This is a genomic window from Burkholderia sp. BCC1047 (genome assembly GCF_902833155.1).
GTDB classification, from domain to species: domain Bacteria; phylum Pseudomonadota; class Gammaproteobacteria; order Burkholderiales; family Burkholderiaceae; genus Burkholderia; species Burkholderia sola.
This window is the reverse complement of record NZ_CADFEH010000018.1, coordinates 1-57,086: the sequence shown is the minus strand read 5'-3', so window position 1 is coordinate 57,086 and position 57,086 is coordinate 1. Positions and strand designations below refer to the sequence as shown.

Sequence of the window (57,086 nt, the reverse complement as noted above, 5' to 3'; positions counted from 1 at the left end):
CGGTCGCGCCGCATGCGCACGACGGACGGTTCTTCGGCTCGGTCACGCCATTCGGTTCGCACCTGAACGTGCTGCGGGCGCTGGCGTCGGGAGAGGCCGATTGCGCGGCGATCGACTGCGTGACGTTCGCGTATGTGCGCGACGCGCTGCCCGATCTGCTGGAGGACATCCGCGTGATCGGCATGACAGCATCCGCGCCGGGCTTGCCGTTCGTCGCATCGCGGGCGCTGCCGGACACGCAGGTCGGCGCGTTGCAGGATGCGCTCGATCGCGCGGTTGCCGCCGATGCGGAACGGGCGCGCGTGCTGAGGCTGAAGGGATTCGACCGGCTGGCGCCGGCCGATTACGACACGATTGCGCGGTTCGAGCAGGCCGCCGCCGCGCACGGCTATCCCGAACTCGCCTGACGCACGGCGCGGGGCGAACGGCCAGGCTGCGACCGCCCGCGCCCCAGCCCGCTTACTCCTCGTCCATCAACCGGACCTTGACCCGCTTGCCCTTGATCTTCCCCGCATTGAGCTTGCGCAGCGCGTCACGCGCGACGCCGCGCTCGATCGCGACATAGGTCGAGAACTCGGTCACGTTGATCTTGCCGATCTGCTTGCCGTCGAACCCGGCGTCGCCGGTCAGCGCGCCGAGCACGTCGCCCGGACGGATCTTGTCCTTGCGCCCGCCGAGGATCTGCAGCGTTTCCATCGGCGGCAGCAGCACGCTGTCGTCTGCCGGCTTCAGCTCGGCGAGCGGATGCCATTCGACCTCGCGCTTCTGCGCCTGTTCGATCGCGCCGACGCGGCCCATCTCGTCCATGCTCGCGAGGCTCAGCGCCCAGCCGTCCTGATCCGCGCGGCCGGTGCGGCCGATGCGGTGCACGTGCACTTCCGGGTCGGGCGTCACGTCGACGTTGATCACCGCCTCGAGCTGCGCGATGTCGAGCCCGCGCGCGGCGACGTCGGTCGCCACCAGCACCGAGCAGCTGCGGTTCGCGAACTGGATCAGCACCTGGTCGCGCTCGCGCTGGTCGAGCTCGCCGTGCAGCGCGAGCGCATGGAAGCCCTGCGCGTGCAGCACGTCGAGCAGGTCGCGGCACTGCTGCTTGGTGTTGCAGAACGCGATCGTGCTCACCGGCCGATAATGATTCAGCAACTGGCCGACCGCATGCAACCGCTCGTCCTCGGTCACTTCATAGAAGCGCTGGCGGATCTTGCTGTCGTCGTGGCGTTCGGCGAGCTTGATTTCCTTCGGATTGCGCAGGAACTGCTGGCTCAGCTTCGCGATGCCGTCCGGATAGGTCGCGGAGAACAGCAGCGTCTGGCGCGTCGTCGGGCACATGCGCGCGACTTTCGCGATGTCGTCGAAGAAGCCCATGTCGAGCATCCGGTCGGCTTCGTCGAGCACCAGCGTGTTCAGCGCGTCGAGTTTCAGGTTGCCGCGATCGAGGTGATCCATGATGCGGCCCGGCGTGCCGACGACGATATGCGCGCCGTGCTCGAGGCTCTGCGCTTGCGGACGCATCGGCGTGCCGCCGCACAGCGTCAGCACCTTCACGTTTTCTTCCGCACGCGCGAGGCGGCGCACTTCCTGCGCGACCTGGTCGGCGAGTTCGCGCGTCGGGCACAGGATCATCGCCTGCACGTCGAAGCTGCGCACGTCGAGGCGCGCGAGCAGCGCGAGCGAGAACGCGGCGGTCTTGCCGCTGCCCGTCTTCGCCTGCGCGATCAGGTCCTGGCCGGCCAGCGCGACCGGCAGGCTCGCGGCCTGGATCGGCGTCATGTCGACATAGCCGAGCTGCGCGAGGTTCGCGAGCGTGGCGGGCGTCAGCGGCAGCGCGCTGAACGGCGTGGCGGTCGGTTGGGTCAAGACAGGTCTCCGAGGTAGGGGCGGCCTTCCATCTGCTCGTAGACGACGTTGCCTTCGTCGTCCTCGAAGCGTTCGAGATAGTTGCGGGCGCCGCACAGCGGGCAGCGGAACAGCAGCCCCTGGCCTTCGTCCTTGATGACGACGTCGGACTGCTCCCACTGCGTGCCGCAGCTCTGGTTTCGGCAGGTAAACACGGTCTTTCTCCAGCTGAATTCGGTTGATGGCGCGCCCGGGCGGGCGCGGCCACGTCGGGCGGCGCTCGCGCGGCTCGGGCGCGGGCCGCACCGGTGGTGGCTCGGTTTGTGTCGATGCGGGTGATGGATCGGGCGGCGACGGGGTCGCGCGTGCCGCAATTCTAGCGGAAGCCGGTGCCTTCGCCCGGCGCGCCATACGAAAAACGGCCGCCCCGGAGGGCGGCCGTGTCGGGCGGCACAACAGTGGCGCGCGGGTAGTGCGCGGCGTCGGGCGCGTTACAGCGCCATGTCGGCCGATGCCTTCGCCGGGCGGGCCGGCGCGTTGCCGGTCGGCTGCGACGGCGCGCCGAGGTCGATCTTCGGCGGCGGCGACAGTTGCAGCACGTCGCTCGTGTACGTCCATTCCTCGACGACCTTCGCCGGACTGTCGTTCAGCTTGGTGCCGTAGCTCGGCACGATCTGGCGGATCTTCTGCTGCCACTCGGGCGTCGCGACCTTGTCCTTGAACACCTTCTTCATCAGGCTCAGCATGATCGGCGCGGCGGTCGACGCGCCCGGCGACGCGCCGAGCAGGCCCGCGATGCTGCCGTCCTGCGACGCGACGATCTCGGTGCCGAGCTTCAGCACGCCGCCCTTGACCGGGTCGCGCTTGATGATCTGCACGCGCTGGCCGGCCTGCCACAGGCGCCAGTCTTCCTTCTTCGCGTTCGGGAAGTATTCCTTCAGCGCGTTGAAGCGGTCGTCGTCGGTCAGCATCAGCTGGCCGGCGAGGTACTGCACCAGCGGGAATTCGTCGACGCCCACGCGCATCATCGGCGCGACGTTGTGCAGGTTGGTGCTCTTCGCGAGGTCGAAGTACGAGCCGTTCTTTAGGAACTTGGTCGAGAACGTCGCGAACGGCCCGAACAGGATGATCTTCTTGCCGTCGATGATCCGCGTGTCGAGGTGCGGCACCGACATCGGCGGCGAGCCGACCGACGCCTTGCCGTACGCCTTCGCGAGATGCTGCTTCACGACTTCGGGGTTGTCGGTCACGAGAAACGAGCCGCCGACCGGGAACGCGCCGTAGTCCTTCGCCTCGGGGATGCCCGACGCCTGCAGCAGGTGCAGCGCACCGCCGCCCGCGCCGATGAACACGAACTTCGCGTCGACCGATTGCGGCGGTTCATCCGAGTGCAGCTTGACCCACGACACGTGCCACGTGCCGTCGGCGTTGCGCGTGATCTCGCGCACTTCGCTCGACAGCGACAGCGTGAAGTTCGGCTGCGTCTTCAGGTAGCCGACGAACTGGCGCGTGATCTCGCCGAAGTTCACGTCGGTGCCGATCGGCGTCCACGTCGCGGCCACTTTCTGGTTGCGATCGCGGCCTTCCATCATCAGCGGCACCCACTGCTTGATCTGGTCGTAGTCTTCCGAATACTGCATCCCGCGGAACAGCGGGCTCGCCTGCAGCGCTTCGTAGCGCTTCTTCAGGAAGCGGACGTTGTCGTCGCCCCACACGAAGCTCATGTGCGGCGTCGAGTTGATGAACGAATGCGGGTTCTTCAGCACGCCTTGCTTGACCTGCCACGCCCAGAACTGGCGCGAGATCTGGAACGACTCGTTGATCTCGATCGCCTTCGAGATGTCGACCTTGCCGTCCGCCTTCTCCGGCGTGTAGTTCAGCTCGGCGAGCGCCGAGTGGCCGGTGCCGGCGTTGTTCCAGCCGTTCGAGCTTTCCAGCGCGACGCCGTCGAGGCGCTCGACCATCGTCATCGACCAGTCGGGCTGCAGTTCGTGCAGCCAGACGCCGAGCGTCGAGCTCATGACGCCGCCGCCCACCAGCAGGACGTCGACCTTCTTCGTGTCGGCGGCGTGCGCGGACGATGTCGCGACGCACAGCGCGAGCGCCGACAGTATTACCCGTAACGTTTTGATCACAGCAGATCCCTTTTTCAACTTGGATGCATCGGTTTGCCATGCCGCCCGGCGCGCGGTTCCGTTGTGCCGAAACACGTGTCCGGAGATCCGGATCGCGAATCCGGAATTCCGGATCGGCGCTGCGCGCCGTTGCATTTGCGCACGCGAAGCCATTCGGAAGGACACCTTCGGATCGGCTCCCGCGAGCAGGCAAGCGACGGTGCGCCACGCGCCGGGGCTCTGGCGGCAAGCCTGAGCGGACGGCGCTTCAGGTTGCGTTGAAAGAGGCCGCGCGCGACGCGCTTTGCGGGGGCGGGGTGGCAAGGGGCGCGTAATATAACCGAACTCGGACAATGTGTCGCAGACGACGAATATCCCTGTTTTCGTGGGGTTTTTTGTGCGTCCGGGTTTCCGGAATGACGGTGCGCGACGCGGGAAAATCGATCGGGATTGACGGGGTGGAATGCGTGCGATGGGCATGCCGTGCACCAGACCGGAACCTCATCGGATCGCGGCGTTGCACCGCGATCCGTTCACAGCGATATCAGTTCACTTCACTTCGCTCCGCCGTTCCGGCAGAACTGCTCATAAGCCTGCGCCGAATTCGCGAAACCCTTTGCCTTCGCGAGTTCCCACGGACGCTCGCACTGCTGCGTCCGCTCGCACCACGCGTAACCGGCTGAGCCGATGCAGCCGTGCGCATCGCGGTCGCCGCCTACCAACGGCGGGGCCGCCTGCGCGGCGGTGTCGGCCGGCGCGGACGCATTGGCCGGCGCGGACGGTTGCGCCGCACAGGCGCTCAATGCGAATGCGCACGCGATTGTGGCGGCAAACGATTCGGCGGGAAGGTAACGTTTCATCGGGTAGCGCTCCATGGGATGACGATCGACAGCGGATGCCCGTGTGCGGAAGGCGCTGCTCGATATCGTCAGGTTGTGATGCCGCAGCCGGGGCGCGCTGCGCCCCGCTGCCTTACGAAACCCGCACGCGCGCATCGCCGGCGCGGCGCTCCGCGTCGTGCACGATATGCAATTCCCGCGTACGGATAGGCAGCGTGCAGTCCGCCTCGGCGAGCGTCTTGCGGACCTGGCGCGCGAGGCGCCAGCGCATCGCCCAGAACGTGTCGGTATGCGTCCACACGCGCATGTTCGCGACGGCCGTGCTGTCGTCGAAGCGCATCACCATCACGTCCGGCGCGGGGTCCTGCAGCACGTCGGGATCGGCCGCGGCCAGCGCACGCAGTGCGTCGAGCGCGCGCTCGATATCGTCGTGCACGGACACTTCCACTTCGAGATCGAGGCGGCGCGTCGGGTTGCGCGTGTAGTTGCGGATCGCGCTGCCCCACAGCGCGCTGTTCGGCACGTACTCGCAGATGCCGTCCGGCTTCGTGAGGCGCGTCATGAAGAGCCCGACCTCGTCGACGGTGCCCGCGACGCCCGAGCCGCCGTCGATGTAGTCGCCGACCTTGAACGGCCGCAGCAGCAGAAGCATGATGCCGGCCGCGATGTTCTGCATCGTGCCTTGCAGCGCGAGCCCGATCGCGAGGCCGGCCGCGCCGAGCACCGCGACGATGCTCGCGGTTTCGATGCCGAGCTGCGACAGCGCGCCGACGATCGCGACGATGCGGATGCCCCACACCGCGACGTCGCAGAGGATCGGCCGCAGCGTGTCGTCGACGCGCTCCTTGTTCGAGAGCAGCCGGTTCAGCCAGTTGCCGACGCGTTTCGACAGCCACCAGCCGGCGACGAGCAGCGCCAGGCCGGCGGACAGCTTGAGGGAGAGGGTGGACAACGCGTTCCACAGGAACGTCCAGCGTTCCGGATGAAGATGATCGAGAAACATGACGGGATTCCGGTTTTGAACACACAGTGCGCGGCGCGTATCGCGCGCCGGCAGCCCTCGACTGTACACGGCAGCGCGGGGTTCGCGCGAATGCGTGGCGTCCCGGCTGCGTTGATTTAGTACGAGTATTAAGCGGCTTTTCAAGAAAATAAGACATGTCCTATTTAGCCGTTTCGACCACGCCGATACACTCGCTTTCGAGTAGCCGGATCGCGACGATCGTTCCTCCGCGAGGCCCGGTTCTTTCCCGATTTTTCATTGAATAGCGAGTGACGACGTCATGCGGTCAGACCTGCGTTTCCGTGTCGCACGCGAGCAAGGTCGACCCGCGCCCCGCGGCGTTCACCGTTTCCCGATTGGCCGTGCGTTACTGCACGGCATCGTCGCGGCGGCCTGCGTGGCCGGCGCACAGGGCGCGGCAGCGCAGGCGTTTCACGACGCCGTGCTAGCCGCGCCCGCGACGGCGGAAACCACCGACCTTGACGACGTGCCTTTCTTCAATGCCGCGCGTACGACGTGGGGCGGCCTGCATGCATCGTCCGCTCCGCTCGACGTCGCGTACGTGTCGCACGCGTTGAACGTGTCGATCGACGCCGGGCGCGGCGATCCGGTGGCGCACTTCGGCGCCTGCGTCGCGTATCGCGTGCTGTGCGAGACCGCGCGCGATGCGGTCGAACGCGGCTATGCGTCGCGGTTCCATTACGGGCTGGCGTCGGCGCTGCCCGCGACGGGCGCGCTGCCGGCGCTCGCGCGAGGGCCGGTCGATCTGGCATCCGCCGAGCCGTTCACGCTCGCGCAGCCGGATCGCGGCACGCGCGCCGGCGCGATCGTCGGCAGCCTGCATGCGTCGCTGGCGCGCGCCGATTTGCCGCCCGGCGTCGCCACGCAGATCGGCCGCATGCTGGCCGGGCGCGTCGATCCGAAGCAGCGCGGCGCACATGGCGATACTTTCCGCGTGGCATTCGAGCCCGACCACGACGCCGCGCGGCCGGGCCGCGTGCGCGTGACGGCGCTCGACGTCCGCTTTCGCGGGCAGCATGTCGCGGCCGTGTGGTTCGCGCCGCAGGCCGGCTCGCCGGGCGCCTACTACGAACTCGACGGCATGCCGCTCGCCGGCGCGCGCTTCGCGATGCCGGTCGCGGCGACGCGCATCAGCTCGCCATTCGGCGCGCGCGTGCATCCGGTGAGCGGTGCGCGTCACGTGCATTCGGGCGTCGATCTTGCGGCGCCGGCAGGCCGCGCCGTTCATGCGTCGGAGCGCGGCGTCGTGACGTTCATCGGCACCGAGCCGAGCGGCTACGGCAAGTACGTGGTGATTCGCCATGACGGCGGCTATGCGTCGTACTACGCGCATCTGTCGGCGTTCGAGCCGACGCTGCGAACCGGCGCGCGCGTCATGCGCGGTCAACGCGTCGGCGCGGTCGGCAGCACGGGCACGGCGACCGGCCCGCATCTGCACTTCGAGGTGCGCCGGCATGCCCGCCTCGTCGATCCGATCGAACTCGTGCAGGCAGCCAACGTGGCGAAACTGAAGGGCGAGCAGCGCGTGGCGTTCAACCGGGTGGCGCGTGATGCGCGCATCCAGCTCGCGTCGGCCACGTTCGCACAGCCGGTGGCGATGTCGAAAGCTGTCGCGCCGCACGCGGGTTGATCGGTGCGCGCCTGCGCTTGCGCAGGGCCGAGGCACACCGGCAAATCGCCACGCCGGGCGGCGTGGCGACGCTTGTCAGGCGGCCGCGGCTCAACCCAGCGGCCAGTTCAGGATCGCGATGCCGTCGTTGTAGTCGCCGTCGCCGCCATCTTCCGATCCGACCAGCCCGAAGTAGGTCTTCTTGAAGATGTCGACCTGACGCGAGCCGATCTTCGACGGCTTGCCGTTCGCCGTCACGACCACGCGCACCTTCCCCTTGCCCGAGTTCACGATCTGCGTGTTCAGGTTCGCGTCCTGCGTGCCGGCGCCCTGGAACGTCGCGGCCGGTTTCGGGTTGTCGTCGACGAAGACCTCGATCGTCTGCTGCGCGGACGAATTGACCAGCGCGGTCACGCCGAAGGCGATGTTCGGCGGCAGGCTGAAGACGCCGTCGCGTTCGCCGCCGCCGGTCGGCACGGGTTCCGGCTGCACGGGTTGCGGCGTCGCTTTCGAGAAGTAGTTGACCACCGCGCCGACACCGAACTTCGCCGCGGCGCCGGGCAACACGCCCGGCGCGCCGGCCCACGTCACCGTGCACGCGACGACTTGCCCGGCCGCATCGGTTTTCACCTTGTTCTGCCAGCTGCCGACGTCGAAGCTGTACGGGATCGTCGCGATATCGACGAACACGTCGTACTGCGGCAGTTTCTCGACGAGCTGCGTGGTCATGAACTGACGCATCCGGTCGAGCACGGCCTGATCGCCGTTGGCCTGCACGGCGGTGGCGTCGTTGCCCGCGAGTTGCAGCAGCGCGTACAGGTCGTCGTGGGTAAAGGGTTGTGACATGTCGTCCTCGTCTTGATGGAAAGTCTCGCGCCGTGCGGCCGGTGAACGGATTTCACCGGCCGCGCGCGGCGCTGAGCGTGGAACGTGGAACTGCAAATGACTGCTCGAACGATTCGCAATGCGAGGTGGGACCTTTACCATTGCGTTGTTTCGTGACCGCCGCCGCTCAGCCGAGCGGCCAGTTCAGGAACACGATGCCGTCGTTGTAATCGTCGTCGGCGCCGTCTTCCGACCCGACGATCCCGAAGTACGACTTCTTGAAAATGTCGACCTGCCGCGAGCCGAGCCGCGACGGCCTGCCGTTCGCCATCACGATCACGCGCACGCGCCCCTTGCCGGAGTCGAGCACCTTCGTGCCGAGGTTCTGGTCCTGCACGCCGGCGCCCTTGAACGTCGCGGCGGGTTTCGGGTCGTCGTCGATGTAGATGTCGATCGTCTGGTCGTTCGCCGCGTTGGTGAGCGCGGTGACGCCGAACTTGATGTTCGGCGGGAGATTGAACGTGCCGTCGCGTTCGCCGCCGCCGCCGATGTTGCCCGATCCGCCGTCACCGGTTTCGGCGCCGTGATTACCGCCGCCTTGCGACGACGATGGCGCGGCCGTCTCCCCGATCGCGGACAGGCTCGCGTACGAATCGATATGCATCGCGCTGCCGCGCACGCTTTTCCACTGGCCCTTCACGAACGTGACGCCGCTGCCGACGTCGATCGTCGCGACGAGCGTGAACGGCATGCGTCCGGTGCTTTCGGGCACCTTCGACGAATAGGTGAAGCAACCGTCCGCGACGACGCCCTTGTCGGTCGCGATCGCGAAATAGATGCCGGGGAAGTTGTTGCCGGTCGCGTAAGGCGTCGGCACGTTGAGGGTGACCTGCAGTTTCCCATCGCGAATTCCGGCCTTCGCGATGTCGATATACAGGCCCGGGATATCGACGTAACGCTCCGACGTCGCGACGGGCGCGCTGACGATTGAAGCGGAAAGGAGCGGCATGGATGTCTCCGGTGATGAGGCGGTTTTTCTGGACGGCGGCGTGAGGGTCCGCGGAACGCGGACGAAACCCGCCGGCCGCCACGGAGACGGCCGGCAGCGGTCGAGCGTCGATCGCGCGTCAGGTCAGCCGATCGGCCACTGGAGCACGACGATCCCGTCGTTGTAGTCGCTGTCGTGGCCGTCTTCCGACACGACGATCCCGAAGTTGACCGTGAACGGCGAGCCGTCCGATTTCTTGCCGGTGATCGGCGCGAGGCGCGCGTCAGTCGCCGACTTCTTGCCGTTCACCGTTACTTCGAAACGGATCTTGCCGTTGCCGGAATTCAGCGTGGCTTCGCGCGGGCCGTCGCGTGTCGTCAGCTTGTGATACGCGGCGGGTTCCTGGCTGTCGCCGATAAACAGCTTGATGTGCTGTTGCTCGGCTGCATTCGCGAAGAAAATCGCGCGGAAATCGGTATTCGGCGGAATCGAAAACTCGCCGGCGCGGTTGGATGACGTTTGAGAGTCGGCCATGCTTGCCTCCAGATGGTTATTGGTAAGGCGTGAGCCTTGTCGCGCAAACGTTTGCCGTTTGAAACGCGACGTACAAAGCATGGCGAAAAATAAATAAAAAAATATTCGGGATGGAATGGTTATTGTTCAGTAAATCGAAAAGCAGCGATAATCGATTTAATGAAATGTGCTTAATGAAGTGGGTTTCGATATATTCGGGAAATAATATCGACGCGTGTATCGGTTTCCTGAATGATGCGCGGGCGCGCAACACGAAGCGAGAGAGGCGGGCGGCAATCGGACTTCGGAGCAGACGCTCGGCGTTCGCATATGGCAGCGTTTCGTTTCAACATCGACATCTCGGTCGTGGCCGCGCCCACCGGCCACCGTCGAACGCCCACACCGAAGCCTGATCGCAAGGGAGGGGTGTGCGGCGACCGGCGAAGAGGATGGACCGACTCACTCCGAACATGAATAGGGCCTCACCGGCGCCGCACCCGTGAAGCATATCGACGACGGACGCCGTCGCCTATCGGACGGGACTGATTCTGCGCCAGCGCGCGTATCGTGGGATCGGGCGGGACGGAAGTGCACCCGTCTCCCGGTTGACAGCCGAGGTCGCCCTGTGATTTGATGCCGGCCATGCACGCCGCTCAGTTCCTCTTCTCGCTACGACTACTAGCCCGCTTCTCCGGGCTGGGTCTGCGGCTGCGCGCTTTCCATCTGCTTCGTTCCTGAAGCGCCAGATTTTCCCCGCATCACCGACCTGGCCCCGGTTGTCGACCGGCGCCTGAGTTCGTCTTTCTTCCGTCATCACTCCGCTCCGTCCCGGTCGCTCAACCGTCAAGGCTGTCGTTCGTCGTACCGCTTTGCCGTTGTGCCGCTTTCTTGCCGTTTTTTCCGCTGCGCGCGTAGCCGGCTCCTGACGCCGATGGCCGCCGCGCCGCGCTTCACCGACAAACACACCGAGGACCGAACATCATGATGCTGAAGAACCCCGCGACGAAATACCGACCGTTCACGCCCGTCAACCTGCCCGACCGCACGTGGCCGTCGCGCACGATCACGCAGGCGCCGATCTGGATGAGCACCGACCTGCGCGACGGCAACCAGGCGCTGTTCGAACCGATGGACGCCGCGCGCAAGATGCGGATGTTCAAGACGCTGGTCGCAATCGGCTTCAAGGAGATCGAGGTCGCGTTCCCGTCCGCGTCCGAAACCGATTTCAACTTCGTCCGCGAGCTGATCGAAGGCGGCCACATTCCCGACGACGTGACGATCGAAGTACTGACGCAGGCGCGCGACGACCTGATCGAGCGCACCTTCGCATCGCTGCGCGGCGCGAAGCGCGCGATCGTGCACCTGTACAACGCGACCGCGCCGGAATTTCGCAAGATCGTGTTCGGCCTCGATCGCGACGGCGTGAAGCAACTGGCGGTGAGCGCGGCGCGCACGATCAAGCGGTGCGCCGATGCGGCGACCGACACGCAATTCACGCTGCAGTACAGCCCGGAAACGTTTACGGCCACCGAACTCGATTTCGCGAAGGAAGTCTGCGACGCGGTGTTCGACGTGTGGCAGCCGACGCCCGAGCGCAAGTCGATCGTGAACCTGCCGGCCACGGTGGAAATCGGCACGCCGAATTACTATGCGGACCAGATCGAATGGATGCACCGGAACCTCGCACGCCGCGATTCGCTGATCCTGTCCGTCCACCCGCACAACGATCGCGGCACCGCGGTCGCGGCGGCCGAACTCGCGGTGATGGCCGGCGCGGACCGCATCGAAGGCTGCCTGTTCGGCAACGGCGAACGCACCGGTAACGTCGATCTCGTGACGCTCGCGCTGAACCTGTACACGCAGGGCGTCGACCCGGGCCTCGATTTCTCGCAGATCAACGAAGTCGCGCGCACGGCCGAGGAATGCACGCAGTTGCCGATTCACCCGCGCCATCCGTATGTCGGCGACCTCGTGTTCACCGCGTTCTCCGGCTCGCACCAGGACGCGATCAAGAAGGGCTTCGCGGTCCAGCGTGCCGACGCGGTATGGGAAATGCCGTACCTGCCGATCGATCCGAACGACCTTGGCCGCACGTACGATTCGATCATTCGCGTGAATAGCCAGTCGGGCAAGGGCGGTATCGCGTACCTGCTCGAACAGGGCTACGGCGTCGCGCTGCCGCGCCGCATGCAGGTCGATTTCAGCGCGGCCGTGCAGCGCCTGACCGACGATAGCGGCCACGAGGTGACGAGCGCGCAGATCTGGTCGCTGTTCCAGCAGGAATACGTCGAAAGCGATACGCCGCTGCGTTATGTCGGGCACGAGTTGACCGAGCGCGACGGCCGCGAGTCGATCGTGTTGACCGCCGATGTGCACGGCGAGCGCCGCGTGCTGCGCGGCGAGGGCAACGGCCCGCTCGACGCGCTGATGCATGCGTTGCACTCGCCGCTGCGCATCCAGCATTACGAGGAACGTGCGCTGTCGCAGGGCGCCGATGCGAAGGCGATCGCGATCGCAGAGCTGGCCGGCACCGGTGTGCGCGGCAGTGCGTTCGGCGTCGGTGTCGATGCGAACCTGACGACCGCGTCGATTCGTGCGGTGATCAGCGGCGTGAATCGCGCGTATGCGCGTGCGGACGCTGCGGTGCAGGCGACGTTCTTTGACGTGGTGCAGGCGGCGAAGGCGGTTGCGTAAGGGAGGCGGCCGCGCCGGGATTCTCCGGTGCGGCTTTTCGCTGATATTGCTGCGGCACGGCATGGCACTGAGGGCTGCGGTTTTTCTTTGTCGATTACTTTACCCAAATGAGAGTCAAGATATTCTCTTTTGATACGCATGCCGTTGTTCCGAAAAAAAACGGGTATGCAATCAAAGCCGCATGGACATGGTCAAGGTGGTTCCCCGAATCAGCCTGATCTGATTAGCTGTAACAATCCGCCACGTTAAATTGATCGCTGTGGCGCCGGAGCCGCTTCGGTGGCGGCCATTGGGCCCGGCCGTCGTCATGCCATGTTTGATAGCACCCGCTCCGAACGCTGCCTTATGGGAACGCCGAGGCGCTTCCGGCCGCCACGCAATTCTTCTATCGGAAAGAGCTTTGCCCCAGAGTGCTCGACCCGAATCACCAGCATTTCCAGTTCGATACCTTGTTGTGTCTCTGGCGCGGCGTCAAGCTCCGCAAGCGCGGATACCGCCTTCAGTGCGTCTCGTAATCGGCCTCGGTTCGAATCGGTCCATTGTCCATCGCGTTGACCGTTGCGGTTCGTTTCTTTTCCGTCCATTGCAGACAAGTGTGTCGGGTAGTCGCATTTCAGTCTGCGTCCGGCTGAAGCAGCGACGCCGGACGTGAAGCCCGTAGCGGCAGGCCTTTGGTCAGCCCGTCAGACCGAAACCGTGATCCTCGCCAGCCGAGACCCACTCGCCGGCCTCACCACGATCTCCACGTGCTGGCCGAACGACGCCAGCAGCATCAGTTGGTCCAGCGTCACGTTCCGGAGTCGCTCGCGCTGCTCGGGGGTGACTACCGGCCGGGCCATTTCGGAGGGGGCCGCAGCCTCTTCTTGGGTCAGGCCGCGTGACGCCATCGTCGCACCGAGCTTCAGTACGAGAACGGACTTGGCCGTCAGTTCACCGACATCGTAGTGGTCGAGGTCGTCGCACGTTGTCGGTGGGGTTGATGCCCCACTGACTGGCTGCCGTTACGCGCCTCGTCTCCTCTCGACGGAGGACCGTCCCTGCGACGGCGTGCATCAGCGTCGCTTCCACCGTTTCCATATTTCGACTATTATCGAAATATGGAAACGAACGAAACCATTGCCGCACTCGCGGCGCTCGCGCATGAATCCCGCCTCGCGGTGTTTCGCGCGCTCGTGCAGGCCGGGCCGCAAGGCATGCCGGCCGGCCAGATCGCGACGCTGCTCGCCGTGCCGCCGTCGTCGCTGTCTTTTCACCTGAAAGAGCTGGCGCACGCGCAGCTCGTGACGAGCCACCAGGACGGTCGCTTCGTGTTCTATTGCGCGAACTTCGACACGATGAACGGGCTGCTCGGCTATCTCACGGAAAACTGTTGCGGCGGCAATCCGTGCTCGCCGGTGTCCGGCTGCCCGCCTTCCGCCAAGATCGACCGTCCCCGTCAATCCTGACGCGCATTCGCGCGCCCGCCCATGACCACGAATGTCCTGATCCTCTGCACCCACAACTCCGCGCGCAGCGTGCTGGCGGAAGGCATGCTCAATCACTGGGCCGCGAAGCTCGGCCAAGATGTGCGTGCCTACAGCGCCGGCAGCGCGCCGAGCGGCCGTCTGAATCCGTTCGCGCTGGAAGCGCTGACGCACGCCGGCGTCGACGCCAGCGGCTATCGCAGCAAAAGCTGGGACGAATTCGTCGGCGACGGTGCGCCGGAAATGCGCGTCGTCATCACGGTGTGCGACAGCGCGGCCGCCGAGACGTGCCCGTACTGGCCCGGCAGCCCGGTCAAAGTGCATTGGGGCTACGCCGATCCGTCGAACGCGACAGGCGGCGACGAAGGCAAGCGTCTCGCCTTCGAACTGACACGCCAGGCGATCGGCTATCGGATGCTGCAGTTGCTGGCGCTGCCGCTCGATCGCATGAGCGACGACGCACTTCACGCGGCGCTGATCGAGATTGCCCAACACTGATCGCGCACAGCGCGATGTGTGCGAAACGCGCGGCCGCCCACGACTTCAAGACCGACCTTCGTCGATGAATACGTCCAACATCACGCCGCCCGGTACGGCCGCCGCGAAACCTGCCATCAACTTCTTCGAGCGCTATCTGACCGTCTGGGTGGCGCTGTGCATCGTCGCGGGTATTGCGCTCGGCCAGGCGCTGCCGAGCCTGTTTCAGGCGATCGGCCGGATCGCGTATGCGCAGGTCAACCTGCCGGTCGGGCTGCTGATCTGGGTGATGATCATCCCGATGCTCGTCAAGGTCGACTTCGGCGCGTTGCATGAAGTGCGTCGGCACGTCAAAGGCATCGGCGTCACGCTCGTCGTGAACTGGCTCGTCAAGCCGTTCTCGATGGCGTTCCTTGGCTGGCTGTTCATCCGCCATCTGTTTGCACCGCTGCTGCCGGCGGCACAGCTCGACAGCTATATCGCCGGGCTGATCCTGCTGGCGGCCGCGCCGTGCACGGCGATGGTGTTCGTGTGGAGCCGGCTCACGGGCGGCGATCCGCTGTTCACGCTGTCGCAGGTCGCGCTGAACGACAGCATCATGGTGATCGCGTTCGCACCGCTGGTCGGCCTGCTGCTGGGAATGTCGGCCATCGCGGTGCCGTGGGCGACGCTGCTCACGTCGGTCGTGCTCTACATCGTTATGCCGGTGATCGTCGCGCAGATCCTGCGCAAGCGGTTGCTCGCGAACGGACCGGCGGCGTTCGATGCCGCGATGGCCAGGATCGGTCCGTGGTCGATCGCCGCGCTGCTGGCCACGCTCGTGCTGCTGTTCGCGTTCCAGGGCGAAGCGATCCTGAAGCAGCCGCTAGTGATCGCGCTGCTCGCGGTGCCGATCCTGATCCAGGTGTTCTTCAATTCGGCGCTCGCGTACTGGCTCAATCGCGCGGTCGGCGAAAAGCACGATATCGCGTGCCCGTCGGCGCTGATCGGCGCATCCAACTTTTTCGAACTGGCGGTCGCTGCCGCGATCAGCCTGTTCGGTTTTCATTCCGGCGCAGCGCTGGCCACCGTCGTCGGCGTGCTGATCGAGGTGCCGGTGATGCTGCTGGTCGTGCGCATCGTCAACCGGTCGAAGGGCTGATACGAGTGCCGGGCTTGAGATCACGAGACCATCGACCCATGACCGACTCCCTGAACGACCTGCCGCAACTCGACGCCACGCTGTTCCGTGTGCCGGACGTCGTGCAACTGCGGCCTGCGGCGCCGTTGACACATCCGCCGCGGTTCCTGCTGCTGTACGGCTCGCTGCGCGAGCGTTCGTTCAGCCGCCTATTGATCGAGGAAGCCGCACGGTTGCTCGCGGCGATGGGTGCCGAAGTGCGCGTATTCAATCCGAGCGGCCTGCCGCTGCCCGACGATGCGCCGGAGAGCCACCCGAAAGTGGTCGAGCTGCGTGAGCTCGTGATGTGGTCGGAAGGGATGGTGTGGTGTTCGCCGGAACGGCACGGCGCGATGACCGGGATCATGAAGGCGCAGATCGACTGGATTCCGCTGTCGGTCGGCGCCGTGCGGCCGACGCAGGGCAAGACGCTCGCGGTGATGCAGGTGAGCGGCGGCTCGCAGTCGTTCAACGCGGTGAACCAGATGCGCGTGCTCGGGCGCTGGATGCGCATGCTGACTATCCCGAACCAGTCGTCGGTGGCCAAGGCGTTCATGGAATTCGACGAAGCGGGGAGGATGAAGCCGTCCGCGTATTTCGATCGTGTCGTGGACGTGATGGAGGAACTGGTGAAGTTCACGTTACTGACGCGCGACGTCGGCCCGTATCTGGTCGATCGGTATAGCGAGCGGAAGGAAAGCGCTGACGCGCTGTCGCGGCGGGTTAATCAGCGCAGCATCTGAGGATGCACCCGGGGGGCGATGTCATCGGGTTGCATCCGCGCGCGTCCGTATGGGCGACGATTCGTCATCGCGGCCGCAGAATCAGACTCGACTGATTCCCTTCCCGATTCACATTCCCGACAATCGAGTTGCTGCGGCCCGGTACGCGAACGCGTGCCGGATCACGGAGATATCTCCTCTTCGCGGCCGGTCAGCTCGACTGGCCGCTTTTTTATTCCCGTTCGCTACCGGAGAGCACGATCGAGATGCAGCTCGCCCCCTGATCCCTGGAATCCTGTTCGGCTTCACGGGCCTGATCGGCATCATCAACCCGTTCGGCATGGCGTTCGTGTTTCTCGAACGCACGCAATCGCTGACCGAAGCCGAACGCGCGGTGCTGTCGAAGCAACTCGCGACGAACGTGTTCTTCACGCTGCTCGCGATCTTCTTCGTCGGCGCGCCGGTGCTGAACTTCTTCGGGATCTAGATGGAGGCGCTGCGGATCGGCGGCGGCTTCGCAGTGGCGGTGGCTGGCTGGTCGATGCTGAATGCACCGGACGTACCGGCCGGCGGCGACGTTGCTATGCACTGTGACGATCTGCAGAAGCTGATGTCCCGCGCGTTCTTTCCGTTGACGGTGTCGCTGACGAGCGGCCCCGGCTTGATCGCGGCCGGCATCGCGCTGCATGCCAATCGTGCGCATACGGCGAGCGACTATCTGTTCTCGGGTGTTGTGCCGGTGGCGGTCGTGGCGCTCGTCGCGTTCGCGATCTGGCAGATCTACAACCGCGCGACGACGCGCGCCCGATATCTGGGCAGCGAAGGGACGAAGGTCGCAATGCGCGTGTTCGCGTTCCTGCTGCTGTGTGTGGGCGTGCAGATCATGCTGACGGGATTGGCCGCGTTCGTGCAGATGCTCGGCGGGCAGGCGCAGTGACGGATCCCCGGCAGCGGCGATTGCACGTCTCATAAGCCGGCCCCGATCTTAGATCGTGCCCTTTTTATAGGGATGCGCCGGAAACCATCAAGGTTGACGCAATGGAGCGTCTCGCCGGCTGCTCAGCCTATCGGTGCCGTTCCCCGTCTTTAACGCATGTGCCTCGCAGATTTGCACCGGGCCGTGGCAATGCTCGTCGAGCGTAGTCCCTAGACGTTGTGCGCTGTGCCCGCTCGGTGCAACTGACGCCCCCTGCGCGCACGACATGAGACCGGAGGGAACGCCACGCGGTGCCCCTCTAGGCCTGTTCGATCAGGAACCGTTCGCGTTTTTTCCCCTTGATCCAGCCGGGTTCGCGGCCGCGGCCACTCCACGTCGCACCTGTTTTGGGATCGCGATACCGGGCCGGGATACGACCTTGTCCGACTTGCGTGGCGGATGCGCTGCGCCGAGGCCCGAAGATCTGCTCGGGAGTCACCGCGTATTCCGCCACACGCGCGCGAATTTCCGCGAGAACGATGTCAAGCTCAGCCAGGCGGGCCTGTTCTGCTTGTTGTCTGAGCTGTTCAGCTTTCGCCTTCAATTCGAGATACGTTGGCATCGAATCGACTCCTATCGGATGATCTCGCGTCGCAATCGGAAAAAATCGGCTCGTACGACCGATTAAACCGGCTCGCGAAAGCGAGGGTGCGTGCGTTCGAATGAATTGTCGCGGAAAACCTCACGCTTCTGACCTCCATAGTCTCGTAGTTGACGATGCGTCGTTCTGCAACAAACACTGCATTGGCGGACCGGCGAACGATATGCGGCGACATTGCAAATCGATTGCGTAGCGATTGAGCTGGTTTTTGCGCACGGTGTTCCCGCTTTTGAGTAGGTTGATCCCGTTGCGGCTCAGTGCCAAGGTGATCATGGTCGTGAAGAGGTGGACGCATGAAATGCCCCGAGAAGGCTGACTATACGAACGAGCGGTGTTCGCTGCCGCACGACGAATGCTCGGCGCTGCAGGCGCGCGTGCGGCGAGCAGAACAGGAAGTTGGTCAATTGCACAACCGCCTTGAACTGAAAACCCGGGAACTGGCTGACCTGACCCGGGCAATTGTCAGTTCTTCCGTCAGCCGTTGCGATGCCGAGACGCGCTTGCAACGCGAGCTCCAGGCGATGTGCACGGGCATAGGCGACACTGTCATTCCTATGATTGGTTTACCCCCTCGAGCTGATTCACCCGGCAAGCTTGTCACGGTCGAATTGCCTTATACGACCACGATCTTGCATGTGTTGTTCGAGAGCATGTTCACGTTTTGGGCCGATTGTGATCCTCGACGCCTGCCCAAATCGTCGACCGTGGCGCGCGCCATCGACGAGCGCCTTGGGTTTTCTGCTCAGACCAATGGCGAAGCGTCGCGCAGTGCTCAGGCATATGCATCTGCGATTCGGCCGGACTGGGTGAAAGATGCCGATCGCCGACATCATCGCTCAGGCGCACGCGTGTAGCGGGTTCGCGCCCGGCGGGCGCGTTCAAACCGGACACGGCGCGGCCGCATCAGTTTCTGGTTAGAAACGGTGTTCGGCGCCGTCCAGCGGCTTTGATCAACGGCCGCTGGTATGGGGTGGAGGTACTGACATCGAAAGTGCCGCTCACGTGTGACGGGCGCCGAACCATGTCACTGCAGCCAAAAGCTCGTGAGCGTCACACCCCAGGTTCGTGAACGTCGATCGGGTGATCTCGATTGCACCGGTCAGGTAGGCTGGACGACCTGCGGTTTCGACAGTGTTGACGAGTTGGAGCGCCAGACCGCAACGCTGGTAAAGCCGTGCCACGGCGCGTGTCATGGCACCGATGACGCATGTTGCGCCCAGTGACGCGGCGATTGCGAGAATCGATGGAAACAGCTGCATTCCAGTTGGTGCGCGCATGGTTGGGTTTGCCCCGCAGCGGGCGGCAAACCGCGACAGCTCCCAGACCGTTGGCGCGCATGGCAAGTGCAGAGCCGCTGAAGGTGCGCACAGTGTCTGGAGCAAATACGGCTGTGTGGTCGGTATCAACCGAGCACACCCGCAAATGTGCTGAGCCTGATCGACCGCGACAACGTGAATCGTACGACCGTGATCAAATTGATCCCATTCGGTCAGGCTGGTCGCGTCCGCTCCGGGTAACTGCCAACCCAGTCGACCTACGAACACGTCGTATCGGAACACGCCGAGGCGTCGATGCATCATGGTTGGCATGTCGTCGAAACTGCCAGCGAAGATGGATGGCACGATTTTCCCCTCACACAAAATAGCCGATGCCACGCTATCGAGCGCGTGAGGTGAGGGGAACTAGTTAGGTGGGGAGGTGCGACGCCAATGAAGTTGACAGGACGCCGGTCGCGAGTCGCCCTCGCGATGCATGAGATTGTGCGGGCACGCGCAGGTAAGCCCGAATGTGCTGATGGCGCCACGCGTCCACAATGAGGCCGGTCGATGGTGGGGCGGGCAGCAGGAACTGCCGCAGACGGTCCTCCTGCCGCTTACACCTGGATCAAGCCGGTTGTGACGGCATGCACAGCTGCCGCGGTTCGACTGTTGATGCCCAAAATCTTCATTGCTTCGGCGATGTGGTAATCAACGGTATGGGGCGATATGCCGACGATGGCGGCGATCGCCCATGACGATTTACCCCGGGCAACCCACGCAAGGCACTCTTGTTGGCGCGGGGAGAGTTCAAGCGCTGGCTCAGGCCGATGGGGCTTCATCAATCGATGGGGCTCTTGGTGAAAGAGCGCGCCTATTAAGCTCGCGAGCCGCATGTGGACTTCTGTCTTGATCTCCGGTGACGGACTGGCGAGATTCACTAGCAGGATGTCGCCGTTGGTCTCGCGAAGCGGGATACTCACGCCACTGGTTAATCCCGCGTCGCGTGCCTCACCGAGCACGCGTTGCTCGATGCGATTCAAGCCTCTGATGTCGGCCCATCGATAGGGTGTGGCACGGGCAAACGCCATTCGATGGACCGGATCGACCGGACCGTAGTCTCGTTGCGCGTAATGGGCGACCCAATGATCCGGATAGCGTGCGCAAAGCGTCTCGACCGCCATCGCCCGGCCGTTTCCCGTGCGTCTTCGTGAGACTCGGCTGATGGCAAAGCGCGGGAAGCCCAACGAAGCGGACACGTCACCGAACAACTTCAGCAAAGACGACAGGTCCACGGTATTGACAAAGGCAGTGGCCAGCGGCGTCCATCGGCTGGCCAGGCTTGATGTTAAAGGCAGCGGTACGGTGGGCGGGTTACCCGCGCCGCGTTGACAGACTCGATCCACTGGGGCCCTCTCGCAGGAACTTCGCGCACTGGCACACGGCGCGATGGCCGTGCGTGCGTCGTTTGGGTTTGAAGTAGTACAGTGCATGGCGATTGCGCTGGCGCGTGTTCTGCTACTGGCCGCTCGATGCGCCATGCAAAAAGCAAGTGTAGTCGCTTGCAGTCATATCACAGCCATAAAAATGTAATGTTTTGATACATTGACCCGCACGCTCGCGTATATCACGTCGATGCGCAGTTGCATGGTATGAGGCCATGGGCTTCCGGAGCCGATCGGGTGTGGAGTGTGCGCATCTAATGAATCAGCAATGCGGCAGCTGAAAATCCCCCTACGCCCTGCGCATAGAGCACCACGGGGGCGCCTTGCGCGATTGCGCCACAGTCGACCAGGTTGATAAACGGATCGCTTACGGTAACGTGTGCGATACGGGAAAAATTGTGCGCGAAAAGGCGTTCGGGTGGCAGCCCCATCGATTGGACGAGACGCCGCCACACAGGCTGATTCAGATGAGGCGGCAAGATGCGATCGAGCTCGGTGAGCGCAATGTGTGCATCCTGGGCGACTTGCGTGATGAGCTTTCGCGCGACAAGCTGGTACTGCGCAAGGAAACTCGCTTCGGCCTGTCCTAGCATTCCGCGCCAGCCGCGACCGCTCGCATGCGTGGCCAGTGCGACGAGGCGATTGGTGCGCGCCTGCCGCTCGATCAACGCGGCGAATGCGCCGTCGCCGAGCAGCCCTGACGCGCCCATCGCGCGTTCGGTTTCCATAGGCATCACGTCCGCCCCGACGAGCAGTACACGACGGACGGCGGGATGGGCGATGAACATTGCACGAATGATGCGCAACGCACCGAGCGAGGACGCACAGTGTTGCTGGGCAAACGAGAACGACGGGATGCCGACAAGGCGAAAATACTCGCATAGCTGCCGCGGCAAAGATACCGGCGGTGGGGCGATGCTGCCCTGCAGCGTATGAGTGTAGACCAGGCAGTCGATTGACTCGCGGGCGATTGATGCATTGCGCAGCAGCGAGTCGACCGCTTGAATCGCGAGGCTGAAGGAACTTTGCCCGCGTGCCACGTGAAAATTGCGTACGCCGGCCTGCTCGAGCTTTGCCACCACAGTCTCGGATTGACCGGTGCGACGTGCCCAGTGGCGAACGCAGTCGACATGTTCCGGAAGATGGTAAGCCACACACGGGATGCCGATTGAGGTGTCTACCATGAGGAGTTCGCGCCAAGGGAGCGCGCGAGCACAGGCGCACTATGTGCGTCGAGTAGCGCGCAACCTACATAGCCGCACGGGGCGATATTCCACAGCAAAAGGGTGCCTTGTGACGGGAAGGTATGCGTCTGGGCCATGCTCGTCAATTGTTCGATCGAATCCGCTGCACCGAGATTCGCATCGTGCGTGCGCACGCCTGTAAGCGAGGCGATGCCCAGTTCCTGCTGCAGTGCGGCTGCAAGCGCGCACGTGTGGCCTTGTCCGACGGCGGTGACGTCGCACGGGGCAATCGCGTGTTTTGCGAGCAGCGCGGCGATCCATTGCAGCATCGTTTGAAGGTGATGTGAGTCAGGATGCGCGTGGTGATTTGACGAGTCGCCGCTTGGTGCCGGACAAGGATGGGTTTGTGCGTCGATGAGATGCAAGCCGCGCGTGCTCGCATCAAAGCGTTCCAGAAGGAGGGCCGCGGCTGCGTCCCCTTGCAGTGGGCCCGTTCCAGTGTGGCGAGAAAACGGTGCCACCCACTTCTCTGCGGCAACAATCAGGATCGTATGTAGGTCGCGTTCGGCGACGAACAGGTCCTGCGCCAGTCGTAAGGCCGTGAATGGGGCAGTGCTGCCCTGCTGCGAAATCGAGAACGAAAAACATGGGCTGTCCGGGGCGCCTACGACGCTTGCCAGACGCCCCGCGGTTGTTGTGGAGATATGTTCGTCAACACTGCAGTGGCAAAAAATGATGACGTCAACCGGCGCGACAGCGCGAGGCCGAGCGCCACAGATCGCCCGCGTGACGCATGCCGCAAGCCCAGACAGATCGGTGGTGTGGGCGACCGGCGCACGCAGGGACCTATCCCCCGGACCGATACGAGGCACTGCTGTCGGCCCGAACGGTGTGCATTCGGTACGCCACAAGGCCATCCATGCATCCCAGCCGGTAAGCGGCCTCGTCGCGGTGGGCTCCATGACCGATACCTGTTCGTCGAGCGTCATGACGGGCGGCACATAGGAGCACAGTGCGGTGACGATCGGGAGCATCATATTGGCGTCGGGTAGCTTAGATCGCGCGGGAGCAGGTCGTAGAGCAGACGCCCCATGCGTTGGCCGTCGATGACATGGCAGTCGCGTTGCAAACCGATGAGGCGAAACCCCAAACGTGCGAGCAGTCGCTGTGATCGAATATTGCGTTGCGCCGCCCACGCACCAATGCAATGCAGTTGATCACACTCGAAACCTTCTCGAAGCACCTGTCTCGAAGCTACGAGCGTCATGTTCGCGCATGCGGCGCGCGTGGGGTCGCGCAGCACCCAGAAGGAGCCGAGACCAAACCGGTGAGTAACATCGCTGATCGCGACCAGTCCGCTTGGGCGGTCCGTGCCGCGTACGCCAAATACGCGTAGCCGATGTCGATCACTTTGCGCCATCGCCTGGACCGCCAGTAAGGAAAGCGATTGTCGACCGAGCCCGAAGTCAAACCACTGCGCAATGGCCGGACGCGCAAGCCAATCGGCGATATCGCGCATATCGTCGCGATTTGCCTCGCGCAGCCAGCACTCATGTGGCGACGTCGCGGATCTGGCCCAATGGCGTTCGCACAAGTGGCGATGGTGGGAGTATTGGTGCGCATTCATGCCGATGCGCCAGCGGTTGAGTCGAACGTATGTGGAGCCGTGAGCTGAGCGAGCGCCGTATCGACACGCATGAGCAACATCGCGAACCAGTGACATGTCGTCAGGCGCGCAGCGGGCGGCAACCCTGAGACATAGCCGTGTGCGCCGCAAAATTGAACAAGCTCATGGGTGAGCTCCATGGATTCGGCTGCAATGTGACGGACCAGCTGTCGCACGAGCGCGGTTGATATGTTCGGCTCGGCAAGCGTGAGCGCACGCAAGAAGAGATGCGTGCCTTGCGTTGCAATGAGCATGTCGGCCAGCCGGGTGGCCACGCGTTGATGCAGCATGATCGGCTTGCGAAATGCGCGTCGCTCGGCTCCGTAGCGCAGTGCAAACGCAACGTCGTGCTGCATGGCACCGCTGAGCAAGGCCGACACGTACAGGGCGATGTTGGTGAGCCATGTTTGCGACGGAGAATCATTTTGCGCGCCACACTGATCGATCGAGGCGAGTGGGGCGGCGCACAGTGTGCCGTTGCAGCGCCATTGCTCGAGAGAAAGAGCGCCAAGCACAACGAGGCAGCGGCGGCATGCGTGAGCGTCCCCATGGGCCGAGTCGATGAGGGCGAGACCGCGGGCGTGCGGTGTGAGCATCAGTGGTGCAACGGGCGCGCAATCTTGATCGTGCAGATGCCAGAGCGTGGCGGCGTGAAAATCTGGCACCGTAAGCGCGACCGCGCACGTGCCGTTAAAGTAGTCACCGATGGGATGAGGCGCGAGCGCGTCGAGCATGTCGTATGCGCGCAGCGTCATAAGTGCCGGAATGCTCTGAGTGAGTTGTGCGGCGCGTTCAATCGGGCCACAGGCCAACGTACTTACAATGCCGCACAGATCGTGCTGGCCGATGGCCATACCACCCAGGGACGTCGGCAAAATCATGGTTCCCAGATCCAGCGAGCTTGCATGTGTGACGATATCGCGCCAGCCCGCTTGCGACGGCGGGGCAGCGAGCAAAGGCTCGAGCTGGTCTCGAGCGAAGCGTTGGCAGGCGGTGACGAGTGCGCGCTGATCGTCAGATACGGTCCATGTGGGCGGCACCAGATCGGACGATGACGGTATAGGGTTGCGCATCATGGCTCTCTCCGTATTGGGTGTGAGTCACCGGTGTCAGACGAGCATCTCGATTGCTTCGGGATGACCGAGGAAATCCCGGGGACTTGCCGAGCGCGCGTAGGCGCCCGATTGCAGAACGACAACGAAGTCGCCAATGTGAGCTTCGGGGAGCAGCACGTCGTCGACGATGCGATCAAGCGGAGTGCACGAGCAGCCGACGATGTGACATCGCTCAGTCGGTGTATCGCCGAGCCGATTGCCGAGTACCACTGGGAAATTGCGGCGCAGTACCTGCCCGAAGTTGCCGGAGGCCGCGAGGTGGTGGTGCAGGCCGCCGTCGGTGACAAGGAAGGTGGTTCCGCGTGAAACTTTTCGATCGATGACGCGGCATACATAGGCACCGGCCTCGCCGACCAGGTAACGCCCAAATTCGAGCACGGGGCGCACACCGGGCAAAGCGCGTTGCATGCGCGAGAGCCAAGCGTGCATTGGCTGGGCGACGGCATCGAGATCGAGCGGTACTTCGCCTTCGAAATAGGGAATGCCAAAACCGCCGCCCAGATTCACGTACCGGGGCGGCAGTGGCAAATCGGATGCGAGCTTCATGACGAGCTCGGCACTGCGCCGCTGTGCTTCGACGAAGGTAGCCGGGTGCAGGCACTGCGAGCCCCAGAAGACGTGAAAACCCGCCAGCGTCACGTCACATGTGCCCAGTTCTTGCAGTAGTGCCGGAACCTGTTCGGCGTCGATGCCGAACTGAGTCGCTCCCCCACCCATGCGCATGCCGGCGTGCGTGATCTGAAAATCCGGGTTCACGCGAATTGTCACGTTTGGGCGCAGGCCCAGCTCCCAGCCAAGGGCTGCCACCAGATGCAGTTGCGTGAGCGATTCGATATGCACGTTCACGCCGCTGGCGACTGCACACCGTAGCTCTTCACGTGTTTTGCCCGGACCTGCAAAGCCGATCTGATCAGGCGGCATGCCTGCGTTGAGCGCCAATGCCAACTCGGAGCCGGAGGCCACGTCAAAGCGGTCGATTCGCATGGCCAGATGGTGTACGACAGCAGGCATTGGGTTGGCCTTGATCGAGTAATGCAACTGTATCGACGCCGGCAGTTTTGCACGCAACTGGCACACGCGGGCATCGATTGCGGCGCGCGCATAGACGAAAAAGGGTGTGGAACCTGCACGATTGGCAAGCCGTGTGACGTCGATACTGTCGGCGAACAGGACGTCATGGCGGCGGGTCAATGATCGATTCATATTGGCCTCGCTTGGTTGTTCGGCGCGCTCACGAGTGCGTCTCGCAAGGCCACGCGATCGAATTTGCCGTTGGCGTTGCGGGAGATGTCCGTCTGAACGATGATGCGATGCGGCACCATGTAGCTGGGCAGGCGTTGCTTGCACCACGACAGCAGCGTTTGGGCGAGAAACGGCGTGACTGCCGGCACGACGACCAGCGTGATCGTCGCGCCGAGCGCATCATCGGGTACACCCACGGCGGCGACTTCGGAAACAAGACCACTTTCGTGGATGATTTCCTCGACTTCTTCCGGGCTAATCCGGTAGCCGTAACTCTTGATTTGCGCGTCGTTGCGCGCAATGAAATACAGAAAGCCGTGCGCATCGCGTCGCACAAGGTCTCCAGACCAGACCGCAGTGTCCGGCGCAGCCCCGCCAGGCTTTTGCTCGGGAGAGGGACGATAGCGCTCGGAGGTTCGCGCTGGATCACCCCAGTAGCCCATCGTGACGCACGCGCCGACATGTACGAGTTCGCCGGGTTCATCAGGCGCACACGGCGAACCATCGGGGCGCACGACCAAGATGCGTGCATTTGGCACGGCCTTGCCGATCGAGTCAGGGCGGTGATCGACTTCGGCCGGGTCGAGGTAGGTCGAGCGGAACGCCTCGGTCAGACCATACATGAGGTAGGGTTTGGCCTGCGGAAACAGCGCGCGCAGGCGTTGCAGTACTGCCTTGGGCATGCGGCCGCCAGTATTGGCAAAGTAGCGCAGCGTGGTGCGCGCTGCATCGGGCCAGCGAGCATGGGCCAGTTGCATCCACAAGGGAGGCACGCCCGTGATCGCGGTGATACGCTCACGCGCGCAGGCCTCTATCACGTCTTGTGGGCAGAGATAGTTGACAAGGACAGCGGCGGCGCCGCGTGCCCAAGCCGACGTGAGCTGGCTCAGGCCTGCATCAAAGCTAAGCGGTAGTACGGCCAGGATTCGATCGGCGCGCATATGGTTCAGATAATGAGCGACGCTCCACGCACCTTCGAGCAGGTTGCGGTGGCTGAGCATGACGCCCTTGGGTCGCCCCGTCGAGCCGGATGTATAGAGAATGGCCGCGAGGTCCGTGTCAATGCCCGATGTCGGGACATCGGATGCTTTTCGTTGCGTGTCGACAGCGTCCCGGGCGAAGCACTCACTCCAACGCTGGACCCGTACAGTCCCGTCGTATATAGGTGCCGTTTCATCGTGGGCATCTGTAAGGATTGTGTGGGTGAGGGCGAGCGGCCCGTTCTCAGCCAGCAAGCGTGCACGCATCGCGCTGGTAATCAGGCAGATCGCGCCGCAGTCGTGCAGGATATGTGCGACCTGTTGCGGTTTGAGCAGCGGATTGATCGGCACAAAAACGCAGCCCGCGGCGGCAATACCGAGCAGCGACACGACGGTTTCGATGCGCTTGTCCAGAAAGACGCCGATACGTGCGCCAGGCGCGATGCCGAGCGAGGCGATTGCGTCGCCAAGTGCACATGCGCGCTCGACAAGTTCCTGGTAGCTCAGGCGGATATCGCCGAAGACGATCGCGTGCGAATCGGGTGCCTGATGTGCGGTTGCCTGCACGAGGTCAAGTATGTTTCGCATGGTGTGGAATGGAGTCGTCGTGTTGAGGAAGATGCTCGGTGGTCGTCAATGACGAATCACCAGGGCGCCGAAGCAGCCGGCCATACCGCTGGAAAAAAGCAACGACAATTCACCGGCCTGCTGGTTGCGACAGGTCTCGAAATTGATGAACGGATCCGCACCGAATGCGTGGCCGACCGTGCCGAAATTCGCGGTAAATAGCCGCGCCTCGGGAATGGTGAGCATTCCCATCAAGCGTGCCCAGCCGGGTAGATTGACGTGGTGAGGCAGTACGTGCGCGATGTCGTTGGGTGCGATGTTTGCCTGGCGAATAGCTGCGCGCATGGTGGTAAAGGCCGACCAGTAGTACCGATCGTCGGGAATCGGCTGCAAGGTGTCGTCCGTACCGCGAAAGAAGCGCGCATCGGTATATAGATGCAAGCTGGCGATGACGTTGTGTTCGGCCCCCCGTTCAAGTAGCAACGCGCATGCGCCGTCGCTATGCAGCGCCAGGTCCCCAATCGCGCGAAGTCGATCGCAGCCCGAACCAATGATATCCGCACATACGATGATGGCGCGCTCGATAGTGGGGTATCGCGCCGCAAGCGCGAGCAGCACCCGGATGGCTGCCATCGGAGACACGCACTGCTGCTGCGTGACGGAAAACGTCAATGCCCGGTTTAGTCCGCAATGGTGTTGAATGTAATGGGCTGTACTGGCAGGTGGCGCGAGCGCGCTCGTCTGTATCGTATGCGTGTGAATAAGGGCATCGACCGTTGAGCGTGGTATTGCGGTTTCGCGCAAAAGTGTCGTGATAGCACGTACGGCCAGATTTGCTGGGGACTCGCCCTCGGCGTCGTGGAACTGCCCCACACCGTGATCGCGCAGTGCACGAGCGCTCGCGTCAGACAGACCGCAACGTTTGACCCACTGATTTACGTGTACGGTTTGAGCCGGCAGACTGTGGGCGACCGCGGAAAGCGAGAAGGGACTCGTTCTCATGATGGCGCTTCGCAGAATTGAAGAATCGCACAGGCGACTTGGCCGTGAAATCCCGTAGACCATATAAGCAGATGTTGGCCATCGCGCGGCGAGACAGCCCGTGTGAGGCTATCAAGACGCGCAGGTGTGTGTGCTGCGCAAAGGTGGCCGGGCGAGTCATCTGCGAGCCAGATGCGCTCGAGCGGCAAGTCACCGTGCGTGCGGATACTGCGCAATAGTCGGTTGTCCGTCTTCGCTGGGACAATCCAGTCCATTTGTGTGGCCTGACAGGCAGCTCGTGCCAGCGCCTTGTTGATGGCGCCCATAAGCGTGGCGGAATCGACAGGCGTTGCGATGACGCTGGAGCTGCTGGGCGTAGCCGGCGTACAGATGGTTAGGCCGCGCACGCGCCAGCCAGGTGACGGATGGCGTGTCACGAGAGCGGCAGCGGCTCCATCGGCGAGGAGCGTGTGTAAGTGAACGTGCCGAGAAAAGGGGGGAAGCCAGCGCTCAGCCGCGACAATCAGGACGGTATTGAGCTCTGGGTCGACATCCATCATGGCGAGCGTGAGATCGAGCGCCGTTGCAAACGAGACGTCCTGAAGCTGCCCGATCGCGAATGGCGGCCGACGCGATGCGAGCTCGTGATGCAAACGTCCCGCACAGGACAATGCCAGATCATGTTCGAAGCTGGTCGAGCAAACGATGATTTGGTCTGGCGGGGGAAGTTGTGAGGCACCGTCATACAACAGGCGTGCCGCGCGTAGTGCCATGTCGGACAGTGAGAGATTCGACTCGGCTACGACGAGCTCATCTGAAAGCGCAGGCGGCGAAGGCGCCGTTGGCGCGCGTTGGGGCTCACATTCATCACGCCAGCGCAGTGTGTCGCCATAGACCGTTTGCATCACGGAATCAAGGGGGCATTGCCGCAGTGGCGAGCTCACGTCGGTGCGTGTAGGGTGCGCGCTGCGTGCGAATGGAATGTACTGAGCGGTGGCGACGATCCTGGGAGCCGGGGCCCTGGACTCAGTTCGAGGAAACATGGGAGGCGACGAATGCAACCAGGTTGTCGAATCGCAGGAAGAGGTCGCTGCTCAGATCTTCGGGGTCAAGCGCAAACTTGAAGCGCTGCTCCACTTGCAGCAGAAGCTCGGTCATGTTCATTGAATCGACACCAAGGTCGAAGAGGTTTGTGTCGCCCTCGATGAGCTCGGCGCTCAGATGCGTGCCGAGCGTTGACAGCAGACAGGATTTGAGCGCGGTAGCAATATCGTCAGGGCGATTTGATACGGAATTGGATGTCATGAACGTCTCCGGTATGAAGGGCAGGTGAGGTCATGCACGCGGCAAGGCGGCCGAATGTGCAAGCGCGTCTGAAGTGGATTCCCACGGCAATTGCGGCGCGCGTTGGGCAGCGCGGGCGATCATCAGCCGCTGCATGTCGCCGGTGCCCTCCATGATGTCGAACGCCTTGGCGTCTCGGCAGCATTGTTCTAGCGATGGACAATGCGCGATACCGCCGAGCCCAACGAGCGCGAGTGCGGTTCGAGTGACGTGGGCTGTCACGCGTGCGGCGTATGCCTTGGCCATCGAGGCGTGCATGGCGCTCGGATGGCCCTGATCTGCGAGCCATGCTGCGTGATGACAGAGCAGGCGCGCAGTCGTGATATGCCGGTCGAGATCCAAAAGATGCACGTCGACGTCGCCGGGACTGCATCGCAGGTCGGCCGGATGTGAGCCTGATTCGAAATAGGTTGTGAGTTCGTCACGTACCCGTCGACACGTGCCGACCATCACTGCGGAGAGCAGCGGCCGAAAATAGTCCCATGACCGTTGCGCGCCGGAAAACGCATCGCTCAATGGCGCGTGGTCGTCGCGCGTGAGGCAAGCATCGTCAGGCACTTCGCAATCGCTGTACGACAGCACGGCCAGTTGGCTGACCCGCAGCCCGGCCATATGTTCGACACGCATGACCGAGAACCCCGGAGTGTCGTGCTCGACGCGAAATGCCCGGATGCCGAAGCGGCCCGCGTTGCAGTTGATCGTTGCGAATGTGATGATCGTGTTCGCGCGTGCGCCGTTCGTGATGAAACATTTGGTGCCATTAAGCACCCAGCCGTGCGCGGTTTTGCGGGCCGACGTTCGCATGGCTGTTGCGTCGGACCCGCAATCGGGCTCCGTAATTGCAAACGCACCCCAGCGTGGCGCGTCGTTGTGAAAGCCTGCGAAGAATGCTGCCTGCTGCTGTTCGTTGGCGAGCGCGAGAACCGGAGGCATGGCAAGTCCTGGGCCGGGCAGGGCCAGCGCGAGCGCGGCGTCCGCGTAGCCCAGATATTCCATCAGCATCACGCGTGAGACGAGCGATTGCACCCCGGGACATCCCCCGAATTGGCTCGGCACGAGATTCAGATTCAAAGCGCGGACCGTATCGCCTTGCCAGAACGTTGCAGGAATTTGTCCGGTACGATCCGCTTCCTCGCGATGTGCGCGTATTTGCGCGTATAGGCGATCGAGATCCAGCCCGAAGGCGGCCAGGGCCGCCTTGAGCGTTGCGACTTCGTGGTGAGGTTGCGATGTGTGCAGAGCGTCTGGCATGTCCGATCGTTCCGATTGGCGCACGTGCGGCGGGCGATGGTGCGGCACGGACGACACGCTCGCGCGGCGTTCATGCCATCTGACATGCAGCGTAGGCATCTGAGGGAGGGTTTGCTACCTCCCAACCTAGGGAGGGTGGCGTTGGGTGAGGCCGGCCACGGATTTTCGCCAGCGGCGACAGGGATGCCCGATAATGCGCCGATATTGGATGACGCTGGCCAACCACGGACGTGACTAACATGGTAGGACGACAACGAGCAACGCGTAAAACGCAATCTATGCCGCCGGACAAACGCGGCCCGCGTACGACCAAGCGGGGCGATCAGGTGGCCGAGCTGATCAAGGGTTGGATTAACGACGGGCGGGTGCGTCCGGGCAAGCGCCTGAACAAGGAAGCTGAGCTACAGCAGATGTTCAACGTGAGCCGCGGCTCAATGCGTGATGCGCTCAAGGCACTGGAAGTGCAGGGACTCGTGAGCCTCAGTACAGGCCCCGAGGGAGGTGCCACAATTACGCGTGTGCCGCTTGCGCGGGCGTTCCAAGCACTGCAGAACTATTTGTTCTTCGAGAACGTCACGCTCGAGGAGCTCTATGCGGTGCGACGCACGCTCGAGCCGATTGTCGCTGCTGGCGCAGTAGCGCATTTGACGGATGCAGATTTCGAAGCACTCGAGCGCAGCATTTCAGTGTGTGAGCCATTTGTGGCCGGCCACGAGCAGGCGCTCGATCAGCGCTGCGAGGATATCCATTTTCACGACGTGCTGGCCGCTGCTCATCCGAACGCGTTTTTGCGGTGCCTTTGCCGGATCATCAATCAGATGCTGCACTCGCTGGTGATTGTGGCGGGCAACGTCACGCAGCGTGACTATCAGGCGTTCGGTCGTACGACGCTCGCTGCGCACCGTGCAATTCTCGAGGCTGCACGGCGGCGCGATGCTCCGACAGTGGAGCGCTTGATGGCCGAGCATATGGACGAGGCCGAAGCACAACTGCGGAAAGTACATGCCGCGTTGAGGCAAAAGCTTGTGCTCGACTCCGAACTCGATATGCCGGCGGGCCGAAATCCTCCGTCATGTTGCTAGACGCTAAACAACAGGGGGCCACCGGAACAGGCCGCTAGGGTGCTCGATGAGAGAGTGCTTGCCGGCACTCTGAGGCGTCTGATGATGCTCCGATAGGTGGGACCTGTTCAGCAGTCTGGTTGAGTTCTTCCACTCGCCATAAGTCCCGCAAAGCTTTGGTTACGAAGCAATAAATTTATTGTAATAAATTAGGGTAGAACCCGGTGTTCGCCCTCTCGTATGGTGCAAGCGGCTTCGCGGCAGCGATAGATATTGCGGGTAAACTCTAGCACTGTACGAATTGACGGCGTAGCGCGTCCGATCGTAAATTTAATGATAATAAATAGTGTTCAAGCCGAGATGTGAGAATCGTACGCACGGCAGGCGTCGTTCGTGGATCATCACGACGCGTGCGAGTCTTACGTGGAGCGGCGTTGGTTGGCGAGTCGGTGGACGGTTCGCGAGAGTTGAGTTGCCGGCTCGCGTCGGCAAGGCATTGCGGCTGTTGCCCGAATCTGACCGGCTTAACGAAGGTTTGCGCGCTCTTCTGCGCCTTTGAGTAACTGGGAAAGAGGTGTATCGAGGGCGGCAGAGAGAACGAGCAAAGCGTCAATTTTTGCGGCGATTTGAGCACGCTCGATTAACGAGACCGTGTTCGGATGGACATTGGCGCGCAGAGCGAGACCCACTTGGGTAAGTTTCTTCATCTTGCGACGTGCGCGGATCTCGTTCCCGAGCGCCTCGATAAATTTTGCGGTGGTCATGCGGGCTCGACTGGACGGGGCAGATCGAGTATCGGGGAACGTACGATCAAAAATTCACAACAAATTGTGAATTCCACCTTGCGCGATTGTGAATTCACAATGTATTGTTGGTTTTGGGTGGGGCTGTCGATGTGCCTCGCCGCCAGGAGCGTCAAGCGGTTGCACTGGGCGTGCGCCTCCTGACGGCATGCGCCGAAGACGGGAGTTGCCGGAGTCTTGCTGGACTTCAGAATTTCACTTTGAGGTATATATGATAGGAATGCTAAATATTTTGACCTACGTTTCCGTACTTATACTGGTTTCTCTCGGTCTCGCGATAGTGTTCGGCCTGATGGATATCGTGAACCTCGCGCATGCCGAGTGGGTGACGATGGGGGCTTACACGTTGGCGGTTGCGCAGTCCGTGGGAGGTCAACACGCATTCTGGGCTGCGTTGCTCGCTGCGCCGATTGTCGGCGCGGGTCTCGGTTGGTGTCTCGAGCGCTTTGTCATCCGACTGCTCTATGCCCGTCCACTGGATACACTACTGGCGACCTACGCGGTCAGTCTGATCGTTCAGAAGGCGATCGAGCTCGTCTTCGGCACTCAGCCGATGCTGGTCTATGCGCCGTTCAACGCAACCGTTGAAGTGCCGGGCGGCAACTATCCTGCTTACCGGATGTTCGTGATCGGTGTGGCACTGGCTGTTACCGCTGGATGCTGGGTGCTGTTCACCCGCACGCGTTTTGGTACGAAGCTGCGCGCGGTCATCCAACATCCGGCGATGGCTGAGGCTGTCGGTATCAATACCAGAAGGCTGAATCGGGTGGCCTTTTGTGGTGGCGCCGCGCTCGCTTCGCTCGCCGGTGTTCTGGTGGCGCCCATGGTGTCGGTGGAGTCCCATCTCGGGGTGTCCTATCTTGCCAAGGCGTTCTTCGTGATCGTGCTGGGTGGGATCGGCTCGGTGGCCGGCAGCATACTCGGCAGCGCGTTTGTCGGCACGATCGAGACCTTGCTCAGCTATCGCGTCGATCCGTCGCTCGCGTCGGCGATGGTCCTGATTGTATCGATTGTCCTGATTCGTTTCCGGCCGCAGGGTCTGCTCCCCGGCTTTAGTGCGGCGCATCAGCTTCTCGGAAAGGGGTAAGGCAATGTTCGATCGTCATTTTTCTCGCGCGCGGAATTGGTTGTCACAACCCGCCTTGAGCGGCAGCGATGTGTCTCCGGTTATGACCGGTTTTGCGATCGTTGTGGCCGGCGCGATTCTGCCGCTTGTCGTTGGGGCGTATCAACTCACCGTGATACGCGATGCACTCGTATTGGCGATATTGGCGCTCAGTTATGACCTGCTGTGGGGGCGTGCCGGTGTACTGACGCTGGGTCACACGACCTTCTTCGGCATTGGAGCATACGGCTTCGCCGTGACTACGGTCCAGTTTGGGCAGACGCCGTTAGTCGGATTGCTCGCTGGCCTTGCCTGTGCTGCGGTCGCAGCTGCTGTTCTCGGTTACTTCTTGCTGTATGCAGGGGTGAGGCTGCATTTCTTTGCCATCCTCAGCATGGCAGTGTTGATTATCGCGCAGCAGCTTGCAACGAGCTGGCAGTCGGTGACAGGCGGAGACACGGGCTTGCTCGGTATTCCGGGGCTGTCCTTCAAGCTTGCGGGGCACACACTCGATTTGAGCGGCCCGGTCGCGTCTTGGTACGCCGTCGCAACATTCCTCGTTGTGCTGCTTGCGGTGGTGTGGCTGCTTTGTCGCAGCCGATACGGGAAGGCGCTCGCGGCGATCTCGACGAACGAATGGCGCGCGCTGGCGTGCGGATATCACACGTCCTGGCATCTCCTGTTGATGTTCATGGCCTCGGCGGTGTTGGCCGCGCTGGCGGGCTGCTTGATGGCGGCAGCAGCCGGCGTTGTTGCGCCCGATGTGTTTTCACCGGCATTGGCCACCGAAGTCATTCTCTGGGTTGCCATAGGCGGACGTGGCTCGCTGGGCGGTCCCGTGCTCGCCGCTGTCGGCCTGACGCTACTCAGGCGTGGTGCGTCGAGTTTGAGCACACAGTGGTGGCCGCTTATTCTCGGTGCAGTTTTTCTCGCGTGCGTGCTTTGCTTGCCGAACGGTGTGCGTCTGGGGGGCATGCTCAAGGGACTGCGTCAAATCACTGGAATATCACTCAAACGCATGCCGCGCTCTTGTGCGCAGCGCGTCGAAGGAGGGTCGTGATGAACGCGCCGATCATCAAAGGTGTCGGGCTGTACCGTGCATTTGGCGGCATTAACGCGATTGCGGGCGTTGACGTAGAAATTGGCGCGCGAGACTTGCTTTGCGTCATCGGCCCGAACGGCGCTGGAAAAAGCACGCTGGTTGGGCTGATGTCGGGCGCGATTGTGCCTGAGGCTGGCGAGCTGTATCTGGCGGGCGAGCGAATGACCGGTCGACCGATGTATCAATACTGCAGGCGTGGCGTCGTACGGAAATTCCAGGGAACGAATGTCTTCCAGACGATGAGCGTACGCGAGAACCTCGAAGTGGCCGCGCTCGGTGTGTCGAATCGACAGGCGTTTTCGACGCGGGACCTCGATGGCGTTCTCGAGCAAATCGGCCTTGCCGTGCAAGCCGACATGCTGGCGATGCATCTGCCACACGGCGAGCGCCAGTGGTTGGAAATCGGCATGGCCATGATGTGTCGCCCCGCATTGTTGTTGCTCGACGAGCCCGCTGCGGGTTTATCCGCCACTGATGCTCAGCGGCTTGTGCATCTCATCCACCGCCTGCGTGAGCAGTGTGCGGTACTTGCCATCGAACACGACCTGCGTTTCGTGCAGTCGCTTGATTGCGAGACGTGGGTTATGCACCGCGGCCAAATCGTTCGCCAAGGGCGCTACGACGATATTGCGAAGGACGAGGAAGTCCGACGCATTTATCTGGGGCAGGGGGCAAGTCATGCTGCACATTGAAAATCTGTCGGCCGGATACGGCGACGTCGCTGTCTTGCACCAGATCACGCTTGCCGTTCAGCCTAACGAAGTGGTCGGGGTGCTCGGATGTAATGGAGCGGGAAAAACGACGCTTGTGAAGGCGATCATGGGCTTTTTGCCGCACGTGAGCGGCGGGGTTTGCTTTGGCGAGCACGTCATCAACGGCATGCTCGCGCATGAAATCGCTCGGCTGGGCATCGGGTTGGTGCCGCAGGGGCGATGGATTTTTCCGAAGCTCACGGTGCGCGAGAACCTCATGATGGGAGCCGCGGCGGCCGGCGACGCCGAGATTCTGGATGAGGTGTTCGAGTATTTCCCGGTATTGAAAACGCGGCTCTCGCAACATGGCGGGACGTTGTCGGGCGGCGAGCAACAGGTACTGGCTATCGCGCGTGCGTTGTGTGGTCGACCGAAACTGTTGTTGCTGGACGAGCCTTCTGACGGCGTGCAACCCAATCTTGTCGAGCTGATCGGTGATGTAATCCCGGTGCTGTGCCGTCGCTCGAAGCTGGCGGTGCTGCTTGTCGAGCAGAATCTTGACCTCGTCTTGCGCTGCGCGCAGCGATGCGTTGTGCTCAAGAACGGGCGGCTCGCCCATGCGGGAAAAATCGAACCGCACCGCGGCACGGACAGCGCGCACCCGTTGGCCCAATTCTTGTCACCTGCTGCTGAACGGACGGCTGATTCGCAAGCGGCATTCGTTGAAAGAGAATCCACATGAATCGACGTGACTTTTCGCGATCTGCCCTTTGGGGCGCGCTTGGGGCGTTCAGCGCCGCCGTTTGTCCGAATCTCGTCCGAGCGGCGGCGCCGATCAAGATCGGATTGCTTGCGCCGTTGAGCGGACCACTTACCCGGGTCGGGGAAACCAATCGGCACTGTGCGATGCTCGCCATTGAAGAAATCAACGCTGCTGGCGGACTGCTTGGGCGCCCGCTCGAACTGACCGTCGAAGATACGCAGATGTCGACGGCAGTGACGCTCGAGAAGGCCAGGCAGCTATTGATGCGTGACGAAGTAGCGATGCTCACGGGCATGGTGCTGCCGTCCGAGCGCGAGGCGGCGCTGCAGGCCGCTAAGACGGCCGCGCGTCTTGTCGTCTATCCGAATTTCGACGAGGGTCGCTGTGATCCGCTGTTGTTAAGTACCGGTCTGAGTGTTGCTCAGCGGGTCGAACCGCCCATTACGTGGCTCATGCGTGGTGGTGGAAAGAGTGTCAGCGCGGTCGTCTCGGACGTCGGCAGCAACCGCAAGGTGCTGGTGCCCGCGCTGGAGGCGGCCGTATCTCGCCACGGTGGCCGCTTGTTGAACGTGTACTGGTTGCCGTTCGGCACGCGCGATTACGGTGCCGTGCTTCAACGAATTGCAGCACAGCAGCCGCAAGTGGTATGGCACAGCATCGGCGATGATCCGGTCACGTTTGTCAAACAGTATCGGTCGTTTGCGATGAGGCCGCAGTTGGTCACGGACATCGCGCATGAATCGCTATCGATTGCAACTGCAGGCGCATCAACGGGCGCCATCGGTGTGTCATCGTACTTTATGAGCATCGATAGCGCTGAAAATCGTCGCTTTCTTGCGCGCTACACCGCGCGCGTGGCCGACACCCGTGCGCCGCGGTTAGGCCCCTATGCGGTGATGCTGCCTCACGGGGAATGCACGTACGCGGGCATTCGACTCTTTGCGCAGGCCGCACAAGACGCTGGCAGCGTCGAGGTCATGCATGTCAAGACGGCATTGTCGGGCATTTCGCTGAATTTGCCGCGCGGTAAGACGGGCGTGAGCCGAGCGGGCGATCACGTCACATGCATGACGCGCATCGCTCAGGCGCAGGCGGATAACAGCTTTGCGATTTTGGATTCAGTCGGAACGATTTTACCGACCTGTCAGGGATAAAGCGGTCACGACATTCTGTCATTACCTTGTCTATATCACTAAGGAGTACGATATGAATGATATATCCATGATGAGTGCAGAGACGTTGCTTGTCGAGTATCGACGTCATGCACTGTCGCCGCGTGAGTGTATGGAGGCAGTGCTGGAGCGCATCCAGCAGTTTGATCCGCTCGTGAATTGCATGTGCAGCTTCCATGCAGATATGGCGCTGCAGGCAGCGCGCGAATCGGAGCAGCGCTGGATGCGCGGCGAGCCGCTCGGGCTACTCGATGGCGTGCCGGTATCGGTCAAGGATCTCATCAATGTACAAGGATTTCCGACGCGGTATGGCTCATTGACGAGCCCGGACACCCTGCAACGTAGCGATGCGCCTGCGGTTTCGCGCCTGCGCCGTGCCGGGGCATTGTTGTTCGGAAAAACGACGACATCGGAATACGGCAACAAGATTGTGACGGACTCCCCGCTCACCGGCATTACCCGCAATCCTTGGGATCGGCGCGTGACACCGGGTGGCAGCAGCGGCGGCTCGTCAGTTGCGGTCGCGCTTGGCATGGGTCCTTTGTCGCTGGCTACCGACGGCGGCGGGTCGATTCGTGTGCCGGCGTGCTGGAGCGGCGTCGTAGGCTTTAAGCCCACGTTCGATCTCGTGCCGACCGGCGTAGCCGGCTCCTGGACGCGACTATCCACGCTCGGGCCAATTGCGCGCAATGTGCGCGACGCCGCGTTGATGCTCAGCGTTGCATCGGGAGCGCACGATCCTTTGCGGCCAGAGTCAGATCGCCCGGTGGACTATCGCATTGGACTGGAGCATGGCGTCGCCGGGCTGCGCGTGGCGTATTGCCCTGGGATTGCGGGCGTGACGGTCGACCCCATGGTCGCTGCGAGTGTCGCGCAGGCCGCGGATGTATTCGAGGCCTTGGGTGCGCACGTCGAGCAAGTCAATGTGAAGCCGCTGGCCAATTATCTGGACAGTCGCATGCACGCGATTCAGTGGTCGGTGTTCTTTGCACAACGTGCATGCGCGATGAGCGAGGCGCAACGTGCACAGCTCGACTCGGACGTACAGGTCCTTGTGGAGTCCGGTCTGCAAGTCACCGCGCCAGAACTTGCCGGTGCGTTGCGTGCACGTCATCTGCTGGGTGTCGAGATGGCCGCGTTCTTCGAGCGCTACGACTTGCTCGTGACACCGGTGTTTCACTGCGGCCCATTGCCGGTACCCGGGTTGCCGAAGACACTGCTGACGGCACCTCAGCAGACATCGTGGTGCAACCAGACCGGGCTGCCTGCCGCCAGCGTGCCGTGCGGCCTGCCCGGTGGTTTGCCCACGGGGGTGCAGATCGTTGGGCGTTTGCACGCGGATGCGCTCGTACTGCGTGCCGCACGCGCCTACGAGTCGGCGCGCGGCGCGTTTCCCACGGCGCCCCTGTTGCAGGGCGAGCACGCAGTGGCCACGGAGGTAACCCCGTGAGCATTCAAATCGCAAAGATCGTGGTGCATCTGGTTGAGCGGCGTGCCGAGTTGAACACCGCGATCTATCCAGCACACCGCCAGGCCATTGCAGCTGCGGTCCTGTCGCGGCGGAACTGGCGAATAGATGGTCCTCTTGAGCCTCTGTACGAGTTCGGTGCGGAGCTGGGGACGTCGCTGACCGAGCACGCCCGATGCGCACTGGGCGTGCAACGCGGGGCCATTCAAGGGTACGGCAAGGCCGCCTTGGTGGGCACGGCGGTGCCGCTCGAGTGTGCGGCTGCGCTGTTACATCCACGAATGGGCAAGGCGATACGCGCCTGTCTACCGGGGACTACCTCGCTCATTCCGTCCGTCACGAAGCGCGGCGCCGCAGGCGCATGCCTGGACATTCCGTTGCATGGTGCGGTTGACATGTGGAACTTCGATTACTTCGATACCGCTTCGCTGGTTGTGCCGGATTCTCCTGCGCCGGATGAACTCGTGGTGGCCGTCGCATTGGCCGAGCACGGACGGCCGCTCGCGCGCGTCCTGTCCGCGTAGACGCGTCGCCTCGGTTGCGCGCGATCGATTCGAACAACGAGGAGGAGAACCTATGCGGAAGATAGTTTGGGGCTTGGCGCGCGCTTGCGCTGTTTTGGTTGGAATGTGGGGCATTCCGGGCGTCGTCCACGCCCAGTCTTCGGTATCGCTTTACGGTTTGATCGACGCCTTTGTTGGCGAAACGCATGCGCCAGGCGCGGCCGGCAGTGCCTGGCAGGTAGGCTCAGGCGGGATGACGACGTCATATTGGGGCGTGACGGGATCGGAGGATCTTGGCCACGGCATGAAGGCGGTATTCACGCTGGAGAGTTTTTTCAGAGTCAACGCTGGTCAGCTCGGCTCATTCAATGGTCAGTCGTTCTTCGGTCGCAATGCCTTTGTCGGACTGAGCGGACGCTTTGGGGAGGTGACGATCGGGCGCAATACGGCACCCCTGTTCGTCTCCACGTTGCTCTTCAATCCATTCGGTAACTCGTTCGCGTTCTCGCCGATGATCTCCCACGGATACCTGGGCTCGGCTATGGGGGCGGCTTCCGTGCAAAGCGATACGGCGATCGACAGTTCAGTGTTGTATCAGACACCGGAGGTCGGCGGGCTCTCTGGAAGCCTGCTCTATAGCAATGCGGGTGTGGCCGGCCACACTGGGCAGGCGGACTATAGTGCCAACGTGCTTTACTTCGCCGGCCCGTTTTCGGCAACGGCTGCGGTGCAAAGTTTGCACACAGCTTCGCTTTTTCTTAACGGTGCGACGGCACAAACGGCATGGCTTGTCGGCGGTGCCTATCGGATCTACGCAACGAAGCTCATGTTCCAGTACGAGCGGGTGAGCAACAATAGCAACGTGACCGACGACACCGTGCAGGTGGGAGCAAGCGCGCGATTCGGAATGGGCAGTATGCTGCTGTCGTGGGCAGGCACGCGTCGGCGTCCTGTCACCGGTTCCGGTATCCGGTGGTCGACGTTCGCGTTGGGCTACGACTACCCCCTCTCGAAGCGCACAGACATTTATGCGGCTTGGCGCTATGACACGATTACGCATGCCTCATCAGGAAATGGCCTCGGCGCGGGCGTGCGGATGCGGTTTTGATTTGCTATGCAAACACGTCAAGTCGAAAGGCTGGTCGGTCCCGGGCGCCTCGCATGGATCGTTGCGACGGCCACCTCTGTCTGGAGCGACGAGGATGACGCACGTGAGTTCTTGTCGACCCCGCATCCGGAACTCGAAGGGCGTACCCGCTTGATGCTGCGCTTACGGAACTCGGCGCGCGGCGCGTTGAGGAGCTGGTCTGGAAGCTCTTCTACGGGCTGCCAGCGTGAAATTGTTCCGCATCGTTGATACGCGGCACACGATTTGGAGCGGCACCGGCGCGATGTTGGTCGGTGGCCGCCGCTGGATTCCGATAGTGTCAACGCGAGACTGGCTGAACAATTTTGCCGTAGGTTTAGTGCCGCGCAATCGCGCTAGGGTATTCCGAAGAAGGCATTCGAGAGACGGCATCTAGCGAAATGAAGGGGAACATATTAAGGGCTATGTTACCCTTCATTTCGGGACATCGAGCGAACGCCTCAGGCTCGTGGGGCTCACACGACTAAAGTTGAGTCTAGGCCCGGCTGCCGGTGGCGGGCAGAGGGCAGGCAGGAGACGCGGCACGATGCCGTAGTCCGTGAAGGTCGGCCGGGCAGATTCGGCTGGAGAAACAGTCAGGTTGGGTGACACCGGAAGCCGGACCACGTAGTCAGCGCGAGTGATCACACCCGCACCGGCGCGCTGGTTGTGTGAGCGCTGGCCGGGCGGAAAACGTTCGCGATTGCTCTTGGCGAGCGTGGCTGGGACAGGTGTAAGCCGGAGTTCATTGGTCGGCTGCCCGCCGCAGGCAGTGGTGGGGCGGAGGCCAGCGATTTGCGTGTGTGCAGCGGGATGAGGTAGGGTGCAGCTTTGACTTTGTTGCCGAGGCTGTTCATGAACAAGCAGGAACTCATTGACGCGGTCGCAGCGGGCGCAGGCGTCAGCAAAACCGACGCGAGCAAAACCGTCCAGGCGGTCCTGGACGCGATCACGGACGCGGTGAGTCGCGGCGAATCGGTACAGCTGATCGGTTTCGGCGCGTTTTCGCAGGGGCAGCGCGCTGCCCGCACGGGACGTAATCCGACGACGGGTGCGGAGATTGCCATCCCGGCCGCGAATACTGTGAAGTTCACCGCCGGCAAGGCGTTCAAGGACGTGGTGAACGCACTGTGACGCAGCGTGATGTCGGGCAGGCCGCTTATGCGGGACTGCACCGTGAAATTGCCGATGTAGTCGCGTCGGCGCGCGAAGCGACGGCTCGCACGGTGAACGCCCTAATGACGGCGACCTATTGGGAGATCGGGCGACGAATCGTTGAGTTCGAGCAGGGCGGGGAGGGACGGGCCGCTTATGGCGAGGCGGTGATCCGCCGTTTGGGCGCCGATCTGTCAGAGCGATTCGGTCGCGGCTTCGGATGGCGCAATCTCGCACAGATGCGCGCCTTTTACTTGATGTGGCCTGCGGATCGGATTGTGCAGACACTGTCTGCACAATCCACGCCCGCCCGGATTGTCCCGACAGCGTCTGCAAAATCAACCAAGGCGGCGGTGAAGGCGCCGCCGGGCGGGGCGTTTGAGCTAAATTCTATCGCTCAGGCTTTTCCGTTGCCCTGGTCCGCCTACGTCCGCCTCCTCGCGGTGAAAGCGCAAGCTGCTCGCGACTTTTACGAGGCTGAAGCGCTGCGTGAGGGCTGGTCTGTGCGGCAGCTTGACCGTCAGATCAGCAGTCAGCTCTATGAACGGCTGGTGCTGTCACGCAACAAGGCGTCCTTGCTCGGAAAGGCGGCTGTAGCGCAACCCGGCGATTTTCTATCGCCTGAGGAAGCGATTCGCGATCCGTTTGTCCTCGAATTTCTTGACATGAAGGACGAATATTCGGAGTCGGATCTCGAAGCGGCTTTGATCCAGCACTTGGCGGACTTTCTCCTCGAGCTCGGCGATGACTTTGCGTTCATAGGTCGGCAGCGGCGTTTACGGATCGATGACGCTTGGTTTCGAGTCGATCTCGTGTTTTTTCACCGGCGCTTGCGATGTCTGCTCATTATCGATTTGAAGGTTGGGCGCTTCAGCTATGCGGACGCGGGGCAGATGCATCTCTACCTCAACTACGCGCGTGAACATTGGATGAAGCCCGGCGAAAACCCCCCGGTTGGCTTGATTCTGTGTGCTGAAAAAGGCGCGGCCGAGGCGCATTATGCACTCGACAACTTACCGAACAAGATACTCGCAGCGGAGTATCAGACGGTCCTCCCGGATGAGGCCACGTTCGCGCGAGAATTGGAACGTACCAGGGTCGAACTGGAGCGCCGGGGCCGCAAGGCGTGATTTCCCGTCCGAGGTTCCGAGGTGCTTAAATACGCGTGGATGGGCGAATACGATGGAGCGGGCGTCCGGTAAATTTTGATGTTGCTGGCACTGGCAATCAAGCCATGCGAAAACACTCTACGTCGCGCCGATAGCCACTGACGAAGGCGCAGCGAAGGGCTGTTTGTCTATGCCCCGCGGCTGCTGACAATCGGCGAGTTAAGGTAGGGTAACTGAACGCTGGCGAGAAGAGAAAACAATGGCCAACACTTCTTCCGGCGATGTCGGCGACGATCGCATCTGCGTTAACTGCATCGGTGACGACTACGCGTGGACGCGTCCAGTGCCATCTCCTTTGGTGAGTTGACGGACCGTCGGCGCCAGTGGCGCCATATTACCCGCGGGCGAGCGCGTTCAGGCCAGTTGTTGGAGCGTTTGGTCGCCCTTCATGCGTCGCACTTCGATGACATAGCGCGCGATGTCCGGTATTTGACCATCCACCACGATCTCGACGACTGGCTTGGCGGGACCTCCGCGGGCATTGACCCGATAATCCTGGATTGTTGATGTCCGCACAGAACTGACCCACTAGAGCTGAAAATTTTCATCGAATTTTGACCCACGTGATTGAATGCCCTGCTCAATCTTTGAGCAGGGGATACAAAGGTGATCACGGTGGGCATATTGGCCAAGATCAGGCGGATGTATTTCCGCGAGAAGGTCCCGCTGCGCGAGATTGCGCGGCGTACGGGCCTGTCCCGAAACACGGTGCGTCGCTGGTTGCGGCAGACTGATGCTGTCGAGCCGAAGTATCCGAAGCGCGTCAGCCCGAGCGTCATCGACGACTGGGCCGCACAGCTGACAGGTTGGCTGCGTGCCGACAGTCATCGCCCGAAGCGTGACCGGCGCACCGCCCGGTTCATGTTCGAGGCGATCCGCGCCGAGGGTTACGCCGGCAGCTACGGCCGCGTAAGCGCGTTCGTGAGGCGTTGGCACGAGGAGCAGGCTGAGGCGCCTCGCAAGAAGGCCTTCGTGCCGCTCGCCTTCGAACCCGGCGAAGCCTTCCAGTTTGACTGGAGCTGCGAATACGCGTTTGTTGGCGGGCTGCGGCGACGCCTGGAGGTCGCCCACGTCAAACTTAACTCCAGCCGCGCGTTCTGGCTCGCGCGTGCGGTCGAAATCGTTTTGAAGGACAGCGAGTTAATGGATGCGCCGGGCTACTGCCCCGAGCCGGCGTTGTGGATGCACGCGGCGCATCAATGTGGTTACATTCAGTCTCGCCATGCAACCGGTCACGTCCTCGCCACAGCGTAGCGGAGCGTCGCTCCAACCGCCGCGCCTGCCGATTCTGACGCTCGACGAGCAAAAGCTGACACCGTCGATGGGCTACTTGTTTAACAAGCGCTGGCTGGATCCCTGCGAATCGCTCGTGTCGATTTTGTGGAAGTTCGAGAAAGTAAATGCATTGCCCGGCCACGTTGTGGCGCGAGTACTGGGTCCCGACATCGATCCGTACGAGGGCGTAGTACCGCAGCTCGGGGGCGTCAGCGTTGCGCGACTACACAGCGTCCTCGGTATTCCCTATGCGCCGCTCGAGATCGGGCTGCTGCACCCGAGTCAGCGGCGCCAGTACAGCCCACTCTTTCGTCACTGCCGCAGCTGCATTGCGCGCGGCTACCACAGCGTGGTGCACCAGATGCTGAAATTCAATACCTGTCCGGCGCATTATCGTCAGTTGGAAACCGCGTGCCGCCACTGCGGCTATGCTGCCCCCTACGTCGTGAATGTTCGGCTGCTCGAGTCGCCGTATCGATGCGCGTTCTGTGGTGGCAGTTATGGAGGCTGAGGTTGGTCGCCAGACAAAGCGCGCCCGATGAAGCCTGAGTACCGCAAGGCGTTGACGAGACGCTATTACGAACGTCACTTGGGATAGCGTCGGCACAATGTCCGATTGGATCGTGAAGTCGGTCAAGCATTCGCCGATTCCAGCGTTCGTGGTTCGTTAGCGCGCGATGGCGGGGAATGAGGCGAACTTCGGTGGATGCTAGCGAGATAAACCTTATTATCGCAACGGCGCGATTGCCCAATCAAACTCGGGCACCGCACAACGCGTGACCGCCGCTGCCGGCGCCGCAGGGGAGTTGACACCGGTCTTCGCAAACCGCAGTCAGTGACAATTTTGCTTCGGTCGACTCCAGTGCCGAGAGGGCCGATCAGCAATCGTGCCTTGCGATAGGGGGAATCGCTGAGACGCTATCCAGTTTCGTTGCTGCAGGTGGACGAACGATACCGTGATTTATATCAATTCGTGACATTTCCGTCCGCGCAACAATGGGTTCGCTCGCGGTGACAACGGCGAAACGGCCCGATTTCGATCGTCCTTTACAACCGGCATTTCACCTCCTTAAATAATCAGGGTCTGCCAAAGACCGGAAAAACGAGATCCCCATGAGCCATTTCCTGGATAGATTGCGTTATTTCTCCACCACGAGGCCTCGCTTCTCCGACGGGCACGGCGCCGTCACCGACGAAGACCGCAAATGGGAAGACGGTTACCGGATGCGCTGGCAACACGACAAGATCGTGCGCTCGACCCACGGCGTGAACTGCACGGGCTCGTGCTCGTGGAAGGTCTATGTGAAAGGCGGGATCGTCACCTGGGAAACCCAGCAGACCGACTACCCGCGCACGCGCCCCGACATGCCGAACCACGAGCCGCGCGGCTGCTCGCGCGGCGCGTCGTACTCGTGGTACCTGTACAGCGCGAACCGCCTCAAGCACCCGATGGTGCGCAGCGCGCTCGTGAAGCTGTGGCGCGAACGCCGCCGCACGCTCGGCCCCGTCGAAGCATGGCGCTCGATCGTCGACGACGATGAAGCGCGGCGCTCGTACCAGAGCCGGCGCGGGCTCGGCGGCTTCGTGCGTTCGAGCTGGGACGAGGTGAACGAGATCGTCGCGGCGGCGAATGTCCACACTGTGGAACGGCACGGCCCCGACCGCGTGGTCGGCTTCTCGCCGATTCCGGCGATGTCGATGGTGTCGTATGCGGCGGGCTCGCGCTACCTGTCGCTGATCGGCGGCGTGTGCCTGAGCTTCTACGACTGGTATTGCGACCTGCCGCCCGCGTCGCCGCAGACCTGGGGCGAGCAGACCGACGTGCCGGAATCGGCCGACTGGTACAACTCGACGTTCATCATGATGTGGGGCTCCAACGTCCCGCAAACGCGCACGCCCGACGCGCACTTCCTCGTCGAGGCGCGCTACCGCGGCACCAAGGTCGTGTCGGTGTTCCCCGACTACTCGGAAGGCGCGAAATTCGGCGACCTGTGGCTGCACCCGAAGCAGGGCACCGACGCGGCGCTCGCGCTCGCGATGGGGCACGTGATCCTCAAGGAATTTCATCTGGCGGGGAAGAGCGACTACTTCGCCGACTACTGCAAGCGCTACACCGACATGCCGTGCCTCGTGCGCCTCGTGCCGCATGGCGACGGCTACGTGCCCGAGCGCCTCGTGCGCGCATCCGACTTCGACGACGCGCTCGACGAAGCCGCGCATCCGGAGTGGAAGACCGTGATGATCGACGGCGCGAGCGGCGAATTCGTCGTGCCGGTCGGCTCGATCGGCTTCCGCTGGGGTCAACAGGCGGACGCCGACAAGGGCAAGTGGAACCTGCGCAGCGAGACGTCGAAGGGCGCGGCGCTGTCGCCGCGGTTGTCGTGCACGGCCGCGCACGACGACGTGGTCGACGTGCTGTTCCCGTATTTTGGCAACCAGCCGCACGCGCACTTCAACTCGACGCAGCATGCATCCGTGCTGTCGCGCCGGATCGGCGTGCGGCGCATCGCGACGCGCAACGGCGACATGCTGGTCGCGACCGTCTATGACCTGTTCGTCGCGAACTACGGGCTAGACCAGGGGCTCGGCGGGCGCGACGTGGCCGCGAGCTACGACGACGACCTGCCGTACACGCCGGCGTGGCAGGAAGCGATCACCGGCGTGAAGCGCGCGGACGTGATCTCGGTCGCGCGGCAGTTCGCGGAGAACGCACACAAGACGCAGGGCAAGTCGATGGTGATCATCGGCGCGGGGATCAACCACTGGTTCCACATGGACATGTCGTACCGCGCGATCATCAACATGTTGATCATGTGCGGCTGCATCGGCAAGCCGGGCGGCGGCTGGTCGCACTACGTGGGCCAGGAGAAGTTGCGGCCGCAGACGGGGTGGACCGCGCTCGCATTTGCGCTCGACTGGAACCGCCCGCCGCGCCAGATGAATGCGACGTCGTTCTTCTACGCGCATACCGACCAGTGGCGCTACGACCCGATGGATCCGGCCGCGCTGCTGTCGCCGCTTGCGGACAAGTCGCGGTTCCACGGCGCGCCGATCGACTACAACGTGCGCGCGGAGCGGATGGGCTGGCTGCCGTCCGCGCCGCAGCTGTCGGTGAATCCATTGAAGGTCGGCGCGAGCCTGCGCGACCCGTCGCAGGCGGGTGCGGACGTCGCGCGGCAGTTGCAGGCTGGTGCGCTGCGGATGGCGTGCGAGGACCCGGACGCACCGGACAACTTCCCGCGCAACCTGTTCGTATGGCGCTCGAACCTGCTTGGCTCGTCGGGCAAAGGCCACGAGTACTTCCTGAAGCATCTGCTCGGCACCACTCACGGCGTGCAGGGCGAGGACCTCGGCGCGACCGGCGGCCGGCGTCCCGAGGAGGTGACGTGGCACGACGAAGCGCCGCGTGGCAAGCTCGATCTGCTCGTGACGCTCGACTTCCGGATGTCGACGACCTGCATGTACTCGGATGTCGTGCTGCCGACCGCGACGTGGTATGAGAAGGACGACATGAACACGTCCGACATGCATCCGTTCATCCATCCGTTGTCGGCGGCGGTCGATCCCGCGTGGGAATCGAAGAGCGACTGGGAGATCTTCAAGGGGATCGCGAAGCGCTTCTCCGAGCTGTGCGACGGGCATCTCGGCGTCGAGCGCGACGTCGTGCTCGCGCCGATCGCGCACGATACGCCGGGCGAACTCGCGCAACCGTTCGACGTGCAGGACTGGAAGCGCGACGAATGCGAACCGGTGCCGGGCCGCACGATGCCGGCGGTGGTCGCGGTCGAACGCGACTATCCGGACACGTATGCGCGCTTCACGTCGCTCGGCCCGCTGATGGACAAGCTCGGCAACGCCGGCAAGGGCATCGGCTGGGATACGAACGACGAAGTGAAGCTGCTCGGCGAACTGAACTACAAGGTCGCTCATGGCGCCGCGCAAGGGCGCCCGCGGATCGACACCGCACTCGATGCGGCCGAGGTGATCCTCGCGCTCGCACCCGAAACCAACGGCGAAGTGGCGGTGAAGGCATGGCGCGCGCTGTCCGGCATCACCGGCATCGATCACACGCACCTGGCCGCCGCGCGCGCGGACGAGAAGATTCGTTTCCGCGACATCCAGGCGCAACCGCACAAGATCATTTCATCGCCGACGTGGAGCGGGATCGAATCAGAGCACGTGTCGTACAACGCCGGCTACGTGAACGTGCATGAACTCGTGCCGTGGCGCACGATGAGCGGCCGCCAGCAGCTCTATCAGGATCACGCGTGGATGCGTGCATTCGGCGAATCGCTGTGCGCGTACAAGCCGCCGGTCGACACGGGCAGCTACGAACGCATGGTCGGCACGCGCTCGAACGGCAACCCCGAACGTGTGCTGAACTTCCTGACGCCGCACCAGAAGTGGGGCATCCACAGCACGTACACGGACAACCTGCTGATGCTGACGCTGTCGCGCGGCGGGCCGATCGTGTGGATGTCGGAGGACGACGCGAAGGCGATCGGTGCGGTCGATAACGACTGGATCGAGTGCTACAACTCGAACGGCGCATTGTGCGCGCGGGCGGTGGTGAGCCAGCGGATTCCGTCCGGGATGGTGATGATGTATCACGCGCAGGAGAAGATCGTGAATACGCCGGGCTCCGAGATCACCGGCACGCGCGGCGGCATCCACAACTCGGTCACGCGCATCGCGCTGAAGCCGACCCATATGATCGGCGGCTACGCGCAGCTCGCGTACGGCTTCAACTACTACGGCACGGTCGGCTCGAATCGCGACGAATTCCTGATCGTGCGCAGGATGAACAGGATCGACTGGCTCGACAGCGAAGAAGCCGCGACCGATACGTCGAACGTCCGCACCGGAGAAACGTCATGAAGATACGCGCACAGATCGCGATGGTGCTGAACCTCGACAAGTGCATCGGGTGCCATACGTGCTCGGTGACCTGCAAGAACGTGTGGACGAGCCGCGAAGGGATGGAATACGCGTGGTTCAACAACGTCGAGACGAAACCGGGCATTGGCTATCCGAAGGACTGGGAGAACCAGGACCGCTGGCGCGGCGGCTGGCAGCGGCGCGCGGACGGCAGGATCGAGCCGCGGCTCGGCGGCAAGTGGCGGTTGCTAGCGCAGATCTTCGCGAACCCGCATTTGCCCGAGATCGACGACTACTACGAGCCGTTCACGTTCGACTACGCGCATCTTCAGGAAGCCGGCAACACGCGTGCGATGCCGGTCGCGCGGCCGCGCTCGCTGATCAGCGGCCAGCGGCTCGAGAAGATCGAGTGGGGGCCGAACTGGGAGGAAATTCTCGGCGGCGAATTCGAGAAGCGCGCGAAGGACTACAACTTCGAGAGCGTGCAGAAGGACATCTACGGGCAGTTCGAAAACACCTTCATGATGTACCTGCCGCGCCTGTGCGAGCACTGCCTGAACCCCGCGTGCGTCGCGGCCTGCCCGTCGGGCTCGATCTACAAGCGCGAGGAAGACGGCATCGTGCTGATCGACCAGGACAAGTGCCGCGGCTGGCGCATGTGCGTGTCCGGCTGCCCGTACAAGAAGATCTACTACAACTGGCAGAGCGGCAAGGCCGAGAAGTGCATCTTCTGCTATCCGCGCATCGAGGCCGGCCAACCGACCGTGTGTTCGGAAACCTGCGTGGGCCGCATCCGCTATCTCGGCGTGCTGCTGTACGACGCGGACCGGATCAGCGAGGCGGCCAGCGCGGAGAACGAGAAGGATCTGTACGAAGCGCAGCTGTCGCTGTTCCTCGATCCGGAAGACCCGGCCGTGATCGCGCAGGCCGAGCGCGACGGCGTGCCGGCCGCGTGGATCGACGCCGCGCGGCGTTCGCCGACCTACAAGATGGCGATCGACTGGAAGATCGCGTTCCCGCTTCATCCGGAATACCGGACGCTGCCGATGGTCTGGTACGTGCCGCCGCTGTCGCCGATCAACGCGGCCGCCAACAGCGGCGATCTCGGGATGAACGGCTACCTGCCGGACGTCGAATCGCTGCGCATTCCGCTGCGCTATCTGGCGAACCTGCTGACGGCCGGCGACGAAGCGCCCGTGAAGCTCGCGCTCGAACGGCTGCTCGCGATGCGCGCGTTCATGCGGGCGCGCCACGTCGACGGCATCGACGCGCGCGCCGTGCTCGATCAGGTCGGGCTGTCGCTCGCGCAGGTCGAGGAGATGTACCGCTATCTCGCGATTGCGAACTACGAGGATCGCTTCGTGATCCCGACCACACATCGCGAGTATGCGGAGAACGCGTACGACCTGCGTTCGTCGTGCGGCTTCTCGTTCGGCAACGGCTGTTCGGACGGCCGGTCGTCGGCGAGCCTGTTCAGCGCGAAGAAGGAGAAGGGCACACGCACGATTCCGATCCGCGAGGTCTCCCGATGAGCACCGCACCCGATCCGACCTATGCGGCGTTCGCCGCGCTGCTCGACTATCCGGACGACGCGCTCATCGACGTGCTCGATTCGATCGAAACGCACCTGCGCGAAGCGGCGCGTTTGCCGAAGACGGTACGCGCCGGGCTCGACCGGTTCTTTGCGTACATGCGCGAGCGCGATCTGCTGACGCTGCAGGAGAACTACGTCGCGCTGTTCGATCGCGGCCGCGCGACGTCGCTGCACCTGTTCGAGCATGTGCACGGCGAATCGCGCGACCGCGGGCAGGCGATGGTCGACCTGCTGCAGATGTACGAGCGGCACGGGCTGTTCCTGAATCCGGGCGAACTGCCCGACTATCTGCCCGTGTTCCTCGAATATCTGTCGCGGCTGCCGGCGCCCGATGCGCGCAACCTGCTCGCCGAAACCGGCGAAATACTGCGCGCGGTGGCCGGCCAGCTCGCGCAGCGCGGCAGTCATTACAGCTTCGTCGTCGGCGCGCTGCTGCCGCTGGCCGGCCTCGCGCCGGCCGACGCGCCGGACGCGGCCGACGACGACGTGGCCACCGAGCGGCCGAGCGCCGACGACTACCGCGCGCTCGACGCGTCGTATGCGGACGAGGCCGTGCGCTTCGTCGGCGCCGCGACACCGGCGTCCGCGGAGCAGACGGTGCGATTCCACGAGAAGCGGCCGGCCCGCGGCGCGTAAGCGCGGGCCCAATTGGGGAAAGACATGAACGATTACCTGCATCAATTCCTGTTCGGGATCTATCCGTACATCTGTCTCGCGGTGCTGCTGGTCGGCAGCCTGATCCGCTTCGACCGCGAGCAGTACACGTGGAAAAGCGATTCTTCGCAGCTGTTGCGCCACGGCATGCTGCGGCTCGGCAGCAACCTGTTCCACTGGGGCGTGCTGGTCGTCGTGCTCGGGCACTTCGGCGGCTTCCTCGCGCCGCACTGGCTCGTGTCGCCGTTCCTGTCGGCGTCCGGGCACCAGTTGGTCGCGATGGTGGCGGGCGGCGCGGCCGGCGTCGCGGCGATCGTCGGGCTGACGATCCTGATCTGGCGGCGCCTCGGCGACGCGCGCATCCGCAAGAACAGCCGCACGTCCGACATCGTGGTCGTGCTGATGCTGTGGGTGCAGCTCGCGCTCGGGCTCGGCACCGTCGTGCTGTCGACGCGCCACATGGACGGCGCGATGTTCGAGCAGCTCACCGACTACGTGAAGGGTGTCGTCACGTTCCGCCCGGACATCGCGAGCCTGCTCGTCGGCGTGCCGCTCACGTACCGGCTGCATATCCTGCTCGGCTTCACGATCTTCCTCGTGTCGCCGTTCACGCGGATGGTGCACATCTGGAGCGGCATCGCGTCGATCGCGTACCTGATCCGCCCGTACCAACTCGTGCGCAAGCGCTGAGGAGCCGCCATGAACGACGTTCGTCCGGAAGCACCAGCCGCGTTGCGCATCAACGGCGTCGCGATCGACGGCGACGCGGTCGCGGCCGAGGCCGCGCATCACGGCGACGCGCCGGATCCGCTCGACGCGGCACGGCGCGCGCTCGCGGTGCGCGAACTGCTGCGGCAGCGCGCGGTGTCGCTTGCACTGCTCGGCGAAGACGCGCCGCTCGACGACGCGGCGGTCGACGCGTTGCTCGGTCGCGAGCTCACGCACGTGCCGGAACCCGATCGCGCCGATTGCGAGCGCTATTACGCGCAGCACTCGGCGCGCTTTCGCCGCAACGACATCGTCTATGCAAGCCACGTGCTGTTCGCGATGACGGACCGGGTGCCGCTCGCGCCTCTGCGGCAGCGCGCGGAAGCCGCGCTCGCCGATGTGGTGGCCGCGCCCGACACGTTCGAAGCGGTGGCGCGCGCATCGTCGAACTGCCCGTCGGCGGAAGTCGGCGGGAGCCTCGGGCAACTGCTGCGCGGCGACACGGTGCCGGAATTCGAGGCCGCGCTGTTCGACACCGATGGGCTCGGCGTGCTGCCGAAACTCGTCAATACGCGCTTCGGCTTCCACATCGTGCGGATCGAGCGCCGCGTGCCGGGCGACGCGGTGCCGTTCGACGAAGCCGCCGCGCAGATCGCCGCGTACCTGTCGGAACGCGTGCGGCAGCGGGCGATGCGGCAGTACGTGGCGATTCTTGCGGGCAGTGCGCGCGTCGAAGGCGTTGCATTCGACGGCGCGAACGGGCCGCTGGTCCAATAACGGGGTTTTGCATATGGCAACTCAACAAGGTAACGCCGGGCCGGTCGCGAACGTGCAGGCCATCCCGCTGCGCGCTTGGTCGGTGCTGGCCGCGAGCACGCTCGCGTTCATGGTGTGTTTCGTCGTGTGGATGATGTTCGGCGTGCTCGGCGTGCAGCTGCGTACCGATCTCGGGCTGAACAGCACGGAGTTCGGGATGCTCACGGCGACACCCGTGCTGACCGGCGCGCTGATGCGTCTGCCGCTCGGCACGTGGACCGACCGCTTCGGCGGCCGCATCGTGATGACGATGCTGCTCGTCGTGTGCGCGGTGCCCGTCTATATCGTCAGCTATGCGACGCAGCTCTGGCAGTTCCTGCTGATCGGGCTGTTCCTCGGCTGCGTCGGCGCGTCGTTCGCGGTCGGCACGCCGTATGTCGCGCGCTTCTTCCCGCCGCAGCGGCGCGGGCTCGCGATGGGCGTGTTCGGCGCGGGCACGAGCGGCGCGGCGGTCAACCTGTTCGTCACGCCGCTGCTGCTCAACGCGTACGGCTGGCGCTTCGTGCCGCGCGTATACGCGGTCGCGCTGCTCGTCACGGCCGCGATCTTCTGGTTCGCGTCGGCGCCCGATCCGGGCGCGGGCAAGCGCGGCGGCTCGTGGCTCGATTCGTTCAAGGTGCTGCGCGACCCGCGCGTGTGGCGGCTCTGCCAGTACTACTCGATCACGTTCGGCGGCTTCACCGCGCTGTCGCTGTGGATCCCGCAGTACCTGAAGAGCGAATACGGGATGTCGCTCGTGATGGCGTCCGCGTTCGCGGCCGGCTTCTCGCTGCCGGGCTCCGTGCTGCGCGCGCTCGGCGGCGCGCTGTCCGACCGCTTCGGCGCGCATGCGGTCACGTGGTGGGGGCTATGGGTCGCGTGGATCGCGCTGTTCCTGCTGTCGTACCCGGCGACCGACTTCGTGATCCACACGATCGACGGCACCGCGACGCTGAACGTCGCGATGCCGGTGGCCGGCTTCGTCGCGCTGACCTTCGTGCTCGGCGCGGTGTTCGCGCTCGGGATGGCGTCGACCTTCAAGTACGTCGCCGACGACTTCGCGGACAACATGGGCGTCGTCACGGGCATCGTCGGGCTCGCGGGCGGGCTCGGCGGCTTCCTGCTGCCGATCCTGTTCGGCATGCTGCTCGACCTGCTGCGCGTGCGCACGACGTGCTTCATGTTCCTGTACGGGATCGTGTGGGTGTCGCTGATCCTCATCTACCTGTCAGAGATCCGGCGCACACCCGTAACGGGCTGAGTGTTGGGATGAAGGAGCAACCGCGGTGCCTTCCTTTCATCACGATAGTGCGATTGCTCCGTCAAACTCGGGTATCGCACTACGCACGACAGGGACTGCCGACGCTCAAGGGAATTGACACTGTTCTTCGCGACGCCGCGGCCAGTGACAATTTTGATTCGCAACGTGCAACCTCATGATTTTCCGATGGTTTCGCATCGTTCGGTCAACGATAACCGGCGAAGTGACATCTTTACTTCGCAAACGGTGACAAGTTTATCTCGTTCTACGATAGCGGGGACGATGACGCCGATGGCCACTACGGTGTCGCTCCGGAACATCGATGGTGGTCCAACGACGATCTAACGAAATGCAAACCGCTATGGCGCGAGAAGCTGATGGACGACGCGGTGCTCGCTTCGCTGTTCAAGGCGATCGGCGAGCAGCTCCGCGCCCGGGTCGCGCGCATTGACGCGTCACTGGCCGCGGTAAAAAAGGCAGTCGAGGCCGAGTCGGTCACGATCGACGTCGCGATGACCTCTAGCATTACCGGATTCGACAACGCGACGTTGGCCCAAGACTGGCATCGGGCACTCACCGCGTTGTCGCTGGACTCGACTGACGCACAGGCGCGCGTGTACACCCTCTTCGAGACACTCTGTTTGTCGATTCTCGCTGCCCGGGGCGTCACACCACCCGCCAACCAGGTGCTGCGCTATGTCTTGAAGGCATGCCTTGACGAGCTGCTGCGTGGCGAACCCGAGCAGGCGAAGGAGGCGGCCAGGCAGATCTTGAACGCCATCAACTCAATTGGCACGGGGATCGGTGCGCTGCGCAACAGCTTCAGCACTGCGCACGGCACCCTGCCCGATACGATGCCGCTCGACCCCGCGTACGCGATGCTCGCGAAGAACGCTGTGGCCACCGCGGCGATCTTTTTGTTGAGTCGTCACCAAGCCAATCCGCCAGTTGGCCCGGTCGATGCCTCGTCGACACCGAGCGACGGCCGCGCGGCGTCGACGCCCTGAGCAGCGATTCCGGCCCACGTTGCACCTGCAGTCGAAGCGAGTTGTCTGCTGCACATCATTGTTCAGCGTTTTACCCACCCATCACACGAGCGCGCATGGCTGTTACCTTCACAAATAAGCCGAATATGGGCATGGGAGAGCCGCGCGACCTCGCGACGTTCCTGAATCTCGTCGATCTCTGGACCCAGGGGATTCCGGACCTCGGCTATACGATCTCGTTGTTTCGCGGTCAGGAAGATGCGTCGTGTCCGCTGTAGGTGTTCATTATTAGCGCTAGCCGTGTTCAGAAACGTTGCTAGCGGAAATTTTCAAAGAAGCCTCGGCGAACAGGGACTTTTTGAAGTTTCCTGGCGGCTGCTTAGCCGTTGCGTTTCTGCAACAGAAACTTGGCCAATGTTCACTAACGTTGCTAGCACGTTGCACGTGTTCTTTAATGCTGCTAGCGCACGTGTCGCGTGGATTGATAGGAATCCATATGGCTTCGATCGAAGCGCGGGCCGCTCGAGCAGCGAAGATTGCGTCCGTGCTTCGACCGCTTGGCAACGGCGTGCTTTCCCGACAGCAGGCTGAACGAGCAGCACAGCTATTAGGCGTTCACTGCGCCACCGTATATCGCCTGCGTCGACGTTTCCTCGCAGATCTGGTCGCCAGCACATTAGAGCCAAGGCAGCCGGGTAGGGCGACGGGGGGCAGACTGGACGCCGCCGTCGAATGCGTCATCGACGAGGCCGTGCACGAATGGCTCCCCGATCAGCGGCACCTTGCGCATCCAGCAACTGATCTTGTACTTGAGGTGAAACGTCGCTGCAGCGTTGCAGGTCTATCGCCTCCGAGCAGGTCAACAATAGCTCGACGGTGGCTCTCCTATCGCGAGCAGGATGCTTTGGCACGAGCTGCCCTCCCGAACGCTGCAGTTGCCCCCGGCACATTCCAGGTCCGACATCCGTTAGATATCGTGCAGGTTGATCACACGCAAGCGGACATCTTGATCGTTAGCGAACTGGACGGACAGATTATCGGTCGACCGTGGCTGTCTGTGGCTCTCGACGTTGCTACGAGATGTGTGCTTGGCTTTTATGTCGCAATGGAGAGGCCGGGGGCTGCGACGGTAAGCTTGCTCCTCTCGCGCGTGGTTCTGCGGAAAGAGCCGTGGCTCGAAAGACTAGGCGTTGAGGCTGACTGGCCGATGCGCGGTATCCCTCGAACGCTGCATCTTGATAACGCGGCCGAATTCAAAAGCCGTGCCCTTCGCAGTGGATGCCGCGAGTACGGCATTGAACTGATGTACCGCCCGGTGGGCAAGCCGCACTTTGGTGGCCACATCGAGCGGCTGAACAGGACCTTGATGGAACGCGTGCGTGGCCTCCCTGGTTCGACTGGATCGTCAGCCAAAGGGCGCAAGGCGCGCCAGGCCGAAAAGACAGCTTCACTTACGTTGAAGCAGTTCGAGCAGTGGCTGGCTGTCGAGATCGGCAGGCGTTATCACTGCAGCTCCCACCGCGGTTTGTTGGGACTTCAGCCCGCGCAAAAGTGGCAGGAAACATGGCGAGCAGCGGATTCACGATGCTTGCCAACTCAACCGGATGCCGAACTGAAGTTTCTGATCCGGTTCCTGCCAGTCGCATCCCGGACCATTCAGCGGGACGGCCTCAAGCTCTTCCTGATCCGCTATTGGCATCCCTTGTTCGCGGCATGGCGGGAAACACGCCGGTCCGTGACGATCCGCTATCACCCAGAAGATCTCTCGCGCATCTTCGTAAGCGCTGGCAGAGGCAGTTTTGTTGATTTGCATGGAATCCTGACCCACGATTTGCATTGAATTCTGACCCACCCCTTGGACCAGCTTTGCGGGTTATTCGGTGGGTATCTGGGTCTTCTTTCTCTCCTTTTTTGGCTGTGTCGTGCTGTTTCTGAAACGATAGCT

51 protein-coding genes and 6 pseudogenes (1 of these 57 running past the window's edge) are annotated in these 57,086 nt (G+C 63.0%); 33 read left to right on the top strand and 24 right to left on the bottom strand.

What is annotated here, in order from left to right; genetic code table 11:
• A protein-coding gene (locus HWX55_RS19345) for a PhnD/SsuA/transferrin family substrate-binding protein (protein ID WP_175976897.1) crosses the window boundary here: on the top strand, positions 1-407 show its end. Its footprint begins 418 nt before the window's first position; the window shows 407 of its 825 coding nt (coding positions 419-825); its start codon lies off the left edge, out of view; the stop codon is at positions 405-407.
• Positions 408-459: 52 nt separating this feature from the next.
• On the opposite strand, the gene dbpA is transcribed toward HWX55_RS19345, so the two are convergent.
• From dbpA to HWX55_RS19320, 5 genes are all read right to left on the bottom strand, one after another.
• Positions 460-1,857 carry an ATP-dependent RNA helicase DbpA gene (gene dbpA, locus HWX55_RS19340; protein WP_126368201.1) on the bottom strand — a complete coding sequence of 466 codons (1,398 nt, stop codon included), beginning with the start codon at positions 1,855-1,857 and terminating at the stop codon, positions 460-462.
• Entirely contained in the window at positions 1,854-2,051 is a 198-nt protein-coding gene (locus tag HWX55_RS19335) for a hypothetical protein (RefSeq protein WP_006483193.1), read from the bottom strand. Before HWX55_RS19335 ends, dbpA begins: the two co-directional genes overlap by 4 nt.
• Before the next feature lie 276 nt (positions 2,052-2,327).
• Positions 2,328-3,989 (bottom strand): malate dehydrogenase (quinone), encoded by a 1,662-nt coding sequence (gene mqo / locus HWX55_RS19330; RefSeq protein WP_175976896.1) that lies wholly within the window; start codon positions 3,987-3,989, stop codon positions 2,328-2,330.
• A gap of 515 nt (positions 3,990-4,504) precedes the next feature.
• Positions 4,505-4,810: a hypothetical protein gene (locus HWX55_RS19325; protein ID WP_175976895.1), complete on the bottom strand. Its 306-nt coding sequence runs from the start codon at positions 4,808-4,810 to the stop codon at positions 4,505-4,507.
• 112 nt (positions 4,811-4,922) lie between these two features.
• On the bottom strand, positions 4,923-5,792 hold the full coding sequence (locus HWX55_RS19320; RefSeq protein ID WP_175976894.1) for a mechanosensitive ion channel family protein: 870 nt from the start codon (positions 5,790-5,792) through the stop codon (positions 4,923-4,925).
• A 280-nt stretch (positions 5,793-6,072) separates the two neighbouring features.
• On the opposite strand from HWX55_RS19320, the gene HWX55_RS19315 reads away from it, so the two are divergent.
• Positions 6,073-7,443 carry a M23 family metallopeptidase gene (locus HWX55_RS19315; protein ID WP_175976893.1) on the top strand — a complete coding sequence of 457 codons (1,371 nt, stop codon included), beginning with the start codon at positions 6,073-6,075 and terminating at the stop codon, positions 7,441-7,443.
• A 90-nt stretch (positions 7,444-7,533) separates the two neighbouring features.
• Here the strand turns inward: HWX55_RS19315 and HWX55_RS19310 are convergent, their stop codons facing one another.
• From HWX55_RS19310 to HWX55_RS19300, 3 genes are all read right to left on the bottom strand, one after another.
• Positions 7,534-8,268: a fucose-binding lectin II gene (locus HWX55_RS19310; RefSeq protein WP_175976892.1), complete on the bottom strand. Its 735-nt coding sequence runs from the start codon at positions 8,266-8,268 to the stop codon at positions 7,534-7,536.
• 166 nt (positions 8,269-8,434) lie between these two features.
• On the bottom strand, positions 8,435-9,256 hold the full coding sequence (locus tag HWX55_RS19305) for a fucose-binding lectin II (protein ID WP_175976891.1): 822 nt from the start codon (positions 9,254-9,256) through the stop codon (positions 8,435-8,437).
• Between the two features lie 123 nt (positions 9,257-9,379).
• Positions 9,380-9,769: a fucose-binding lectin II gene (locus HWX55_RS19300; RefSeq protein WP_175976890.1), complete on the bottom strand. Its 390-nt coding sequence runs from the start codon at positions 9,767-9,769 to the stop codon at positions 9,380-9,382.
• A 963-nt stretch (positions 9,770-10,732) separates the two neighbouring features.
• On the opposite strand from HWX55_RS19300, the gene leuA reads away from it, so the two are divergent.
• Positions 10,733-12,442, top strand: coding sequence for a 2-isopropylmalate synthase (leuA, locus tag HWX55_RS19295; protein ID WP_175976965.1), 1,710 nt, complete (start codon positions 10,733-10,735; stop codon positions 12,440-12,442).
• 305 nt (positions 12,443-12,747) lie between these two features.
• Here the strand turns inward: leuA and HWX55_RS19290 are convergent, their stop codons facing one another.
• Both HWX55_RS19290 and HWX55_RS19285 read right to left on the bottom strand, forming a co-directional pair.
• Positions 12,748-13,026: a hypothetical protein gene (locus HWX55_RS19290; protein ID WP_175976889.1), complete on the bottom strand. Its 279-nt coding sequence runs from the start codon at positions 13,024-13,026 to the stop codon at positions 12,748-12,750.
• A gap of 99 nt (positions 13,027-13,125) precedes the next feature.
• Positions 13,126-13,389: pseudogene (locus HWX55_RS19285) on the bottom strand (XRE family transcriptional regulator); the annotation flags it as partial.
• 150 nt (positions 13,390-13,539) lie between these two features.
• Here HWX55_RS19285 and HWX55_RS19280 point away from each other — a divergent pair.
• The 5 genes and pseudogenes from HWX55_RS19280 to HWX55_RS19260 all read left to right on the top strand — a co-directional run bounded on the left by HWX55_RS19280 (position 13,540) and on the right by HWX55_RS19260 (position 17,200).
• Positions 13,540-13,887 (top strand): metalloregulator ArsR/SmtB family transcription factor, encoded by a 348-nt coding sequence (locus HWX55_RS19280; protein ID WP_175976888.1) that lies wholly within the window; start codon positions 13,540-13,542, stop codon positions 13,885-13,887.
• 21 nt (positions 13,888-13,908) lie between these two features.
• Entirely contained in the window at positions 13,909-14,403 is a 495-nt protein-coding gene (locus tag HWX55_RS19275) for an arsenate reductase ArsC (protein ID WP_175976887.1), read from the top strand.
• Between the two features lie 64 nt (positions 14,404-14,467).
• Positions 14,468-15,523, top strand: coding sequence for an ACR3 family arsenite efflux transporter (gene arsB / locus HWX55_RS19270; RefSeq protein ID WP_175976886.1), 1,056 nt, complete (start codon positions 14,468-14,470; stop codon positions 15,521-15,523).
• Between the two features lie 38 nt (positions 15,524-15,561).
• Positions 15,562-16,284, top strand: a complete 723-nt coding sequence (gene arsH / locus HWX55_RS19265; RefSeq protein ID WP_175976885.1) for an arsenical resistance protein ArsH — start codon at positions 15,562-15,564, stop codon at positions 16,282-16,284.
• A 259-nt stretch (positions 16,285-16,543) separates the two neighbouring features.
• Positions 16,544-17,200, top strand: a pseudogene (locus HWX55_RS19260) (MarC family protein).
• Between the two features lie 298 nt (positions 17,201-17,498).
• Here the strand turns inward: HWX55_RS19260 and HWX55_RS19255 are convergent.
• Positions 17,499-17,801 (bottom strand): H-NS histone family protein, encoded by a 303-nt coding sequence (locus tag HWX55_RS19255; RefSeq protein ID WP_175976884.1) that lies wholly within the window; start codon positions 17,799-17,801, stop codon positions 17,499-17,501.
• A gap of 332 nt (positions 17,802-18,133) precedes the next feature.
• On the opposite strand from HWX55_RS19255, the gene HWX55_RS19250 reads away from it, so the two are divergent.
• The gene (locus HWX55_RS19250) at positions 18,134-18,694 is read left to right on the top strand and encodes a hypothetical protein (protein WP_175976883.1); all 561 of its coding nucleotides are present in this window, start codon (positions 18,134-18,136) and stop codon (positions 18,692-18,694) included.
• 144 nt (positions 18,695-18,838) lie between these two features.
• Here the strand turns inward: HWX55_RS19250 and HWX55_RS19245 are convergent, their stop codons facing one another.
• The 12 genes from HWX55_RS19245 to HWX55_RS19190 form a co-directional block, all read right to left on the bottom strand.
• Positions 18,839-19,462, bottom strand: coding sequence for an acyl-homoserine-lactone synthase (locus HWX55_RS19245; protein ID WP_175976882.1), 624 nt, complete (start codon positions 19,460-19,462; stop codon positions 18,839-18,841).
• 251 nt (positions 19,463-19,713) lie between these two features.
• On the bottom strand, positions 19,714-20,502 hold the full coding sequence (locus HWX55_RS19240) for a LuxR family transcriptional regulator (RefSeq protein WP_175976881.1): 789 nt from the start codon (positions 20,500-20,502) through the stop codon (positions 19,714-19,716).
• Between the two features lie 293 nt (positions 20,503-20,795).
• The gene (locus tag HWX55_RS19235; protein WP_175976880.1) at positions 20,796-21,725 is read right to left on the bottom strand and encodes a 3-oxoacyl-[acyl-carrier-protein] synthase III C-terminal domain-containing protein; all 930 of its coding nucleotides are present in this window, start codon (positions 21,723-21,725) and stop codon (positions 20,796-20,798) included.
• Positions 21,719-22,762: a 3-oxoacyl-ACP synthase gene (locus HWX55_RS36140; RefSeq protein WP_244140600.1), complete on the bottom strand. Its 1,044-nt coding sequence runs from the start codon at positions 22,760-22,762 to the stop codon at positions 21,719-21,721. Before HWX55_RS36140 ends, HWX55_RS19235 begins: the two co-directional genes overlap by 7 nt.
• On the bottom strand, positions 22,759-23,352 hold the full coding sequence (locus tag HWX55_RS19225) for a GNAT family protein (RefSeq protein ID WP_175976879.1): 594 nt from the start codon (positions 23,350-23,352) through the stop codon (positions 22,759-22,761). The genes HWX55_RS36140 and HWX55_RS19225 overlap by 4 nt, the downstream gene beginning before the upstream one ends.
• On the bottom strand, positions 23,349-24,467 hold the full coding sequence (locus tag HWX55_RS19220) for an acyl-CoA dehydrogenase family protein (protein WP_175976878.1): 1,119 nt from the start codon (positions 24,465-24,467) through the stop codon (positions 23,349-23,351). Before HWX55_RS19220 ends, HWX55_RS19225 begins: the two co-directional genes overlap by 4 nt.
• Positions 24,468-24,500: 33 nt before the next feature.
• Positions 24,501-25,709 (bottom strand): pyridoxal-dependent decarboxylase, exosortase A system-associated, encoded by a 1,209-nt coding sequence (locus HWX55_RS19215; RefSeq protein ID WP_175976877.1) that lies wholly within the window; start codon positions 25,707-25,709, stop codon positions 24,501-24,503.
• Positions 25,706-27,316: an acyl-CoA ligase (AMP-forming), exosortase A system-associated gene (locus HWX55_RS19210; protein WP_175976876.1), complete on the bottom strand. Its 1,611-nt coding sequence runs from the start codon at positions 27,314-27,316 to the stop codon at positions 25,706-25,708. Before HWX55_RS19210 ends, HWX55_RS19215 begins: the two co-directional genes overlap by 4 nt.
• A gap of 45 nt (positions 27,317-27,361) precedes the next feature.
• Positions 27,362-28,297: a ketoacyl-ACP synthase III family protein gene (locus tag HWX55_RS19205; protein ID WP_175976875.1), complete on the bottom strand. Its 936-nt coding sequence runs from the start codon at positions 28,295-28,297 to the stop codon at positions 27,362-27,364.
• Positions 28,294-29,181, bottom strand: a complete 888-nt coding sequence (locus HWX55_RS19200; protein WP_244140599.1) for a 3-oxoacyl-[acyl-carrier-protein] synthase III C-terminal domain-containing protein — start codon at positions 29,179-29,181, stop codon at positions 28,294-28,296. The genes HWX55_RS19205 and HWX55_RS19200 overlap by 4 nt, the downstream gene beginning before the upstream one ends.
• A 121-nt stretch (positions 29,182-29,302) precedes the next feature.
• Entirely contained in the window at positions 29,303-29,581 is a 279-nt protein-coding gene (locus HWX55_RS19195; RefSeq protein ID WP_175976873.1) for an acyl carrier protein, read from the bottom strand.
• A 30-nt stretch (positions 29,582-29,611) separates the two neighbouring features.
• Complete coding sequence (locus HWX55_RS19190) at positions 29,612-30,871, bottom strand: acyl-CoA dehydrogenase (RefSeq protein WP_175976872.1); 1,260 nt, start codon at positions 30,869-30,871, stop codon at positions 29,612-29,614.
• Between the two features lie 239 nt (positions 30,872-31,110).
• Between HWX55_RS19190 and HWX55_RS19185 the strand changes: the two genes are divergently transcribed.
• Positions 31,111-31,953, top strand: a complete 843-nt coding sequence (locus tag HWX55_RS19185; RefSeq protein WP_175976871.1) for an FCD domain-containing protein — start codon at positions 31,111-31,113, stop codon at positions 31,951-31,953.
• A gap of 503 nt (positions 31,954-32,456) precedes the next feature.
• On the opposite strand, the gene HWX55_RS19180 is transcribed toward HWX55_RS19185, so the two are convergent.
• Positions 32,457-32,696: a helix-turn-helix transcriptional regulator gene (locus HWX55_RS19180; protein ID WP_175976870.1), complete on the bottom strand. Its 240-nt coding sequence runs from the start codon at positions 32,694-32,696 to the stop codon at positions 32,457-32,459.
• A 250-nt stretch (positions 32,697-32,946) separates the two neighbouring features.
• Between HWX55_RS19180 and HWX55_RS19175 the strand changes: the two genes are divergently transcribed.
• From HWX55_RS19175 to HWX55_RS19065, 23 genes and pseudogenes are all read left to right on the top strand, one after another.
• Entirely contained in the window at positions 32,947-33,822 is an 876-nt protein-coding gene (locus tag HWX55_RS19175; protein WP_175976869.1) for a branched-chain amino acid ABC transporter permease, read from the top strand.
• Between the two features lie 4 nt (positions 33,823-33,826).
• Positions 33,827-34,900 (top strand): branched-chain amino acid ABC transporter permease, encoded by a 1,074-nt coding sequence (locus HWX55_RS19170; RefSeq protein ID WP_175976868.1) that lies wholly within the window; start codon positions 33,827-33,829, stop codon positions 34,898-34,900.
• Positions 34,900-35,634, top strand: coding sequence for an ATP-binding cassette domain-containing protein (locus HWX55_RS19165; RefSeq protein WP_175976867.1), 735 nt, complete (start codon positions 34,900-34,902; stop codon positions 35,632-35,634). The genes HWX55_RS19170 and HWX55_RS19165 overlap by 1 nt, the downstream gene beginning before the upstream one ends.
• Positions 35,621-36,376, top strand: a complete 756-nt coding sequence (locus HWX55_RS19160) for an ABC transporter ATP-binding protein (RefSeq protein ID WP_175976866.1) — start codon at positions 35,621-35,623, stop codon at positions 36,374-36,376. Before HWX55_RS19165 ends, HWX55_RS19160 begins: the two co-directional genes overlap by 14 nt.
• Positions 36,373-37,551, top strand: coding sequence for an ABC transporter substrate-binding protein (locus HWX55_RS19155; RefSeq protein ID WP_175976865.1), 1,179 nt, complete (start codon positions 36,373-36,375; stop codon positions 37,549-37,551). Before HWX55_RS19160 ends, HWX55_RS19155 begins: the two co-directional genes overlap by 4 nt.
• Before the next feature lie 52 nt (positions 37,552-37,603).
• Positions 37,604-39,019, top strand: coding sequence for an amidase family protein (locus HWX55_RS19150; protein WP_175976864.1), 1,416 nt, complete (start codon positions 37,604-37,606; stop codon positions 39,017-39,019).
• A complete protein-coding gene (locus tag HWX55_RS19145) occupies positions 39,016-39,561 on the top strand; it encodes an amino acid synthesis family protein (RefSeq protein ID WP_175976863.1) in 546 nt (181 codons plus the stop codon). The genes HWX55_RS19150 and HWX55_RS19145 overlap by 4 nt, the downstream gene beginning before the upstream one ends.
• Before the next feature lie 52 nt (positions 39,562-39,613).
• Entirely contained in the window at positions 39,614-40,648 is a 1,035-nt protein-coding gene (locus tag HWX55_RS19140) for a porin (protein WP_175976862.1), read from the top strand.
• A 45-nt stretch (positions 40,649-40,693) separates the two neighbouring features.
• A pseudogene (locus tag HWX55_RS36135) lies at positions 40,694-40,878 on the top strand (MbcA/ParS/Xre antitoxin family protein); the annotation flags it as partial.
• Positions 40,875-40,949, top strand: a pseudogene (locus tag HWX55_RS36410) (RES domain-containing protein); the annotation flags it as partial. The pseudogenes HWX55_RS36135 and HWX55_RS36410, both read left to right, overlap by 4 nt.
• A 572-nt stretch (positions 40,950-41,521) precedes the next feature.
• On the top strand, positions 41,522-41,800 hold the full coding sequence (locus HWX55_RS19125) for an HU family DNA-binding protein (RefSeq protein ID WP_059571965.1): 279 nt from the start codon (positions 41,522-41,524) through the stop codon (positions 41,798-41,800).
• Positions 41,797-42,951: a PDDEXK nuclease domain-containing protein gene (locus tag HWX55_RS19120; protein ID WP_175976861.1), complete on the top strand. Its 1,155-nt coding sequence runs from the start codon at positions 41,797-41,799 to the stop codon at positions 42,949-42,951. Before HWX55_RS19125 ends, HWX55_RS19120 begins: the two co-directional genes overlap by 4 nt.
• Positions 42,952-43,605: 654 nt before the next feature.
• Positions 43,606-44,094, top strand: a pseudogene (locus HWX55_RS19115) (helix-turn-helix domain-containing protein); the annotation flags it as partial.
• Between the two features lie 118 nt (positions 44,095-44,212).
• Positions 44,213-44,863: pseudogene (locus HWX55_RS19110) on the top strand (hypothetical protein).
• A 515-nt stretch (positions 44,864-45,378) separates the two neighbouring features.
• Positions 45,379-49,143, top strand: a complete 3,765-nt coding sequence (locus tag HWX55_RS19105) for a nitrate reductase subunit alpha (protein ID WP_175976860.1) — start codon at positions 45,379-45,381, stop codon at positions 49,141-49,143.
• Positions 49,140-50,675 (top strand): nitrate reductase subunit beta, encoded by a 1,536-nt coding sequence (gene narH / locus HWX55_RS19100; RefSeq protein ID WP_175976859.1) that lies wholly within the window; start codon positions 49,140-49,142, stop codon positions 50,673-50,675. The genes HWX55_RS19105 and narH overlap by 4 nt, the downstream gene beginning before the upstream one ends.
• Positions 50,672-51,373 carry a nitrate reductase molybdenum cofactor assembly chaperone gene (narJ, locus tag HWX55_RS19095; protein WP_175976858.1) on the top strand — a complete coding sequence of 234 codons (702 nt, stop codon included), beginning with the start codon at positions 50,672-50,674 and terminating at the stop codon, positions 51,371-51,373. Before narH ends, narJ begins: the two co-directional genes overlap by 4 nt.
• A gap of 24 nt (positions 51,374-51,397) precedes the next feature.
• Positions 51,398-52,081, top strand: coding sequence for a respiratory nitrate reductase subunit gamma (gene narI, locus HWX55_RS19090; protein ID WP_175976857.1), 684 nt, complete (start codon positions 51,398-51,400; stop codon positions 52,079-52,081).
• Between the two features lie 9 nt (positions 52,082-52,090).
• Positions 52,091-52,876: a peptidylprolyl isomerase gene (locus HWX55_RS19085; RefSeq protein ID WP_175976856.1), complete on the top strand. Its 786-nt coding sequence runs from the start codon at positions 52,091-52,093 to the stop codon at positions 52,874-52,876.
• A gap of 13 nt (positions 52,877-52,889) precedes the next feature.
• Complete coding sequence (locus HWX55_RS19080; protein WP_175976855.1) at positions 52,890-54,155, top strand: nitrate/nitrite transporter; 1,266 nt, start codon at positions 52,890-52,892, stop codon at positions 54,153-54,155.
• 377 nt (positions 54,156-54,532) lie between these two features.
• Positions 54,533-55,162: an abortive infection family protein gene (locus HWX55_RS19075; protein ID WP_175976854.1), complete on the top strand. Its 630-nt coding sequence runs from the start codon at positions 54,533-54,535 to the stop codon at positions 55,160-55,162.
• Positions 55,163-55,293: 131 nt separating this feature from the next.
• Positions 55,294-55,419, top strand: coding sequence for a hypothetical protein (locus HWX55_RS36345; protein ID WP_279612694.1), 126 nt, complete (start codon positions 55,294-55,296; stop codon positions 55,417-55,419).
• A 218-nt stretch (positions 55,420-55,637) separates the two neighbouring features.
• Entirely contained in the window at positions 55,638-56,981 is a 1,344-nt protein-coding gene (locus tag HWX55_RS19065) for a Mu transposase C-terminal domain-containing protein (protein WP_244140598.1), read from the top strand.
• Positions 56,982-57,086: the final 105 nt, after the last annotated feature.

Coding starts and splice junctions, on each gene's coding strand:
- HWX55_RS19325 (WP_175976895.1), bottom strand. CDS start 4,810: ATGAAACGTTACCTTCCCGCCGAATCGTTTGCCGCCACAATCGCGTGC.
- HWX55_RS19320 (WP_175976894.1), bottom strand. CDS start 5,792: ATGTTTCTCGATCATCTTCATCCGGAACGCTGGACGTTCCTGTGGAAC.
- HWX55_RS19315 (WP_175976893.1), top strand. CDS start 6,073: ATGCGGTCAGACCTGCGTTTCCGTGTCGCACGCGAGCAAGGTCGACCC.
- HWX55_RS19310 (WP_175976892.1), bottom strand. CDS start 8,268: ATGTCACAACCCTTTACCCACGACGACCTGTACGCGCTGCTGCAACTC.
- HWX55_RS19305 (WP_175976891.1), bottom strand. CDS start 9,256: ATGCCGCTCCTTTCCGCTTCAATCGTCAGCGCGCCCGTCGCGACGTCG.
- HWX55_RS19300 (WP_175976890.1), bottom strand. CDS start 9,769: ATGGCCGACTCTCAAACGTCATCCAACCGCGCCGGCGAGTTTTCGATT.
- leuA (WP_175976965.1), top strand. CDS start 10,733: ATGCTGAAGAACCCCGCGACGAAATACCGACCGTTCACGCCCGTCAAC.
- HWX55_RS19290 (WP_175976889.1), bottom strand. CDS start 13,026: ATGGACGGAAAAGAAACGAACCGCAACGGTCAACGCGATGGACAATGG.
- HWX55_RS19280 (WP_175976888.1), top strand. CDS start 13,540: ATGGAAACGAACGAAACCATTGCCGCACTCGCGGCGCTCGCGCATGAA.
- HWX55_RS19275 (WP_175976887.1), top strand. CDS start 13,909: ATGACCACGAATGTCCTGATCCTCTGCACCCACAACTCCGCGCGCAGC.
- arsB (WP_175976886.1), top strand. CDS start 14,468: ATGAATACGTCCAACATCACGCCGCCCGGTACGGCCGCCGCGAAACCT.
- arsH (WP_175976885.1), top strand. CDS start 15,562: ATGACCGACTCCCTGAACGACCTGCCGCAACTCGACGCCACGCTGTTC.
- HWX55_RS19255 (WP_175976884.1), bottom strand. CDS start 17,801: ATGCCAACGTATCTCGAATTGAAGGCGAAAGCTGAACAGCTCAGACAA.
- HWX55_RS19250 (WP_175976883.1), top strand. CDS start 18,134: ATGAAATGCCCCGAGAAGGCTGACTATACGAACGAGCGGTGTTCGCTG.
- HWX55_RS19235 (WP_175976880.1), bottom strand. CDS start 21,725: ATGGTAGACACCTCAATCGGCATCCCGTGTGTGGCTTACCATCTTCCG.
- HWX55_RS36140 (WP_244140600.1), bottom strand. CDS start 22,762: ATGATGCTCCCGATCGTCACCGCACTGTGCTCCTATGTGCCGCCCGTC.
- HWX55_RS19225 (WP_175976879.1), bottom strand. CDS start 23,352: ATGAATGCGCACCAATACTCCCACCATCGCCACTTGTGCGAACGCCAT.
- HWX55_RS19220 (WP_175976878.1), bottom strand. CDS start 24,467: ATGATGCGCAACCCTATACCGTCATCGTCCGATCTGGTGCCGCCCACA.
- HWX55_RS19215 (WP_175976877.1), bottom strand. CDS start 25,709: ATGAATCGATCATTGACCCGCCGCCATGACGTCCTGTTCGCCGACAGT.
- HWX55_RS19210 (WP_175976876.1), bottom strand. CDS start 27,316: ATGCGAAACATACTTGACCTCGTGCAGGCAACCGCACATCAGGCACCC.
- HWX55_RS19205 (WP_175976875.1), bottom strand. CDS start 28,297: ATGAGAACGAGTCCCTTCTCGCTTTCCGCGGTCGCCCACAGTCTGCCG.
- HWX55_RS19200 (WP_244140599.1), bottom strand. CDS start 29,181: ATGCAAACGGTCTATGGCGACACACTGCGCTGGCGTGATGAATGTGAG.
- HWX55_RS19195 (WP_175976873.1), bottom strand. CDS start 29,581: ATGACATCCAATTCCGTATCAAATCGCCCTGACGATATTGCTACCGCG.
- HWX55_RS19190 (WP_175976872.1), bottom strand. CDS start 30,871: ATGCCAGACGCTCTGCACACATCGCAACCTCACCACGAAGTCGCAACG.
- HWX55_RS19185 (WP_175976871.1), top strand. CDS start 31,111: ATGGTAGGACGACAACGAGCAACGCGTAAAACGCAATCTATGCCGCCG.
- HWX55_RS19180 (WP_175976870.1), bottom strand. CDS start 32,696: ATGACCACCGCAAAATTTATCGAGGCGCTCGGGAACGAGATCCGCGCA.
- HWX55_RS19175 (WP_175976869.1), top strand. CDS start 32,947: ATGATAGGAATGCTAAATATTTTGACCTACGTTTCCGTACTTATACTG.
- HWX55_RS19170 (WP_175976868.1), top strand. CDS start 33,827: ATGTTCGATCGTCATTTTTCTCGCGCGCGGAATTGGTTGTCACAACCC.
- HWX55_RS19165 (WP_175976867.1), top strand. CDS start 34,900: ATGAACGCGCCGATCATCAAAGGTGTCGGGCTGTACCGTGCATTTGGC.
- HWX55_RS19160 (WP_175976866.1), top strand. CDS start 35,621: ATGCTGCACATTGAAAATCTGTCGGCCGGATACGGCGACGTCGCTGTC.
- HWX55_RS19155 (WP_175976865.1), top strand. CDS start 36,373: ATGAATCGACGTGACTTTTCGCGATCTGCCCTTTGGGGCGCGCTTGGG.
- HWX55_RS19150 (WP_175976864.1), top strand. CDS start 37,604: ATGAATGATATATCCATGATGAGTGCAGAGACGTTGCTTGTCGAGTAT.
- HWX55_RS19140 (WP_175976862.1), top strand. CDS start 39,614: ATGCGGAAGATAGTTTGGGGCTTGGCGCGCGCTTGCGCTGTTTTGGTT.
- HWX55_RS19125 (WP_059571965.1), top strand. CDS start 41,522: ATGAACAAGCAGGAACTCATTGACGCGGTCGCAGCGGGCGCAGGCGTC.
- HWX55_RS19105 (WP_175976860.1), top strand. CDS start 45,379: ATGAGCCATTTCCTGGATAGATTGCGTTATTTCTCCACCACGAGGCCT.
- narH (WP_175976859.1), top strand. CDS start 49,140: ATGAAGATACGCGCACAGATCGCGATGGTGCTGAACCTCGACAAGTGC.
- narJ (WP_175976858.1), top strand. CDS start 50,672: ATGAGCACCGCACCCGATCCGACCTATGCGGCGTTCGCCGCGCTGCTC.
- narI (WP_175976857.1), top strand. CDS start 51,398: ATGAACGATTACCTGCATCAATTCCTGTTCGGGATCTATCCGTACATC.
- HWX55_RS19085 (WP_175976856.1), top strand. CDS start 52,091: ATGAACGACGTTCGTCCGGAAGCACCAGCCGCGTTGCGCATCAACGGC.
- HWX55_RS19080 (WP_175976855.1), top strand. CDS start 52,890: ATGGCAACTCAACAAGGTAACGCCGGGCCGGTCGCGAACGTGCAGGCC.
- HWX55_RS19075 (WP_175976854.1), top strand. CDS start 54,533: ATGGACGACGCGGTGCTCGCTTCGCTGTTCAAGGCGATCGGCGAGCAG.
- HWX55_RS36345 (WP_279612694.1), top strand. CDS start 55,294: ATGGGAGAGCCGCGCGACCTCGCGACGTTCCTGAATCTCGTCGATCTC.
- HWX55_RS19065 (WP_244140598.1), top strand. CDS start 55,638: ATGGCTTCGATCGAAGCGCGGGCCGCTCGAGCAGCGAAGATTGCGTCC.